Source organism: Cognatishimia sp. SS12 (assembly GCF_028369055.1).
GTDB lineage: Bacteria > Pseudomonadota > Alphaproteobacteria > Rhodobacterales > Rhodobacteraceae > Cognatishimia.
This window is the reverse complement of the sequence record NZ_JAQNCZ010000005.1, coordinates 55699-112200: the sequence shown is the minus strand read 5'-3', so window position 1 is coordinate 112200 and position 56502 is coordinate 55699. Positions and strand designations below refer to the sequence as shown.

At 59.5% G+C, this 56502-nt stretch carries 54 protein-coding genes (2 of these 54 cut by a window edge); 21 read left to right on the top strand and 33 right to left on the bottom strand.

Going from position 1 to position 56502, the window contains the following annotated elements; translation table 11 throughout:
- On the bottom strand, positions 1–1046 hold the 5' portion of the coding sequence (locus N6L24_RS12145; protein WP_271844954.1) for a methylmalonyl-CoA mutase family protein. The gene continues 922 nt to the left of window position 1, outside the view; 1046 of the gene's 1968 nt are visible here — the first part of the coding sequence; the start codon lies at positions 1044–1046; its stop codon lies beyond the left edge, outside the window.
- A gap of 412 nt (positions 1047–1458) precedes the next feature.
- On the opposite strand from N6L24_RS12145, the gene ccrA reads away from it, so the two are divergent.
- The 4 genes from ccrA to N6L24_RS12125 all read left to right on the top strand — a co-directional run bounded on the left by ccrA (position 1459) and on the right by N6L24_RS12125 (position 5395).
- Entirely contained in the window at positions 1459–2745 is a 1287-nt protein-coding gene (gene ccrA, locus N6L24_RS12140) for a crotonyl-CoA carboxylase/reductase (RefSeq protein ID WP_271844953.1), read from the top strand.
- 167 nt (positions 2746–2912) lie between these two features.
- Positions 2913–3095, top strand: coding sequence for a hypothetical protein (locus N6L24_RS12135; RefSeq protein ID WP_271844952.1), 183 nt, complete (start codon positions 2913–2915; stop codon positions 3093–3095).
- A gap of 45 nt (positions 3096–3140) precedes the next feature.
- Positions 3141–4664, top strand: coding sequence for an ATP-dependent DNA helicase (locus tag N6L24_RS12130; RefSeq protein ID WP_271844951.1), 1524 nt, complete (start codon positions 3141–3143; stop codon positions 4662–4664).
- Entirely contained in the window at positions 4661–5395 is a 735-nt protein-coding gene (locus tag N6L24_RS12125; RefSeq protein ID WP_271844950.1) for an SDR family oxidoreductase, read from the top strand. Before N6L24_RS12130 ends, N6L24_RS12125 begins: the two co-directional genes overlap by 4 nt.
- 21 nt (positions 5396–5416) lie before the next feature.
- On the opposite strand, the gene N6L24_RS12120 is transcribed toward N6L24_RS12125, so the two are convergent.
- From N6L24_RS12120 to trpS, 11 genes are all read right to left on the bottom strand, one after another.
- Positions 5417–6181 (bottom strand): TIGR02186 family protein, encoded by a 765-nt coding sequence (locus N6L24_RS12120; protein ID WP_271844949.1) that lies wholly within the window; start codon positions 6179–6181, stop codon positions 5417–5419.
- Positions 6182–7099, bottom strand: a complete 918-nt coding sequence (locus N6L24_RS12115; RefSeq protein WP_271844948.1) for a sulfite exporter TauE/SafE family protein — start codon at positions 7097–7099, stop codon at positions 6182–6184.
- A gap of 88 nt (positions 7100–7187) precedes the next feature.
- Positions 7188–8153, bottom strand: coding sequence for an ABC transporter permease (locus N6L24_RS12110; protein WP_271844947.1), 966 nt, complete (start codon positions 8151–8153; stop codon positions 7188–7190).
- On the bottom strand, positions 8153–9250 hold the full coding sequence (locus N6L24_RS12105) for an ABC transporter permease (RefSeq protein WP_271844946.1): 1098 nt from the start codon (positions 9248–9250) through the stop codon (positions 8153–8155). Before N6L24_RS12105 ends, N6L24_RS12110 begins: the two co-directional genes overlap by 1 nt.
- On the bottom strand, positions 9250–10782 hold the full coding sequence (locus tag N6L24_RS12100) for an ABC transporter ATP-binding protein (RefSeq protein ID WP_271844945.1): 1533 nt from the start codon (positions 10780–10782) through the stop codon (positions 9250–9252). Before N6L24_RS12100 ends, N6L24_RS12105 begins: the two co-directional genes overlap by 1 nt.
- Before the next feature lie 73 nt (positions 10783–10855).
- On the bottom strand, positions 10856–11860 hold the full coding sequence (locus N6L24_RS12095; protein WP_271844944.1) for a BMP family lipoprotein: 1005 nt from the start codon (positions 11858–11860) through the stop codon (positions 10856–10858).
- A 165-nt stretch (positions 11861–12025) separates the two neighbouring features.
- Entirely contained in the window at positions 12026–12436 is a 411-nt protein-coding gene (locus tag N6L24_RS12090; protein WP_271844943.1) for a GNAT family N-acetyltransferase, read from the bottom strand.
- Complete coding sequence (gene tsaB, locus N6L24_RS12085; RefSeq protein ID WP_271844942.1) at positions 12433–13020, bottom strand: tRNA (adenosine(37)-N6)-threonylcarbamoyltransferase complex dimerization subunit type 1 TsaB; 588 nt, start codon at positions 13018–13020, stop codon at positions 12433–12435. Before tsaB ends, N6L24_RS12090 begins: the two co-directional genes overlap by 4 nt.
- Complete coding sequence (locus N6L24_RS12080; RefSeq protein ID WP_271844941.1) at positions 13010–13573, bottom strand: NifU family protein; 564 nt, start codon at positions 13571–13573, stop codon at positions 13010–13012. The genes tsaB and N6L24_RS12080 overlap by 11 nt, the downstream gene beginning before the upstream one ends.
- A 90-nt stretch (positions 13574–13663) precedes the next feature.
- Positions 13664–14119 carry a universal stress protein gene (locus tag N6L24_RS12075; protein WP_271844940.1) on the bottom strand — a complete coding sequence of 152 codons (456 nt, stop codon included), beginning with the start codon at positions 14117–14119 and terminating at the stop codon, positions 13664–13666.
- A 232-nt stretch (positions 14120–14351) separates the two neighbouring features.
- Positions 14352–15383, bottom strand: a complete 1032-nt coding sequence (gene trpS, locus N6L24_RS12070) for a tryptophan--tRNA ligase (protein ID WP_271844939.1) — start codon at positions 15381–15383, stop codon at positions 14352–14354.
- A gap of 72 nt (positions 15384–15455) precedes the next feature.
- Here trpS and N6L24_RS12065 point away from each other — a divergent pair, with 72 nt between their 5' ends.
- On the top strand, positions 15456–16142 hold the full coding sequence (locus N6L24_RS12065) for a rhomboid family intramembrane serine protease (RefSeq protein WP_271844938.1): 687 nt from the start codon (positions 15456–15458) through the stop codon (positions 16140–16142).
- Here the strand turns inward: N6L24_RS12065 and murJ are convergent.
- Genes murJ through N6L24_RS12050 form a run of 3 tightly spaced genes read right to left on the bottom strand, consistent with a single transcriptional unit; the run spans position 16139 to position 21619 of the window.
- Positions 16139–17683 carry a murein biosynthesis integral membrane protein MurJ gene (murJ, locus tag N6L24_RS12060; protein WP_271844937.1) on the bottom strand — a complete coding sequence of 515 codons (1545 nt, stop codon included), beginning with the start codon at positions 17681–17683 and terminating at the stop codon, positions 16139–16141. The genes N6L24_RS12065 and murJ overlap by 4 nt on opposite strands.
- Positions 17680–20487 carry a [protein-PII] uridylyltransferase gene (locus tag N6L24_RS12055; RefSeq protein WP_271844936.1) on the bottom strand — a complete coding sequence of 936 codons (2808 nt, stop codon included), beginning with the start codon at positions 20485–20487 and terminating at the stop codon, positions 17680–17682. The genes murJ and N6L24_RS12055 overlap by 4 nt, the downstream gene beginning before the upstream one ends.
- Entirely contained in the window at positions 20447–21619 is a 1173-nt protein-coding gene (locus N6L24_RS12050; RefSeq protein ID WP_271844935.1) for a penicillin-binding protein activator, read from the bottom strand. Before N6L24_RS12050 ends, N6L24_RS12055 begins: the two co-directional genes overlap by 41 nt.
- Before the next feature lie 105 nt (positions 21620–21724).
- On the opposite strand from N6L24_RS12050, the gene rsmI reads away from it, so the two are divergent.
- From rsmI to gshB, 3 genes are all read left to right on the top strand, one after another.
- Positions 21725–22579 carry a 16S rRNA (cytidine(1402)-2'-O)-methyltransferase gene (gene rsmI / locus N6L24_RS12045; RefSeq protein ID WP_271844934.1) on the top strand — a complete coding sequence of 285 codons (855 nt, stop codon included), beginning with the start codon at positions 21725–21727 and terminating at the stop codon, positions 22577–22579.
- A gap of 20 nt (positions 22580–22599) precedes the next feature.
- Positions 22600–22971, top strand: coding sequence for a YraN family protein (locus tag N6L24_RS12040; protein ID WP_271844933.1), 372 nt, complete (start codon positions 22600–22602; stop codon positions 22969–22971).
- 67 nt (positions 22972–23038) lie between these two features.
- Positions 23039–23971, top strand: coding sequence for a glutathione synthase (gshB, locus tag N6L24_RS12035; RefSeq protein ID WP_271844932.1), 933 nt, complete (start codon positions 23039–23041; stop codon positions 23969–23971).
- A 4-nt stretch (positions 23972–23975) separates the two neighbouring features.
- Here the strand turns inward: gshB and N6L24_RS12030 are convergent, their stop codons facing one another.
- From N6L24_RS12030 to cobU, 4 genes are read right to left on the bottom strand one after another with little or no spacing between them, the layout of a single operon-like run.
- The gene (locus tag N6L24_RS12030; RefSeq protein WP_271844931.1) at positions 23976–25487 is read right to left on the bottom strand and encodes a YifB family Mg chelatase-like AAA ATPase; all 1512 of its coding nucleotides are present in this window, start codon (positions 25485–25487) and stop codon (positions 23976–23978) included.
- A gap of 46 nt (positions 25488–25533) precedes the next feature.
- The gene (locus tag N6L24_RS12025; RefSeq protein WP_271844930.1) at positions 25534–26409 is read right to left on the bottom strand and encodes a glutathione S-transferase; all 876 of its coding nucleotides are present in this window, start codon (positions 26407–26409) and stop codon (positions 25534–25536) included.
- Positions 26410–26467: 58 nt separating this feature from the next.
- Positions 26468–27037, bottom strand: a complete 570-nt coding sequence (locus N6L24_RS12020) for a histidine phosphatase family protein (protein WP_271844929.1) — start codon at positions 27035–27037, stop codon at positions 26468–26470.
- Entirely contained in the window at positions 27034–27555 is a 522-nt protein-coding gene (gene cobU / locus N6L24_RS12015) for a bifunctional adenosylcobinamide kinase/adenosylcobinamide-phosphate guanylyltransferase (protein ID WP_271844928.1), read from the bottom strand. The genes N6L24_RS12020 and cobU overlap by 4 nt, the downstream gene beginning before the upstream one ends.
- A 74-nt stretch (positions 27556–27629) precedes the next feature.
- Here cobU and N6L24_RS12010 point away from each other — a divergent pair, with 74 nt between their 5' ends.
- The 5 genes from N6L24_RS12010 to N6L24_RS11990 all read left to right on the top strand — a co-directional run bounded on the left by N6L24_RS12010 (position 27630) and on the right by N6L24_RS11990 (position 33318).
- Positions 27630–28502: an RNA polymerase factor sigma-32 gene (locus tag N6L24_RS12010; RefSeq protein WP_271844927.1), complete on the top strand. Its 873-nt coding sequence runs from the start codon at positions 27630–27632 to the stop codon at positions 28500–28502.
- A gap of 63 nt (positions 28503–28565) precedes the next feature.
- Complete coding sequence (gene coaBC / locus N6L24_RS12005; RefSeq protein ID WP_271844926.1) at positions 28566–29765, top strand: bifunctional phosphopantothenoylcysteine decarboxylase/phosphopantothenate--cysteine ligase CoaBC; 1200 nt, start codon at positions 28566–28568, stop codon at positions 29763–29765.
- 3 nt (positions 29766–29768) lie between these two features.
- Positions 29769–30251 carry a dUTP diphosphatase gene (gene dut / locus N6L24_RS12000; RefSeq protein WP_442872600.1) on the top strand — a complete coding sequence of 161 codons (483 nt, stop codon included), beginning with the start codon at positions 29769–29771 and terminating at the stop codon, positions 30249–30251.
- Positions 30251–31306, top strand: a complete 1056-nt coding sequence (locus tag N6L24_RS11995; RefSeq protein WP_271844925.1) for a HesA/MoeB/ThiF family protein — start codon at positions 30251–30253, stop codon at positions 31304–31306. Before dut ends, N6L24_RS11995 begins: the two co-directional genes overlap by 1 nt.
- Positions 31303–33318, top strand: a complete 2016-nt coding sequence (locus N6L24_RS11990; RefSeq protein WP_271844924.1) for a M3 family metallopeptidase — start codon at positions 31303–31305, stop codon at positions 33316–33318. The genes N6L24_RS11995 and N6L24_RS11990 overlap by 4 nt, the downstream gene beginning before the upstream one ends.
- Before the next feature lie 47 nt (positions 33319–33365).
- Here the strand turns inward: N6L24_RS11990 and N6L24_RS11985 are convergent, their stop codons facing one another.
- From N6L24_RS11985 to N6L24_RS11965, 5 genes are all read right to left on the bottom strand, one after another.
- The gene (locus N6L24_RS11985; RefSeq protein WP_271844923.1) at positions 33366–35240 is read right to left on the bottom strand and encodes a capsule biosynthesis protein; all 1875 of its coding nucleotides are present in this window, start codon (positions 35238–35240) and stop codon (positions 33366–33368) included.
- On the bottom strand, positions 35218–35877 hold the full coding sequence (locus N6L24_RS11980) for an ABC transporter ATP-binding protein (RefSeq protein ID WP_271844922.1): 660 nt from the start codon (positions 35875–35877) through the stop codon (positions 35218–35220). The genes N6L24_RS11985 and N6L24_RS11980 overlap by 23 nt, the downstream gene beginning before the upstream one ends.
- A gap of 175 nt (positions 35878–36052) precedes the next feature.
- Positions 36053–37312 carry a Na+/H+ antiporter NhaA gene (locus tag N6L24_RS11975; RefSeq protein WP_271844921.1) on the bottom strand — a complete coding sequence of 420 codons (1260 nt, stop codon included), beginning with the start codon at positions 37310–37312 and terminating at the stop codon, positions 36053–36055.
- 112 nt (positions 37313–37424) lie between these two features.
- On the bottom strand, positions 37425–38468 hold the full coding sequence (locus N6L24_RS11970; protein ID WP_271844920.1) for a permease: 1044 nt from the start codon (positions 38466–38468) through the stop codon (positions 37425–37427).
- Positions 38461–38799 (bottom strand): ArsR/SmtB family transcription factor, encoded by a 339-nt coding sequence (locus N6L24_RS11965; protein WP_271844919.1) that lies wholly within the window; start codon positions 38797–38799, stop codon positions 38461–38463. The genes N6L24_RS11970 and N6L24_RS11965 overlap by 8 nt, the downstream gene beginning before the upstream one ends.
- A 131-nt stretch (positions 38800–38930) precedes the next feature.
- On the opposite strand from N6L24_RS11965, the gene N6L24_RS11960 reads away from it, so the two are divergent.
- From N6L24_RS11960 to N6L24_RS11945, 4 genes are all read left to right on the top strand, one after another.
- Positions 38931–39503, top strand: coding sequence for a TetR/AcrR family transcriptional regulator (locus N6L24_RS11960; protein ID WP_271844918.1), 573 nt, complete (start codon positions 38931–38933; stop codon positions 39501–39503).
- A 30-nt stretch (positions 39504–39533) separates the two neighbouring features.
- The gene (locus tag N6L24_RS11955) at positions 39534–40391 is read left to right on the top strand and encodes an SDR family oxidoreductase (RefSeq protein ID WP_271844917.1); all 858 of its coding nucleotides are present in this window, start codon (positions 39534–39536) and stop codon (positions 40389–40391) included.
- 73 nt (positions 40392–40464) lie between these two features.
- Positions 40465–41049: a uracil-DNA glycosylase family protein gene (locus tag N6L24_RS11950; RefSeq protein WP_271844916.1), complete on the top strand. Its 585-nt coding sequence runs from the start codon at positions 40465–40467 to the stop codon at positions 41047–41049.
- The gene (locus N6L24_RS11945; protein ID WP_271844915.1) at positions 41046–41834 is read left to right on the top strand and encodes an SseB family protein; all 789 of its coding nucleotides are present in this window, start codon (positions 41046–41048) and stop codon (positions 41832–41834) included. The genes N6L24_RS11950 and N6L24_RS11945 overlap by 4 nt, the downstream gene beginning before the upstream one ends.
- Here the strand turns inward: N6L24_RS11945 and N6L24_RS11940 are convergent.
- Entirely contained in the window at positions 41831–42760 is a 930-nt protein-coding gene (locus N6L24_RS11940) for a 2-hydroxyacid dehydrogenase (protein ID WP_271844914.1), read from the bottom strand. The genes N6L24_RS11945 and N6L24_RS11940 overlap by 4 nt on opposite strands.
- Positions 42757–43167: a VOC family protein gene (locus tag N6L24_RS11935; protein WP_271844913.1), complete on the bottom strand. Its 411-nt coding sequence runs from the start codon at positions 43165–43167 to the stop codon at positions 42757–42759. Before N6L24_RS11935 ends, N6L24_RS11940 begins: the two co-directional genes overlap by 4 nt.
- Positions 43168–43260: 93 nt before the next feature.
- Here N6L24_RS11935 and N6L24_RS11930 point away from each other — a divergent pair, with 93 nt between their 5' ends.
- The gene (locus tag N6L24_RS11930) at positions 43261–44088 is read left to right on the top strand and encodes a LysR family transcriptional regulator (protein ID WP_271844912.1); all 828 of its coding nucleotides are present in this window, start codon (positions 43261–43263) and stop codon (positions 44086–44088) included.
- On the opposite strand, the gene rodA is transcribed toward N6L24_RS11930, so the two are convergent.
- The 5 genes from rodA to N6L24_RS11905 all read right to left on the bottom strand — a co-directional run bounded on the left by rodA (position 44085) and on the right by N6L24_RS11905 (position 49699).
- Positions 44085–45224 carry a rod shape-determining protein RodA gene (rodA, locus tag N6L24_RS11925; RefSeq protein WP_271844911.1) on the bottom strand — a complete coding sequence of 380 codons (1140 nt, stop codon included), beginning with the start codon at positions 45222–45224 and terminating at the stop codon, positions 44085–44087. The two genes, N6L24_RS11930 and rodA, sit on opposite strands and share 4 nt — an antisense overlap.
- On the bottom strand, positions 45221–47167 hold the full coding sequence (gene mrdA / locus N6L24_RS11920) for a penicillin-binding protein 2 (protein WP_271844910.1): 1947 nt from the start codon (positions 47165–47167) through the stop codon (positions 45221–45223). The genes rodA and mrdA overlap by 4 nt, the downstream gene beginning before the upstream one ends.
- Positions 47164–47703, bottom strand: a complete 540-nt coding sequence (locus tag N6L24_RS11915) for a rod shape-determining protein MreD (protein ID WP_271844909.1) — start codon at positions 47701–47703, stop codon at positions 47164–47166. Before N6L24_RS11915 ends, mrdA begins: the two co-directional genes overlap by 4 nt.
- On the bottom strand, positions 47696–48583 hold the full coding sequence (mreC, locus tag N6L24_RS11910; RefSeq protein ID WP_271844908.1) for a rod shape-determining protein MreC: 888 nt from the start codon (positions 48581–48583) through the stop codon (positions 47696–47698). Before mreC ends, N6L24_RS11915 begins: the two co-directional genes overlap by 8 nt.
- 75 nt (positions 48584–48658) lie before the next feature.
- The gene (locus tag N6L24_RS11905; protein ID WP_271844907.1) at positions 48659–49699 is read right to left on the bottom strand and encodes a rod shape-determining protein; all 1041 of its coding nucleotides are present in this window, start codon (positions 49697–49699) and stop codon (positions 48659–48661) included.
- A gap of 255 nt (positions 49700–49954) precedes the next feature.
- Between N6L24_RS11905 and N6L24_RS11900 the strand changes: the two genes are divergently transcribed.
- Complete coding sequence (locus N6L24_RS11900; RefSeq protein WP_271844906.1) at positions 49955–50740, top strand: 23S rRNA (adenine(2030)-N(6))-methyltransferase RlmJ; 786 nt, start codon at positions 49955–49957, stop codon at positions 50738–50740.
- An 84-nt stretch (positions 50741–50824) separates the two neighbouring features.
- Here the strand turns inward: N6L24_RS11900 and N6L24_RS11895 are convergent, their stop codons facing one another.
- Entirely contained in the window at positions 50825–52381 is a 1557-nt protein-coding gene (locus N6L24_RS11895) for a 2-isopropylmalate synthase (RefSeq protein ID WP_271844905.1), read from the bottom strand.
- A 408-nt stretch (positions 52382–52789) separates the two neighbouring features.
- On the opposite strand from N6L24_RS11895, the gene N6L24_RS11890 reads away from it, so the two are divergent.
- A complete protein-coding gene (locus tag N6L24_RS11890) occupies positions 52790–53452 on the top strand; it encodes an SDR family NAD(P)-dependent oxidoreductase (protein ID WP_271844904.1) in 663 nt (220 codons plus the stop codon).
- 9 nt (positions 53453–53461) lie between these two features.
- On the opposite strand, the gene N6L24_RS11885 is transcribed toward N6L24_RS11890, so the two are convergent.
- On the bottom strand, positions 53462–54898 hold the full coding sequence (locus tag N6L24_RS11885; protein WP_271845198.1) for an MORN repeat-containing protein: 1437 nt from the start codon (positions 54896–54898) through the stop codon (positions 53462–53464).
- 224 nt (positions 54899–55122) lie between these two features.
- Here N6L24_RS11885 and N6L24_RS11880 point away from each other — a divergent pair, with 224 nt between their 5' ends.
- A protein-coding gene (locus tag N6L24_RS11880; RefSeq protein ID WP_271844903.1) for an NAD+ synthase crosses the window boundary here: on the top strand, positions 55123–56502 show its 5' portion. The gene runs 285 nt beyond the window's last position; only the first 1380 of its 1665 coding nucleotides appear in the window; its start codon is at positions 55123–55125; its stop codon lies beyond the right edge, outside the window.

Sequence of the window (56502 nt, the reverse complement as noted above, 5' to 3'; positions counted from 1 at the left end):
TTTAGTTCGGCCACTTTGCGATCCACAGCGGGGTTGCCATCAAAGAGATCGTCAAATTCCAAAAGGTCGGTTTCAAACGCCATGATCTGCTGCATGCGCATGGACCATTGCTGATCCCAGGGGCGGGGCAGGCCCAACGCTTCGTTCCAAGCGGGCAGTTGCACCGCGCGGGCGCGCGCTTTCTTTGAAAGCGTGACGGCCAGCATCTCGATCAGGATGCGGTACACGTTGTTTTCAGGCTGTTGTTCGGTCAGGCCAAGCGAATTTACCTGCACGCCATAGCGAAAGCGACGGTGCTTTGGGTCGGTGACGCCATAGCGCTCTAGGCAAATCTCATCCCAAAGCTCAACAAAGGCGCGCATTTTGCACATCTCGGTGACAAAGCGGATGCCAGCGTTCACAAAGAACGAAATCCGCGCCACCATTGGGCCAAAATCTTCGGCAGGCACACGCGGCTTCAGTGTATCCAGAACCGACTGCGCGGTGGCCAGCGCAAAGGCCAGTTCCTGCTCCGGCGTCGCGCCGGCCTCTTGCAGATGGTAGGAACAGACATTCATCGGGTTCCATTTGGGCACATTGGCGTAGCAGTATTCCGCCACATCCGCGATCATCTTGAGCGAGGGTTTGGGCGGGCAAATATAGGTGCCGCGGCTCAGGTATTCCTTGATCAGATCATTTTGCACCGTGCCTTGCAGCTTAGAAATATCCGCGCCCTGTTCTTCCGCCGCAGCGATATAAAGCGACAGCAGCCAAGGGGCTGTGGCATTGATCGTCATCGAGGTGTTCATCTGATCGAGCGGGATCTGATCAAACAGGGTCCGCATGTCGCCCAGATGACAGACCGGCACGCCCACCTTGCCCACCTCGCCGCGCGCAAGGATGTGGTCGCTGTCATATCCGGTCTGTGTCGGCAGATCGAAGGCAACCGATAGGCCGGTCTGCCCTTTCTCAAGGTTGGCCCGATACAGGGCATTTGACGCAGTGGCGGTAGAGTGGCCAGCATAGGTTCGGATGAGCCAAGGGCGATCTTTTTGCGATGGTGTCATGGTCGGTCCTCGTGCGGGCCGCTAGTTGGCCGTGAAATTAAATTTCGTTACGGTGTTGATAATTGGAATTTTGCGCATTTGTCAATTCGCTGCGACGCGGCGGTTCGGTTGGAAAATTGCGGATAACGCCCAGAAAATCGCGAAAATGGCGATTTCTGCGCGGTTCACGCCGAAATGATGCTTCTCCGCGGGGGGCTCAGATGAATTGAGTTTCTGTATAATGTATTGTTTTGAAATAATAAAAATAAGAAATGCTGCATTGCGTCGTAACGTCACTTTGTTTTTCTGCATCTGCGAGGTTATAAAATTACCGAAATATGGTAGTTTGTATTTGTAATCTTTCGCGACCGAATCTATCACTGCGGTGAGGAAGCGATTCTGCGACGCGGCAATTTTGGATCAGGAGGCTGAAATGGCACTGGATACGCAAACGAACTTGGCCAACTTCGAGGCCCCTATGAAAGACCTGTATGAAGTGGGTGAAATGCCACCCTTGGGACATGTTCCAAAACAGATGTACGCTTGGGCCATTCGCCGTGAGCGTCACGGTGAACCTGACAAATCCTTTATGCAAGAAGTGGTCGATACCCCGACACTTGATAGCAACGAAGTGCTGGTTCTCGTGATGGCGGCGGGCGTGAACTATAATGGCGTCTGGGCGGGTCTTGGCGTGCCAATCAGCCCCTTTGATGGCCATGGCGAACCTTATCACATCGCAGGGTCGGATGCCTCGGGCATTATCTGGGCCGTGGGCGATAAGGTGAAAAATTGGAAAGTGGGCGACGAGGTTGTCATCCACTGTAACCAGGACGACGGCGATGACGAAGAATGCAACGGCGGTGATCCGATGTATTCCCCAACGCAGCGAATTTGGGGCTATGAAACCCCAGATGGCTCTTTTGCGCAGTTCACCCGCGTACAGGCCCAACAGCTGCTGCGCCGTCCGCAGCATCTGACCTGGGAAGAGGCGGCCTGCTATACGCTGACGCTGGCCACAGCTTACCGGATGCTGTTTGGCCACCCGCCGCATGAGCTGAAGCCCGGCATGAACGTGCTGGTTTGGGGCGCTTCTGGCGGATTGGGCACCTATGCGATCCAGTTGATCCGCGCGGCCGGGGCGAATGCGATTGGCGTCATCTCGGATGAAAGCAAGCGTGATTTCGTGATGGGGCTGGGCGCAAAAGGCGTGATCAACCGCAAAGACTTTGACTGCTGGGGCCAGCTGCCCACCGTGAACACGCCCGAATATGATGCCTGGTTCAAAGAAGCGCGCCGTTTTGGCAAAGCGATCTGGGACATCACCGGCAAGGGCAACAACCCTGACATCGTGTTTGAACACCCCGGCGAAAGCACTTTCCCGGTTTCAAACCTTGTGTGCAAAAAGGGGGGCATGGTTGTGATCTGCGCCGGCACCACCGGGTTCAACCTGACGTTTGACGTCCGCTATACGTGGATGCATCAGAAACGCCTGCAGGGCAGCCATTTTGCGCATCTCAAGCAGGCGGCGGCAGCCAATCAGATGATGATCGAACGCCGGATTGAACCGTTTCTGTCAGAGACCTTCAGCTGGGAGGATATCCCAGCCGCGCATATGAAAATGATGCGCAATGAACATCTGCCGGGCAATATGGCGGTGCTTGTGCAGGCCCCGACAACCGGGCTGACAAGCGTGCAAGAGGTCATCGACGCCGGTAAATAAGCCGAATACCTTTGTTGTATCGCCCTTGGGAGCAATCCCAGGGGCGATTTACTTTTGCGAAACTCCTTATCCGCCATGATGCCCGTGACGTGAGCGGCTGCAGATTGCAGCCTTTGGCTGTTTGCGCGCGTTTGCCACAAACGCGGCTCGCATACAGGAGGGGCGATATGAGGCATGACTGGATACTTGAGGTTCTGGCGGACCTGCGAAGCTATGCGGTGGAAAACGATTTGCCGCAGCTTGCCGCAGAGCTTGACGAATTGACGCTATTGGCCGCTGTTGAACTGTCCAATCTCGCGGCGGTTCGGGCGCCGATGCAGGGCAAAGGCCGCCAAGATCTGGCGCAATGAAATTGCAGGCTGGCGCTCAGCGCAGCCCGCCTGTAGGGTCCGTGCATGACGTCATCGGCACTTACTTTATCCCATGATCAGGCAGAGGCCTTTGACCAAATTTCAGCGCTTTTGAAGGGCGCGGGCGTCGATCTGGATGACAGTCTGATGCTGCCGCCACAGTCGGGGAAAGCTGCTGTCGCCGCCGTGATGGGCAAGGCTGGGTCCGGCAAGACGCTGCTGCTGTCCGAATTGGTACAGGCGCTCACCGGGGCCGGGTTATCCATCATATCCGGCGACTATGAGAGCAAGAAAGCGCAAGATCGCCGTTCGCTGGCGATCCTTGCCCCGACCAACAAGGCGGCCAGTGTTCTGCGGATGCGGGGCGTGCCCGCGACCACGATCCACCGCATTCTCTATAGCCCCGTCTATGATCCTGAATATGAAAAGATCGCTGAATGGCTGGCCGAAAATGGCGAACGGCCGCAGATTGAGGGGTTGAGCGACGAGTCCCTTGATCGCGCCCACGCCTTTTATGCGCTGCACAAATCGATCCCGGGGGCCTTGGCTGCGGCAGGGTTGCGCGGCTCTGATTTCATCACAGGATGGAAGCGGCGCGAAGAGGGGCTGGATATCGGGCTGGTGGACGAAGCCTCGATGCTGGATGACCGCCAGTTTGACGATTTGAAAGAAATTTTTCCAACGCTTATGCTGTTTGGTGATCCCGCGCAGCTGGCACCGGTGAACCAATCAGGCTCGATGGTGTTTGACAAGCTGCCCGAGGAGTCAAAGTTCACGCTGAGCCGCATTCACCGCCAGGACGCCGACAACCCGATCCTTGATCTCGCACATGCGCTGGCGGATCCGGATGTGGGCTTTGAAGATTTTGAGCGTTTGGTGGAGCGAAAATCACAGGAAGATGACCGCATTGTCTGGGGGCAGCGCGTCGAGGTGGACCTGATGGCGCGCTCGCCGGTTTTGGTTTGGCGCAATGCCACGCGCGTGCGATTGATCAATGCCTTTCGCAAGGTACATGGCGCGCCAGCCGATGCGCTTTTGGCTGGCGAACCATTGATTTGCGACGGGATCGAGCTGCCGATGAAACACCGCAAAAAACGGCTGGATCTTGAGGCGCGCGGCCTGATCAAAGGCGCGCAGGTTGTCTATCTAGGACCGGGGCGCAAGCCGGGCTTTTCACGCTTGCATGTCATGGGAGCTGAAGATCCACAGGTTTCGGCGGCCTCAATCGTCAAGATCGAGATGCCGGACGAGGAAGAACCTTTCATCCCCTATGCCGCGCGGATGGGCGCTACCTTTCTGCATGGGGCGGCGGTGACGATCCACAAGGCGCAAGGCAGCCAATGGGAAAATGTGCAAGTCTTTGGGCCTGATCTTTATGCTGCGGCACGCATGGGACGGACCGAGGCCGGGCAGCCGCTGTGGAAGCGCTTGGCTTACGTGGCCATCACCCGTGCGCAGGAACGGCTTTACTGGGTGGTGCGCAACCGTCTGAGCATGCCAAGCGGTCCGCTCGCGACAGATGATTTGAAAGCCCCGGCAGTGGCTCTGACATTGGAGGAACAGGTATGAACAGCATCATTATCACCGGGGCCAGTTCCGGCATTGGGCGCGCGACGGCGCAGGCCTTTCTTGAGCAGGGCTGGCGCGTTGGTCTGGTGGCGCGGCGTGGCACGCTGCTGACCGAAATGGCCAAGCGCAACAAGAACGCCATGGCCCTGCCGGTGGATGTGACTGACGCCGGGGCGATGAAAGCGGCCTTTGATCGCTTTGTCAGCATGAGCGGGCGGCTGGATGCACTGTTTAACAACGCCGGTGTGACCGGCCCTTCGGCCTCGATTGACGAGGTGCCGCTCGATGACTTTGACCATGTGCTGAACGTCAATGTGCGGGGTATGTTCATCGCCGCGCAGCTGGCCTTTGCGCAGATGCGGGCGCAATCCCCGCAAGGTGGCCGCATCATCAATAACGGGTCTCTGGCCGCTCATAGCCCGCGCCCCAATACCGTCTGCTATACCACCACAAAACACGCGATCACCGGGCTGACGCGCGCGCTGTCGTTGGATGGGCGTCCCTATGATATTGCCTGCGGGCAGATCGACATTGGCAACGCAGATACCGATATGGTGGATGAGTTGAACGCGCGCGCGCTGGCCGTTGACCCAACTGTCGAGCTTGCGCCAACCATGGATGTGCAGGATGTGGCGCGTCTGGTCTTGCATATGGCCGAGCTTCCGCCTGCGGCCAATGTGCAATTCATGACGGTTATGGCGACCAAGATGCCTTTTGTCGGGCGCGGCTAAGCGCCCAACGGTCAGCGCCGATCAGCGGCCCTGACGGATCACGCGGAAGAAGGCCGATGCGCCCCAACCCGCGATGATGGCAATCGCCAGCGACAAAAGGCCATAGACCAGCGGTTGCTGGCGCGACAGGTTATACAGCCAGCGCTCCAGCCCGACTTTGCGCACGTCGATCTTGGTTTCATACGTCGAAATCACCTCGCCACTGCGCACCAGGAACACACGGGTGGCATAGAAGCCTTCGGTCAGGTTGGCCGGCATGGCCACCGAGGTGCGAAACAAGGTCTGTTCGCTGACATCCACGGTGTTTTCGCGCAGCATATAGAAGCCTTGATTGGTACGGATGCGCACCACCGCATCGGCGAATTCGGCTGCGCCGGGCTTTTGCGTCTGCGCGCCGATCGAGGAAATCGCGTTTTCAACAGAGATCTGGTGCAAGCGGTTTTCGGCGGGGCTGACAATCTCGCCCAGAGGTCCGCTGGTGGCCACGGCATAGAAGCTGGGCGCGCCATCAATCTCTACGCTGTCAGTGTTTACCCAAATGCCGAATTTCTTTTCCTTGCGGCGCACGGTGATCGGCTCATTGGGGCCAGACACCGCAACGATCACTTGCAGCGGGTCCCCTTCAGGGATGCTGTCTTCGCGTTTGACCGCACCAAAGACCAGAATTTCAGAACCGTCAAAATTCGCGGTGATTGCCACGCGATTTTGGCTGAGCCCGAGAACGACTTCTTCTTGCGCATGGGCAGGCGCGGCAAGGCAGAGAAGGACAAGCAGTCTGCGCAGCATTTAGTGTCCTCCGGACGCGCCGAGAGAGTAAAGCTCCCCGGGCATAATAAGCAAATCAAGGCCGAGTTTCAGGCAGACGCCCAGCACCATAATCGCCAGCAGAATGCGCAGCTGTTCGGCTTTCAGTCGCGTGCCGATCACGGCCCCAAACTGCGCACCGATGACGCCGCCGACCAGCAGCAGCACTGCCAAAGCCATATCAACCGTATAGTTGGTGGTGGCGTGGAGCAGGGTGGTAAAGGCCGTCACAAAAATGATCTGAAACAGCGAGGTGCCGACCACCACTTTGGTTGGCATGCCCAAGAGGTAGATCATGGCAGGCACCATGATGAAACCGCCGCCGACCCCCATGATCGCCGACAGGATACCGACAAAGACGCCGACCAGAAGGGGCGGGATAACCGAGATATAAAGACCCGAGACACGGAAGCGCACTTTGAAAGGCAGGCCGTGAATCCAGTTGTGTTTTTTGCGTTTGACCGCACCGGGGTTCTTGCTGCTGCGGCGAATGGCGTTCAGACTTTCGATGAACATCAGGCCGCCAATGATCCCAAGGAAGATCACGTAGCACAGCTTAACCAGCAGATCGACCTGACCCAGTGATTTCAGGTAGTTGAAGACCACCACACCAATCGCGGCCCCCGTGAGGCCCCCGACAAGGAGCACGGTCCCCATCCTGAGATCGACGGTCCTCCTTTTGAAATGCGCCAGCACGCCCGAGAACGAGGATGCAACGATCTGGTTGGCTTCGGTTGCCACAGCCACGGCGGGCGGGATACCGATAAAAAACAAAAGCGGCGTCATCAAGAAGCCGCCGCCAACACCAAACATTCCGGACAGGACACCGACAAGGCCCCCCAATCCCAGAAGGAGGAAAGCGTTCACGGAGACTTCGGCAATCGGGAGGTATATCTGCATGGCGCCAAATAGCGCCAAAGGTCTGATGAATGCAACCAGTCAGATTTGGATTTCAGAGGCGATGTCGACAAAATTGCCGCTGTTGGCGCTATCTCTCTTTGATATAAGGCTCTCCGCCGGCCCGAGGCGGGATCGCGCGCCCCACGAATCCGGCCAGAATGATGACGGTCAGGATGAAAGGCAGGGCCTCCATCAATTGAACGGGAATCACTACACCGGCGATTTCGATGCTTTGAAAGCGCACAGCGACGGCCTGCAAGAAGCCAAAAAGCAGGCAGGCCCAAAGCGCATACCAAGGCCGCCATTTGGCGAAGATCAGCGCCGCAAGGGCGATGAAACCGCGACCTGCGGTCATGTCTTTGATAAATCCGGCTTGCAGACCCGTGGCCAAATAGGCCCCGGCGACCCCGCAGAGCACGCCGCAGATCATGACAGCCGTAAAGCGCAGGCGCACCACCGACACGCCCGCCGTATCCACACTGGCCGGGTTTTCGCCCACCGCGCGCAGACGCAGGCCAAAGCGCGTGCGGTAAAGCACCCACCAGGTCAGCGGCACCAGCGCCAGCGCCAGATAGACCAAAACGCTGTGCCCCGAAATCAGCTCTTTGTAGGTGGGTCCAAAGAGCGGGATGCTTTCGAACATATCTGCAAAGGGCAGGGTGATCGGGTTGAGCCGCCCGTCGCCAGTCAGCGACGGCGTGCGCCCGCCCTGCTGAAACCAACGCTGGGCAATCAGCACAGTCATACCAGCGGCCAGCATGTTGATGGCCACGCCGGAAATCAGCTGGTTGCCACGAAAGGTAATGGAGGCGACGCCGTGAATGGCCGATAAGATCAGCGACGCCCCGATGCCCGCCAGCAAGCCGACCCAAACGTTGCCAGTGACGGCCGCAAAGGCCCCGGCCGCAAAGGCGGCGGCCAGCATCTTGCCTTCCAGCCCAATGTCAAAAATCCCGGCGCGCTCTGAATAAAGGCCAGCCAGACAGGCCAGCAGCAGCGGAATGGCAAGGCGTACGGAACTGTCGGAGATTTGCAGAAGCGTCAGAAAATCCATCACACGGTATCCTTCTTGCGCAGCGAGAGAAACAGCCGCTCCAGCGGCATGCGCACCATATTGTCAAGCGCGCCAGTCAGCAGAATGACCAGTGCCTGAATGACCACGATCAGCTCGCGCGGGATGTTTGTCCAAAGCGCCAACTCTGCGCCGCCCTGATTGAGAAACCCAAAGAGCAAGGCGGCCATCAGAATGCCAATCGGATGGTTGCGCCCCATTAGCGCCACCGCGATGCCAACGAATCCGGCCCCTTCGGTGGAATTGAGGATCAGCCGTTCGCTTTCGCCCAATGTCGTATTGACCGACATCATCCCCGCCAGTGCGCCAGAGATCAGCATGGCGATCACAGTGATGCGCAGCGGCGAGATGCCGGCGTATTTGGCGGCCGTCTCGGATTTGCCAAAGCTGCGGATGTCATAGCCCAGTTTGGTGCGCCAGATCAGCAGCCAGACAAGTACACAGGCCGCGAGCGACAGGAAGAAGGTCACATTGGCCGGGGCCCCACGGAACATGCGCGAGCCTTCGGGCGCAAACATGTCATGGAAATTCGGCAGATGCGTCGCCTCCGGGAAGGTCGCAGAGGCCGGGTCCATTGAGCCTGCCGGGCGCAGAACCTCAACCAGCAAATAGCCCAGAACCGAAAAGGCGATATAGTTGAACATGATGGTGGTGATCACCACATGGCTGCCGCGTTTGGCTTGTAAATAGGCGGGAATAAACGCCCAGGCCGCCCCAAACAGCGCAGCCCCGACCGAGGCCCCGAAGATCGCCAGCGTCCAATGCGGCCAGGGGATGTAGAGGCAGATCAGCGCCACACCAACGCCGCCAATCATCGCCTGACCTTCACCGCCGATGTTGAACAGGCGCGCGTGAAAGGCCACGGCCACCGCCAGGCCGGTAAAGATGTAATTGGTGGTGTAATAGAGCGTATAGCCCCAGCCCGCGCTGCGTTTCAGCGCGCCATCCACCATCAGGTTAAAGGCTTCGACAGGGTTTTCCCCGATCCCCAGAATGACAAGCGCGCTGAGAATGGCCGCCAGAAACAGGCTGATCAGCGGTACAAGGATGGCATCGGCCCAGAGTGGCATCTTGGTCATCAGCTGCGTCCCCCTGAAACGCCGGCCATCATCAGACCGAGTTCTTTTTCATCTGTGGTCTCTGCCAGCCGCTCGCCCATGATTTTGCCGTCAAACATTACGGCAACACGATCGGCAAGAGACAGGATCTCTTCCAGTTCCACGCTGACAAGCAGGATGGCTTTGCCTTGATCGCGCAGCTGCACGATCTGCTGGTGAATGAATTCAATGGCGCCAATGTCCACGCCGCGCGTGGGCTGGCCGATCAGCAAGACATCTGGGTTGCGCTCAATTTCGCGGGCCACCACAATTTTCTGCTGGTTACCGCCCGAGAAATTCTTGGCCGCCAGATGCGGATCAGGCGGGCGCACGTCAAAGCGCTGCATCTGGTCGGCGGCATGGGCGAGAATGCCCTTGTTATCCATCAGAAGGCCAGATTGGTATTTTTTATCATGGTGATAGCCGAACACTGAATTTTCCCAGGCGGCAAAGTCCATGATCAACCCTTCGCGCTGCCGGTCTTCTGGGACGTGTGAAATACCCGCCATCCGGCGCGCGCCGCCGTCCGATCCGGGGCCGGACAGTGGCAGTTCAGTGCCATTGATCGTGATGCGCCCGGTTGCATCGGCATAGCCGCCCAGAACCTCAAGCAACTCGGATTGCCCATTGCCCGCAACCCCCGCAATGCCCAGGATCTCGCCCGCGCGCACCTGAAGGCTGATACCTTTGACGCGCTCCACACCTTTTTCATCGACGACCCGCAGGTCTTGGACGTCCAGAATAACCTCGCCGGGTTGGGCCGGGGTCTTGTCGACACGCAGCAATACTTTGCGGCCGACCATCAGCTCGGCCAGCCCCGCTGGGCTGGTTTCTGCGGTTTTCACAGTGGCTGTCATCTCACCACGGCGCATGACGCTGACCGTATCGGTGTATTCCATGATCTCGCGCAGCTTGTGGGTGATCAGGATGATGGTTTTCCCTTCCGAGCGGAGCCGATCCAGAATGCGGAACAATTGGTCCGCCTCTGCCGGGGTCAGAACGCCGGTGGGTTCATCCAGAATTAAAATATCGGCCTGCCGATAGAGCGCCTTGAGGATTTCAACCCGCTGCTGGTGGCCGACGCTGAGGTTTTCGATCAGTGCATCGGGGTCAATGTTCAGTTCATATTCCTTGGCAAGAGAGGCCAATTCCTTGCGCGCCTTGCCAAGAGAGCTGCGCAGCAGCGGCCCGTCTTCGGCCCCAAGGATGATGTTTTCCAGAACGGTAAAATTTTCAACCAGCTTGAAATGCTGAAACACCATGCCGATGCCCGCAGCAATCGCGGCCTGACTGTCCGGAATGAGCGTTTTGTGCCCCTGAATGTAGATATCGCCTTTGTCCGCTTTGTAGAACCCGTAAAGGATTGACATCAAAGTGGATTTTCCCGCGCCATTTTCGCCGATGATCCCGTGGATCGTACCTGGCTGAACGGAAATGGAGATATCTTTGTTTGCCTGGACAGGACCAAATGATTTGGAAATGCCGCGCAACTCGATCGCCGGAGCTGTGTTCACGGTGCACCCTCGCTGGTTTGCAAAGGCCGCGCCCGCAGATGCGGCGCGGCCTTTCTATTTTTTTGGGTCTGGATCAGAAGTCCAGTGCAGGGCAGCTGTCTGTGGCGTAGTAGCTTGCCACTTCGAGTTCACCGTTGATGATCGCGGTGCGCGCGGCTTCGACGGCCTCTTTCATCTCTGCGCTGATCAGCGCTTCGTTGTGCTCATCGACTGAATAGCCAACACCCTCTTCGGCAAGACCAAGAACCACGGCCCCACCTGTTTCGAGATCTTCGCCGGATTTCAGCGCCTCATAAACCGCAACGTCAACACGCTTCAGCATCGAGGTCAGAACTTTGCCGGAGTGCAGGTGGTTCTGGTTGGAGTCGACCCCAATGGACAGAATGTCTTCGTCCGCAGCGGTTTGCAGAACACCAACGCCGGTGCCGCCCGCAGCGGCATAGACAACGTCAGCGCCCTGAGCGATTTGCGCTTTGGTCAGCTCTGACCCTTTCACCGGATCATTCCAGGCCGCTGGGGTGGTGCCAGTCATGTTCGCAATAACGGTGGCATCCGGGTTCACGGCTTTAACACCCTGCGCATAGCCGCAGCCAAAGTGCCGGATCAGCGGAATGTCCATACCGCCAACAAAGCCAACGGTGCCCGACTCAGACGCCATCGCGGCCAGCATGCCAACAAGGTAGGACCCTTGATGCTCCTGGAAGCTGATCATCTGCACGTTTGCCGGAATTTCCGGGATGAAACCGTCGATGTTGACGAATTTGGTTTCCGGATAATCCGGGGCCACCTGCTCTACCGGGGTCGCCATGGCAAAGCCCATGGTGATGACCGGGTTTGCGCCCGCTTCGGCAAAGCGGCGCAGCGCCTGTTCACGTTGTGCTTCGGATTGCAGAACGATTTCCAGATACTTGCCGCCAGTCTCTTCGGCCCAGCGTTCCGCGCCGTTAAAGGCAGCTTCGTTAAAGGATTTATCGAACTTGCCGCCGAGGTCGAAAATCAGGGCAGGTTCGGCTGCGGCAGCGCCAGCAGCAAGAGCGATGCCAGCAGCGGCGCCCAGAAATTTCTTCATCAGGGTCATATGTATCTCCCACATATTATTATCAGACCCGGTCTTTCCCTCGCGCCGGGTCTAGGATGTTGAGATCATCAAAGATCATTAATCAAAATACGCCGGAGTTAAGGGGGAGGGTCAACCAATTTTTTTGACCATTTGGCTGAGAAATCAGGCTGCCCTAGGGGCAGCTTAGAGATCGCGCGACAGTATCAGGGCATCTACAGCGGGTCCGGTTTGGCGCGTATAATAGGATTTGCGCCGCCCAGTTTCTGTGTATCCATTTGAAAGATATAATGAAATTGCGGGTCTATTGTCCGCCGCGACCTCAAGAAAGGCGGTGGTTCCGCTGCGTTCTTGCGCCGTTTTGTGATAGGCCTGCAGCAGCGCGTGACCACGTCCAGAGCGCTGAAAATTTGGGTCCACCGCCAATGTCAGAAGCTCTGCTTCCCCCGCAATGACCCGGCCAAGCGCAAAGCCCTTTGAGTCGCCTTCCAGGAAACAATGGGGGCTGCTGAGCAAAGCGGCAAATTCCGCAGCAGACCACGGGCGCGCGTTCGTAAAAGCGCGCTGATGCAGGCCCGCCAAATGCTCAGGGGTCACAAGATTGGCGGCGGCAGATCGCGCGCCGGGGCGGCATCTGCGGCACGGATGTAAAGCGGCGCGGGGCGGGCCTGCGTCTTATCTGCCTTGCTGCTGGCGATACGGGCAATGTTCTCGGCGAGCACAGCGGCAGCCGGGGGCTGAACCGCGCGCCGGTTTTCAGGCAGCGGATCTGAGGACAGCAGCGGTCCGTCCTGTGTCAGGGTATCCAACACATAATGCTGCCCGCGCGGGGCGGGCACGGTCGCGAGCGTGCCTTCAGGCTGTCCGAGCAGGCTTGCCTCAAATGTCGAGACACCAATCGCCGGCACACCGAGTGCCAGGGCCAGACCACGCGCGGCCGAGACCGCAATGCGAATGCCGGTGAAATTGCCCGGGCCAACGCCAACACCGATGACGTGGATGTCCTGCCAGCTCAGGCTTTGGCCGGCCAGCAATTTGTCCAGCAGCGGCATCAGTTCTTCGGCTTGTCCGCGGGTCATGTCGATGGCTTGGCTTACCAAAACATCGTCCCCCCGCAGCAAAGCGGCCGCGCAATGCGCGGCCGATGTATCAAACCCGATGATCAGCGGATCAGAGGTCAATCGGGCGCACCTCAGTCACTTCGGGGATGTAGTGGCGCAGCAGGTTTTCAATGCCCATTTTCAACGTGACAGTGGAAGAGGGGCAGCCTGCGCAGGCCCCTTGCATGTGCAGATAGACGACGCCGCGTTCAAACCCATGAAAGGTGATATCGCCGCCGTCTTGCGCCACAGCAGGGCGCACGCGGGTGTCAAGCAGCTCTTTGATCTGCTCAACAATGTCGCCGTCTTCGCCCGTGTGATCGGCATGGCCAGACGGGGCCACACCCTCAGCGGCCAGAACCGGCGCACCAGATTGAAAATGCTCCATGATCATGCCCAGGATCGAGGGCTTCATATGGTCCCATTCTGTGCCGTCATCTTTGGTGACGGTGACAAAATCATGGCCCAGAAAAACGCCGGTGACTCCGTTCACCTCAAAGATCTTCTCAGCCAAGGGCGAGGCATGCGCGCTGTCCTTGCTGGGAAAATCAGCGGTGCCAGCAGACAGAACCGTCTGACCAGGCAAAAACTTGAGGGTCGCCGGATTTGGCGTGGATTCAGTTTGAATGAACATGTCGGGGCCTTTCATCACTGCCCCTGATATGAGTGGGGCAGCGGGCAGAGTCAAGGTTTGGAATCATTCTAAAACGATGGGCCGCGCCGCTTAGGTAATGGCTTCCAGCCGTTCTTTGGACAGATCGCCAGGAACCACAGTGATCGGAATGGGCAAGGTGCCCGAACTGCGGGTCAGTTGCGTCACCAGAGGGCCCGGGCCACCCCGGTCGGTGCCAGCCCCAAGCACAAGCACACCCACGTCGGCATCTTCCTGCACCTGCGCGAGGATCTCGGCAACAGGTTCACCTTCGCGGATCACCAGTTCTGGGTTCACGTTCTGGCGGTCGCGCATCCATTTGGCGAAGACCTCGAAATGCACTTCGATACGCTCGCGCGCTTCTTGCCGCATGATGTCGCCAACACCGATCCAGTGATTGAACTCTTCGGGGGGGATGACGGCCAGAACTTCGACCCCGCCGCCGGTTTTAGCAGCGCGCATTGCAGCAAACCGCATCGCATTCAGACATTCGCGGCTGTCATCCAGCACGACCATAAACTTACGCATGAAAATCTCTCCTTGCGGGCATCATGGCGTAAGCATTTGATAAGAGCAATCGAATTTGCGCTTCAGGAAAGTTATGAAAGTCGAGCGCAAAAAGGAAAAGCGCCCCAGGGCGAACCCCAGGGCGATTTGTGCTGAAAAGGCCTGCTAAAATTCTGCCCCATTCTGCCAGGGACAAGTTTCAGTTTTATGACAGGCCGGTTTTTGCGGCGCATGTGTATGGGCCGGGGCGGCGTTACCCCACCATGCCGACAATACGATAGGTTTCCTTCAGGATCGGCGCTGCAATGGCGCGAGCGCGTTCGGCCCCATCTGCCAGGATCTTGTCGATCTCGGCCGGCTCTTGCATCAGGCGTGACATCTCGGTGGAGATGGGCGCGAGTTTTTCCACCGCGAGCTCCGCCAACATCGGCTTGAATTCCGAAAATTGCTTGCCACCGACATCTGCCAAAACGGCATCCACCGATTGTTCGCTCAGCGCGGCGTAGATATTCACGAGGTTGCGGGCCTCGGCGCGGTCTTCCAAACCCTTGGCTTCGGATGGCAGGGCCTCGGGGTCGGTTTTTGCCTTGCGAATTTTCTTGGCAATCGTGTCAGCATCATCCGTCAAGTTGATGCGCGAGGCATCTGACGGATCGGATTTTGACATCTTTTTGGTGCCATCGCGCAATGACATCACCCGCGTGGCCGCGCCTTCGATGACAGGTTCGGCCATCGGGAAAAAATCAACGCCGTAGTCATGGTTGAATTTTGCCGCGATGTCGCGGGTCAGTTCCACATGCTGTTTCTGGTCTTCGCCCACCGGCACATGTGTGGCGTGGTAAACCAGAATGTCAGCCGCCATCAGCGCGGGATAAGCAAAGAGACCCAGAGATGCGTTTTGCGAATTCTTGCCCGCCTTGTCTTTCCACTGCGTCATACGCTGCATCCAGCCCATGCGGGCGACACAGTTAAAGATCCACGCCAATTGCGTGTGCTCGGGCACTTGGGATTGATTGAAAAGGATCGATTTTTTGGGATCAAGGCCTGAGGCGATATAGCCCGCGCATAGCTCGCGTGTTGCGCGACGCAGGTTTTCCGGATCTTGCCAGACGGTGATCGCGTGCAGATCCACCATGCAATAGATCGATTGCACGCCGGTTTCCTGCGTATCGACAAAACGCTTCATCGCGCCAAGATAATTGCCCAATGTCAGACCGCCGGATGGCTGAATGCCCGAGAAAACACGCGGGGTGAAAGACGAGGACGTTTGGACCGCCTCACTCATAGCTGATACTCCGTCTGGAATTTATTGCCCGCTTGGCTTACCCATGGCGTCAAATGCCGTCAAGGAGCGCCCATGCAACCGCATCACAATAACAGCCCCGTGAACCCACTTCCGCCCGTTGTGGCCGCGCTTGCCGTTGTCATCGTGGCGATAGAGCTGATCTTCTTTGCTGGGTCCAAAGGTGTGGTGGGCGGCCCCTCGGCCATTGGCTGGCGTCTGGCGGCGATGCAGCAATATGCGTTTTCCCCAGATATCGCGGCCTGGATGTGGGACAGCGGCGTGTATCCAGCGGAGCATCTGCTGCGCTTTATCAGCTATCTGTTTTTGCACGGCAATTTTACCCACGCGCTGTTCGGCGCGGTGATTATTCTGGCGCTTGGCAAAATGGTGGGCGAGGTGATGCACCCTGTGGCCGTGGTGGTGATTTTTCTGCTGTCGGGCGTTGTTGGCGCATTTGCTTATAGCCTTGCGTGGGCAGACCCGGCCCCGCTTATCGGATCATACCCCGGGGCCTATGGATTTATCGGGGCTTTCACGTTTCTGATGTGGGCCAAGCTCCGCAGCGTCGGCGAAAACCAAAGCCGCGCCTTTACGCTGATCGCATTCTTGCTGGGCATTCAGCTGGTATTTGGCGTGCTTTTCGGCGGCTCGGGCGACTGGGTTGCGGATCTGGCGGGGTTTTGCACGGGTTTTGCGCTGTCTTTTGTTTTGGTGCCCGGAGGTTGGGCGCGTATCCGCGCTCGTATCCGCCACGACTAGGGTGCGCTGCGCCCGGCGCGCTTGATCTCAGACAATTTGAACGCGCCCAAGATTTGTCCTGCGCCGAAATAGACCACGCCGCCTATCAGCACCAAACAGGTGAGCGCGAGATAACGCAGCCCCGGTGCGAAAAACGCCGCGCGAAAACCCAGGAAGAGCGCCAGCAGGGCTGCACCCATGATCAACGCTGCAAGGCAGATGCGCCAGATGCGCGTTTTGAACCGGGTATCGAGCTGCGCAGCCACACCGAATTGCCGCGCGCCAAGGGCCAACATCGCCACCATCGCCCAGCCTGCCACGGTCGCCGCGATTGCCGGAGCCAGCCAGCCCACCAGCGGATGCAAGCCAAATGACAGACCCGCGTTGATCGCCATGGCCCAAAGCGCATAGCGGAAAGGGGACTTGGTGTCTTCGCGCGCAAAGAACAGCGGTTGATAGAGTTTTTGCAGGATGAACGCGGGCAGGCCCAGACCATAGACGGCAACGGCCCAAGCAATGGCTTGCGCATCCGACGCGGTGGTTGCGCCGCGTTCATACATCACGGATACCAAGGGCAGTGGCACCACAAGAAAGGCAATCGCCGAAGGGATCGACAGCGCGAGGGCAAATTCGCTGGCCCGGGAAAAGGCCTGCTGCGCGCCGCTGTCATCGCCAGCTTTCAGACGGCGTGACAGATCCGGCAGCAGCACGATGCCCACTGCAATGCCAACCACCCCAAGTGGCAACTGATAAAGGCGATCCGCCGCAAAAAGCCAACTGATGGCACCTTCGGTGCGCGAGGCGACAAGCTGGCCGACAACAAGGTTGATCTGCATGACGCCCGATGCCAGCGCCGCCGGCAGCGCCACTTTGAGCATGAGCGCCATATCATTTGTCCAGCGTGGCCGCGCCGGGCGCAGGCGCACCCCGGCCCGATCTGCCGCCACCCAAACCAGCGCCAGCTGCGCAACCCCGGCAACAGGGATGACCCAGACGAGCCAGCGAATGACCTCTTGCCCCAAGAAATAGGCCAGCGTCATTGCCGCGACGGTAAAGACATTCAGCAACACAGGCGCGGCTGCGGCGACCGCAAAACGCCCCGTTGCATTGAGCACCCCAGAGAAGAGCGCCGCCAGCGACATGAAGAAGATATAGGGAAAGACAATGCGCCCATAGCCAACCGTGACGTCAAACCGGGGATCGCCATAAAACCCTTCTGCGGTCAACCAGACCAGCCCCGGCATGAAAATCATCGCCAGCGCGGTCAGGACCATCACCGCCAGCGCCAGACCACTCAGCGCGTTCTGGGCAAATGCCCGTGCGTCCTCGCCCGCCTCGTATTTTTTTGAAAACAGCGGGACAAAGGCAGCGTTAAAGGCACCTTCGGCAAAGAAACGGCGGAACATATTGGGCAGACGAAAGGCGGCGACAAACGCATCCAGCCCGGCCCCGGGGCCAATCAGGCTGAGAATCAGGATCTCGCGCGCGAACCCCAGCACACGACTGAGAAGGGTCCAAAATCCAACGGTCAAAAACCCCCGGATCAGCCGGATGGGCTTCATGAATGTGCCCTTTCCGCGCCTTTGGCGATCGCGTCCCGCAGGCGTTTTTCCAACAGTTTTTGTTTGCCTTCGGCGTGGAATTTCAACCCGAACATGTCCTTGACGTAAAAGGTGTCAACGACCTGTTCGCCATAGGTCGCGATCACGGCGGAGGCGATATAGACGTTGCTGTCCGCCAGGGTGCGCGTCAGGTCAAACAGCAGGCCGGGGCGGTCGCGTGTGTCGACCTCGATGATTGTGTAGATTTCCGAGCCTTCGTTATCAAAGGTGATGGTGGTGGGCACGCGGAAGGCTTTTTCGCGCTTTTTCAGCACATCGCGCGATTTCATCTCTTCAGAGGCGACCACTTCACCTTTCAGGGTGCGGTGAATCATCTTGCTGAGACGCGGCAGGCGCGCCGCTTCATAGGGGTGCTCATCCGCGTCCTGTATCCAGAAGGCGGCCGTCGCAAACCCATCTTTGGATGTATAAGTCCGCGCATCAACGACATTGGCCCCCACGAGCGCCAGCGCCCCGGCCAGACGCGAGAAGATGCCCGGATGATCCGCCAGCGCAAAACAGACGCGCGTTGCGTCACGGTCGTCATCCGGCTGCAAATCTATGCGGATTTCATCGTCGGAAATATCACGCAATAGCTTGGCAAAAATCTTATGCGCATCGGTTGGCAGCCCCTGCCAGTAGGGATCATAATGGCGCGCAGTTTCCTGCTTGAGCGCCTTGGCCGGCCAATCGGGCAGAGCCTCGCGCAGCTGTTTGCGGGCTGCGGTGTTGCGGTTCTTGAGGCCCACGGGTTCAAGCCCATTGTCAAAGGCCGCTTTGCTGAGGTTGTAGAGCTTGCGCAGCAGCGTGGCCTTCCAGTTGTTCCAGACATCCGGGCCGACGCCGCGAATGTCGCAGACGGTCAGGACCGTCAGCAAATCCAACCGCTCCACCGTTTTGACGGCTTTGACGAAATTGCGGATCGTGCGCTCATCGCTCATGTCGCGCTTTTGCGCGACATCTGACATCAAGAGGTGATAGCGCACCAACCATTCAACGGTATTGCATTCTTCCTTGTTCAACCCCAGACGCGGGGCGACGCGGCGCGCGATCTGCGCGCCAAGGATGGAATGGTCAATATCGCGCCCCTTGCCAATATCATGCAGCAGCATCGCGACCATCAGAACCTTGCGGTTGATTTTGCGGGCCAAAATTTCCGAGGTGAGCGGCAGTTCTTCGATCAGTTCCTTGCGCTCAATCTGCGCAAAATTCGAGATGACCTGAATCGTATGCTCATCCACCGTGTAGGAATGATACATATTGAACTGCATCATCGCGACGATGGGTTCAAATTCGGGGATAAACGCCGAGAGAACCCCCAGCTCATTCATCCGCCGCAAGGCGCGTTCGGGGTTGCCGTGTTTCAAAAGCGTGCCCAGAAAAATGCGCTGCGCTTCCTTGTTGGTGCGCATGTCCTCGTCGATCAGGTGCAGGTTGGCCGTGACCAGCCGCATCGCGTCAGGATGGATCAACAGCCCGGTGCGCAGCGCCTCTTCGAACAGGCGCAGCATGTTCAGCTTGTCCTCCAAAAAGACCTTTTCATCGGCAATCGCGAGGCGATTGTGCACCTCAGCGTAGCCTTCTTTGATCTTGCGGCGACGGCGGAACAAACGCTCCATCAGCGGGGCAGATTTTTTGTGTTCCGCTTCCAGTTTTGACAGCAGAATGCGGGTCAGATCGCCCACGGATGTCGCATTGCGAAAATAGTCCTGCATGAAATGCTCAACCGCGCGGCGCCCGCCTTTGTCGACATAGCCCATGCGTTCGGCCACAGAAACCTGCATGTCAAAGGCCAGCTGCTCCATCGGGCGTTTGTTGATCAGATGCAGATGCGCGCGCACCGCCCAAAGAAAGTTCTCAGCCTTCTGAAAAAGCTCAAGCTCTTCCTGGCTGAACACCTTGTGGCGCACCAAATCTTTGGCGCTGGTGACGTGGTAGACATATTTGGCGATCCAAAACAGCGACTGCAAATCGCGCAACCCGCCTTTGCCCTCTTTGACGTTCGGCTCCACCACATAGCGCTGACCCTGCTTGATGTGGCGCTCATCGCGCTCAAGCAATTTGGCTTCGATAAATTCCTTCTCCGTGCCGTGGAAAAGCTGCGATTCAAGGGTCGCCGTAAGCTCCCGCGCCAGAGGGCGGTGGCCCGCTAGAAACCGCTGCTCCAGCAGGGCGGTGCGGATGGTGTAATCTTCGCCCGCGAGGCGCAGGCAATCTTTGACGGTGCGCGAACTATGCCCGACCTTCATGCGCAGATCCCAGAGCATATAGAGCATGGATTCAATCACGCTCTCGGCCCAGCCGGTGATCTTATAGGGGGTCAGAAATAGCAGGTCGACGTCCGACTGCGGGGCCATTTCGCCGCGGCCATAGCCCCCCACCGCCAAGAGTGCGATCCGCTCCCCTTTGGTTGGGGTGGCCAGACGATGCAGCCATTCTGTCGCCACATAGTGGGTCGTCGCGACCAGACAATCCGTCAGCCAGGTATAGGCGCGGGTCATTGGGCGGGCCTCGCGCGGTTTGGCCTCAAAGGCGGCACCGATGGCCTCCATCCCGCGGCTGCGCGCGGCGCGCAGCAGCCCGACCACGGCGCTGCGGGTTGCGCGTGCATCTTCTGCGTCGCGGCAGGCCGCAACGATTGCCGCGCCCATTTGGGCGCGGTCAAAAATCAGGTCTGGCTCACAGATGAGATCTTTTGGCGGAGTCGGAAGGAAGGCCGCAGGTTTAGAAACCTGCGCCTCCGAAACTTCTTGGTGCTGGGTCAATGATTACAACCTGATTGTCACGGATCGTGGCCACCGCCAGCCCGCGTTCGTTACTGCCATCCGCGCGCAGGCGGAATACGCCGTTCACCCCTTTGAAGCCTTGACCCTGTGTCAGGGCCGAGGTGGTGAGAGCATTGCTATTGCCTTGGCCGACAAGCGCACCAATGGCTGCGATCCCGTCGTAGGCGAGGCCAGCGATGGGATGCGGAGAGGCCCCATAGGCGGCCTGATACCGATCGCGGAATTGCCCGGACAGGGCCGGATCGGGCAGGGCAAACCAGCCGTTTTGGACACCCGGCAGCGACAGTGTCTGCGCCGGAATATCCCAGCGGGTGAGGCCAACATATTGCACGCTGCCGCTGGTCAGGCCCGCTTCGGGCAGCAGCTGCGTGAAGAGCGGCAGGGCCCCTGAGGTGTCAGAGGTCAGGAACAGGACATCGGCACCATTGTTGCGCACGGTGTTGCGCACGTCGTCCACCGCAGCGACCACGCCCTGTTGCGAGAATTCATAGCCCACGGCCCCCGCGTTGGTCAGCCCATTGGTGTTGAGCGCGCGCGCAATGGCGTTGCGCCCGACCTCGCCAGCAACATTCTGCGCATGGACAGTAACGACGCGCGATTTTCCGTTGCGCGCGGCAAAGCCTGCCAGCCGGTCAGCGGTATTTTCGAAGGTTGGCCCGAGAAGGAAAACATTGCCCCCGGCAATCTCGGTATTGTTGGAAAAGGTCAGCACATTCACGCCCTTGCCGGCGAGTGCCACACCCACGGCATTGGCCGGGCCGCTGCGCACCGGGCCCAGAATGATTTTCGCGCCATCGCCCACAGCTTGCAATGCTGCGGACTGTGCAATCGCTGCGTCCCCTGCGGTGTCATAAACCCGCAGGTCAATTTGCACACCATTCAGATCGGTCATCGCCAGACGCGCAGCATTTTCAAGGCTTTGGGCAAGAAGAGCATCGCCGGACGTGGAAGAACCACGCGGCACCAAAAGCGCCACAGGCACCGGCTTGTCGGTGTTGATGGACGGACCAGTTCCCAAGGCAATTGGTTCACAAGCGGCCAATACGGCAGCGGCGGTGAGGGCCAAGGCCCCTTTCAGAATGCCTCGGCGGCGTTTAAAAGCAGCAAACATGAACACTATCCTTACAGGTTGTCCGGACTTGGGCCGCCGCAGACGGCATTTGAACGGCAATTTGATTGCTCTGAATAATAGTCTCCCCCGGCGGAGGGTCCAGCTTTGAATCACAAAATAATTTCTTTGGCCCCGGGGCTGCACTTTGTGGCGACACCGATTGGCACCGCGCGCGACATCACTCTGCGTGCGCTTGACACATTGGCCAGCGCGGATGTGCTGGCTGCGGAAGACACCCGTTCGCTCAAGCGGCTGCTTGAAATTCACGGTGTGCCGCTCGGCGTGCGGCATGTCATGGCTTATCACGATCATTCCGGCGCGGGCACCCGCGCCAAGCTGCTGGCGCTGCTGGCCGAAGGGAAATCCGTGGCCTATGCCAGCGAGGCGGGCACCCCGCTGATTGCCGACCCGGGTTATCACCTGGCGCGCGAGGCGAGCGAGGCGGGCCATCTGGTGACATCTGCGCCCGGGGCCTCGGCGATCATCACTGCGCTTAGCATCGCGGGTCTGCCCACGGATGCGTTTTTCTTTGCAGGGTTTTTGCCCAATGCCAAAACCGCGCGCAAAACGGCCCTGCAAACGGTCAAAGATGTTCCGGGCACCCTGGTGTTCTACGAAAGTCCGCGTCGTCTGGTGGACATGCTGCGCGATGCCGCCGAGGTGTTGGGGGATCGGCCTGCTGCGGTTTGCCGCGAGCTGACCAAGAAATTCGAAGAGGTCGAGCGCGGCGCCCTGACCGCGCTGGCCGGCAGCTATGCCGCGCGCTCGGTCAAAGGCGAAATCGTGGTGCTGATCGAACGCGCCGGGGACGCGCAAACCTCTGACGAAGATATGGAAACTGCCCTGAAAACTGCGCTGGAGACCATGTCGGTACGCGATGCCTCAGAAGCGGTGGCGCAGGCATTCAGCGTCAATAAACGAAAAGTTTATGCCCGCGCGCTAGAGCTGAAGAAAGGCTGATAGGAACTGGGGCGGGACGCATGGCGTCATCTGAAAAACGCAGGCGCGGAAAATTGGCGTATCTGTCGGGCCTCGCCGCCGAGGGGCAGGTGCGCGCGGACTATTTGGCGCAGGGATATTCCTTTCAGGCAGAACGCTGGCGCGGCGGCGGTGCAGAAATTGATCTGATCTTTCGTAAGGATGCGCTCTTGGTGTTTGTTGAGGTCAAGCGCGCCGCCACATTTGCACGCGCCGCCGAAAGCCTGAGCGCCGGGCAACGCAGCCGTATCATGCGCGCGGCTGAGGTGTTTGCCGCACAGGAAACGGCCGGGAGCCTATGCGATATGCGCTTTGATGTGGCGCTGGTGGATGCGCTGGGGACAACACAAATTCTTGAAAATGCGTTTTTCTAGGCCGCCTTTGCATTGCAAGCAGGCTATCTGCACGCCATGTAGGGCGCAGCAAACATGAGGGACAGCCATGAAAATCGCCTTCCAGATGGATCCGATTACATCCGTTGATATCAATGCCGACAGCAGCTTTCGTATCGCCGAAGAGGCGCAGGCGCGCGGGCATGAACTGTTTTATTACTCCCCGGATATGCTGGCCTTCGAAGAAGGGGTGATCACCGCCAAAGGCCACAAGATGACCCTGCGCCGCGAGCAGGGCAACCATGTGGATTTGGGGCCGAAGGAACGTGTCGCGCTTGAGGATTTTGACGTGATCTGGCTGCGCCAAGATCCGCCTTTTGACATGCATTACATCACCTCAACCCACTTGCTTGACCGCCTCAAGGGCAAGGCGCTGGTTGTAAATGATCCGTTCTGGGTGCGCAATTATCCCGAAAAACTGCTGGTACTGGATTTTCCAGAGCTGACTCCGCCGACCACAATTGCCCGGGATCTTGAGACCATCAAAGCCTTTAAGGCCAAACACTGCGATGTGATCCTCAAGCCGCTTTACGGCAACGGCGGCGCGGGCGTTTTCCGTCTGGATGAAAATGATCGCAATCTGTCCTCCCTGCACGAGCTGTTCACGGGTTTTAGTCGCGAGCCGCTGATTGTGCAGAAGTTCCTGCCCGATGTCAGCAATGGCGATAAGCGCGTGATTTTGGTCGACGGCGAACCCGTGGGGGCGATCAACCGCGTGCCTGCGGCGGGGGAAACCCGCAGCAACATGCATGTCGGCGGGCGTCCCGAGAAAATCGGCCTGACGGATCGCGACCTCGAGATCTGCGCCGCCATTGGGCCTCTTTTGAAAGAAAAGGGTCAGATCTTTGTCGGCATCGACGTGATTGGCGACTACCTGACAGAGATCAACGTCACCTCTCCGACCGGGATTCAGGAGCTGGAGCGATTTGACGGTGTGAATATCGCCGCCAAAATCTGGGAGGCCATCGAAGCCAAACTGTAAGGCCCTAACGCTCGGTTGTTGTTAGTCGAAAACTCACCGCTTCAGCGATGTGGGGGCGGCGCAGCCCCGGGCTGCCTTCGAGGTCCGCGATGGTGCGGGCCACGCGCAGCACGCGGTGGTAGCCCCGTGCGGTAAGCCCGAATTTTTCCGCCACCTGCGCCAATAGCGCACGGCCGTCAGCGTCGGGTGCCGCAGCCTCTTCCAGCAATTTGCCCTGCATGTCGGCATTTGCATGCACATTGGTGTGCGCCTCAAACCGTGCCGCCTGCAGCGCACGCGCCTTCGCCACCCGCTCCGCGATCATGGCAGAGCTGTCCCCGTCTGGCGGCAGGTCAAGGTCATGATAGGCCACAGGGGGCACCTCAATCCTGAGATCCAGTCGATCCATGAGGGGGCCTGAGATGCGCCCCAGATAATCCTCACCACACTGCGGCACCCGAGCACAGGCACGGGCCGGATCGTAAAGAAACCCGCATTTGCACGGGTTGGCCGCCGCCACCAACATGAAGCGACACGGATAGCTGACATGCGCATTGGCGCGGGCAATCATCACCGTTCCGGTTTCAATTGGCTGGCGCAATGTCTCCAGCACCTGCCGCGGAAACTCGGGAAATTCATCCATGAAGAGGACGCCATTATGCGCGAGGCTGATTTCGCCGGGCATGGCGCGACGTCCGCCGCCGACAATCGCTGGCATCGACGCGGTATGATGCGGCTCCCGAAAGGGGCGGGTGCGCGAGATGCCGCCCTGATCAATCAGCCCGGCGACCGAATGGATCATGCTGGTTTCCAAAGCCTCCGGCGCAGAGAGTGGTGGCAAAATGCCGGGCAATCGCGCAGCGAGCATGGATTTGCCAGAGCCCGGTGTGCCCAGCATCAGCAGATGGTGCCGCCCGGCGGCGGCAATTTCGAGCGCGCGTTTGGCGCGCTGCTGCCCTTTGACATCGCGCATATCCTTGCTGGCCTCATGGGCGGCAACTTCGCCGGGTGCGCTGGGCGCGATGGGGGCCTGCCCAAGATAGTGCTGCACCACCGCGTGCAGGCTGCGCGCGCCAATCACCTGCGTCGCCCCGACCCAGGCGGCCTCGGCCCCCGAGGCTTCGGGGCAGAGCAGACCGCGATTTTCCGCAGCCGCTGTCATCGCCGCGGGCAGTGCACCTGTCACGGGCACCAATGAGCCGTCAAGCGACAGCTCGCCAAGCGCCACAACGGTTTCGCTGGCATCTTTGGGGATGACCTCAAGCGCGGCCAGCAAAGCCAGCGCGATGGGCAGATCAAAGTGACTGCCCTCTTTGGGCAGATCGGCAGGCGAAAGGTTGATGGTGATACGTTTTGAGGGCAGGGCAATGGTCATCGCAGTCAGGGCAGAGCGCACGCGGTCGCGCGCCTCGGACACCGCTTTGTCGGGTAGCCCAACGATTGAAAAGGCCGGCAGGCCGGGGGCGAGGGCGCATTGCACCTCAACCTGATGGGCATTCACCCCCTCAAACGCCACCGTGTAGGCCCGTGCGATCATGCTGCCCCCTTTGGCCAAACCTAAAGGGGGCAGGGTTAGGACATGGTTAATCCGTGCCGTTGACGAGGGCCATGAAAGCGGGCCAGGCCTCTGGGTCCGCCAGCGTCTTGTCGCGGCAAAATGCATTGCAAAAGCCGAAGGTGCGGCCATTCAGCTCCAGCATATGGGTGCTGGGTTTTCCGCTGTATGGGCAGGCAGCGTTCTCGGGCGTCGCGTCGCTTGCCTTGGCCACCAGCGGCGTGGGGCCGGGCCAGTCGGTCAGCGGGTGCGGCTGATCATAGCGATGCAGTCGCGGCCCATGGACAAGCCCCATGGCGCGCCACCGCCGAAATGCCGGATCAGACAGATGGGTGGTCACGTAATCGCGGGCGAGGGCGCTCATCGGCAGATCATAGCCCGCCAGCCGCGCGGCCACCGGGGCAAACATGATGTCCGCCCCGCTATAGGCCCCCAGCAGCCAAGGCCCAGCATCGGCCTCGGCCCGCGCATGGGCCCAAATCTTTTCGATGCGAGCGACATCCTGCAGCACATCGGCGCTTGGCTCGGGCCAAATGAACGCCTCGCGCAGGTTCATCGGGCAGGCACTGCGCAGCGCCATAAAGCCGCTGTGCATCTCGGCGGCGAGATTGCGGGCGATGGCGCGGTTTTTGGGGGCGCTGGGCCAAATTGCCAATTCGGGATGGCGCGCTGATAGCTCTTCGATGATGGCCAGGCTTTCAGAGACCACCGCGCCGTCGGGGGTGCGGACGGCGGGAACGGTGCGCGCCGGGGCAAAATCAGGCAGTTGATCGGCGACCGAGGCGTCTTTGGCAAAGCTCACAAGATGCAGGTGCCGAGGGATCGCGTATTTTTCAAACAACAGCCAGCCGCGCAGCGACCAAGAGGAATAGGCGTAATCGCCGATGGCAAGATCATAAGTCATGCCCAAAGCCTAGCGAAGGAAGCGCGGTGCGAAAAACGATGCTTTGTGCGTGGCCACATCACAGAATGTGATTGATGCGCGGCGCGGCCCAATTTGGCGTGGTGTGAATTTCGGTCAGCGACAGGTTGTCGATCTTGTGGCCAAAGGCGTCATAGGCAGACAGCCCAAGCGCCCGCTGAATCTGGGTGATGATCACGCCAAAATGCGCCACGATCACCAAGTCTTGTCCAGAATGCGCGTGGCGCAGCGCGTCAATCGCATCATTGGTGCGCGCGGCAAATATATTCCAGCTTTCGCCTCCGGGCGCAGCGATATCCCCCGGCTCTTCCCAGAAACGACGGATGTGATCCTGATCGTCAACGTCGTCAAAGCGCTGCATCTCCCATGCGCCGAAGTGTATTTCGCGCAGATCGGCGCTGTGGGGCAGGCGCTTGCGCCGCGCTTGAATCGCATCTGCGGTGCTGCGCGCGCGGATCAGATCTGAGGACACGACCAAAGCGTCGGCAGGCAGCGCCGCCTCAAGCCGCGCCAGTGCCGCGTGGTCGCTGAGGTCCGCAGGTAAATCCGACCAGCCGACCATCGTTTTCGCATGCGTCGGGCCGTGGCGCACCAGAAAAAGCCGGCTCACGGCCAATCGCCTTTCAGGCATTGCGGCAGGCCGGCGACCACAAAAAACGCCAGATCAGCAGCGGCGGCAAGCTGTTGGTTCAATTTTCCCTGTGCCTCGCGAAACTGCCGCGCCAATGCGTTGTCAGGCACGATGCCCATGCCGACCTCGTTGGACACAAGGACAATGCGGCCGGGGCAGGCCGCCAGCGCCTCCAAAAGTGCGGCGGTCGCCTCGGCAACATCCTTTTCGGCCAGCAACTGATTGCTGAGCCACATCGTGGCGCAATCCAACAGCACCACCTGATCGGCGCGGCAACCCGCCAAGGCGGGGGCCAGATCAAGCTGCGCTTCGATCGTATGCCAGCCTGCGCCGCGCATCGCGATATGGGCAGAAATTTTGGCCCGCATCTCAGCGTCAAACGCCTGCGCGGTGGCCAGATAAACCTTGGGGCATCCGGCATCGTTGACCAGCTTTTCAGCGAAGGCAGATTTGCCCGAAGCGGCCCCGCCTAGCACAAAAGTTAGTTTGGGCAACATTTTTTCCCTCACGAATGAACCAAATGGCCTGCTCGTGCGTACTATTCATGAAACCGACAAGCAAGGAGCGGCTGATGTCTTCAAACGGTTATACATCCAACATGGTAACTCGGGGCGCGCGCAAGGCAGAGCTGCTTGACGCCGAAACCGAACGGGCGCTGGCCTATGCCTGGCGCGATCAGCGCGATGAAAAGGCGCTGCATCGGCTGATCACGGCCTATATGCGGCTCGCAATTTCAATGGCGACAAAATTCAAACGCTACGGCGTGCCGCTGTCTGATCTTATTCAGGAAGCGGGCCTGGGTCTGATGAAAGCGGCTGATCGCTTTGACCCGGATCGCGGTGTACGTTTTTCAACCTATGCCGTGTGGTGGATCAAAGCTTCGATCCAAGACCATGTCATGCGCAATTGGTCGATGGTGCGCACCGGCTCCACCTCTGCGCAAAAGAGCCTCTTCTTCAATCTGCGCCGCATTGAAGCGCAGCTGGAACGAGATGCTGAATGCGCCGGTCTTGACCCGCATCAACGGGCGGAGCGTATCGCGAGCGAAATTGGCGTTTCGCTGAAGGATGTTGTCATGATGCAGGGGCGTCTTGCGGGCGGCGATTTTTCCTTGAACGCGGTGCAAAGCAGGGATGAAGATGGCCGCGAATGGATTGACGTCCTTGAGGATGAAAATGCTCTGGGCAGCGATCACGTGGATCAGCAGCATGATTTTCGCGCCCTGCGCACTTGGCTGGCTGAGGCGATGGATGGGCTGAGTGAGCGTGAAAAGAAGATCATTCGCAGCCGCAAATTGGCGGATGAGGTGCAGACGCTGGAAACGCTGGGTCAGGAAATGGGCATTTCCAAGGAACGTGTTCGCCAGCTCGAAGCGGGCGCTTTGGCCAAGATGCGGCAGTCTTTGCAGCCGCACAGCGACGTTCTGCGCGGGCTCATGGTCTAAGCGCCGCTTGTCTCTGCCCTCCAAGGTGTTAGTGTCTGGTCAGCCGGAAACCGGAGTGGCCAAATGCTGGAAGACAAACGTATTCTCCTTATCATCAGCGGGGGGATTGCCGCCTATAAATCGCTGGATTTGATCCGCCAGCTGCGCAAACGCGGAGTTTGGGTGACGCCGGTGCTGACCGCATCAGCCAAAGAATTTGTTACGCCGCTGTCTGTGTCTGCCTTGGCCGAGGAAAAGGCCTATCAGGATTTGTTTGACCTCACCGACGAGGCCGAGATGGGGCATATTCAGCTTTCGCGCTCTGCCGATCTGATTGTGGTCGCGCCGGCGACGGCCAATCTGATGGCCAAGATGGCACATGGGGTGGCGGATGATCTCGCCTCAACGCTGCTGTTGGCGACCGACACGCAGATCCTGCTCGCGCCCGCGATGAATGTGCGCATGTGGGAGCACCCCGCCACACAACGCAATTTTTCACAGATCAAATCTGACGGCGTCGCGGTTGTCGGCCCCAATGAGGGCGATATGGCCTGCGGCGAATATGGCTTTGGCCGCATGGCAGAGCCGCATGAAATTGTCACCGCGATTGAGGCGCAATTCGCTGTTGGCCCGCTGACCGGCAAGCGTGTGCTTGTGACATCAGGGCCGACCCATGAGCCGATTGACCCCGTGCGCTACATTGCCAACCGAAGCTCTGGTGCGCAGGGCACGGCGATTGCGCGTGCGCTGACCCTGCTTGGGGCCGAAGTGATCTTTGTGACCGGGCCCGCCGACGCCCCGCGCCCGGAAGGCGCGCAGATTGTCGAGGTTGAGACCGCGCAGGAAATGGCGGAGGCGGTCCAAAATGCCCTGCCTGTAGACGCGGCGATTTTTGCTGCGGCGGTTGCGGATTGGCGTGTGGATGGGGCAAGCCACAGCAAGATCAAGAAACAGGCGGGGACACTCCCCAGCCTCAGTTTCCTGGAAAACCCCGATATTCTTGCGGCGGTGGCGCAGATGAAAGAGGGCCGTCCCGAACTGGTCATTGGCTTTGCCGCCGAAACTGATGATGTTGTTGAAAATGCAACCAAAAAACGCGCACGCAAAGGATGTGATTGGATCGTTGCCAATGACGTGCGGCCCGAGACCGGCATTATGGGCGGCTCTGAAAACGCTATCGTGCTGATTTCTGAGGCGGGGGCCGAAACCTGGCCCCGTATGGGCAAAGACGATGTGGCGCGCCAGTTGGCCGACAAGATCGTTGAAGCTTTGGCAGAAGGCTGACGCATGACACATGTGACCGCTGCCCTGGTGCCGATCAAACTCACCTTTACCGAAGACGCCGATCAGGATGTCGCGCTGCCGTCCTATGAAACCGCTGGCGCAGCAGGCGCGGACCTGAGGGCGAATTTTGCAAAAAACGCCCGTGCTGGCGTCACGCTTGCCCCGGGCGAGCGCACCTTGGTGCCCACCGGGCTGCGGATGGAAATCCCGGCGGGCTATGAGGTGCAGATCCGCCCGCGCTCAGGTCTTGCGCTGAAACATGGGATTACCCTGCCCAACACGCCCGGCACCATTGATAGCGATTATCGTGGTCCACTGGGTGTGATTGTACTGAATGCCGGACAAGAGCCGTTTCACATCGATCATGGTGCACGCATTGCGCAGATGGTCGTGGCCCCCGTGCTGCAGGCGCGATTTGATCTGGTCGCGGACCTTAGCGACACGGCGCGCGGCAGCGGTGGGTTTGGCTCGACCGGGACTGGGTAATGTTTTTTGTATTTCTGATCGCAGCGGTTCTCTGGGGGATGGGCGTTTTGCTGAAAACCCCACGGTCTGCGCGCTATGCGATGCTCGGTCTGCTTTATGGTGCGGTGCTGCTCGCGCATCTGGTGTTGCCAGACGGCAATGCCCTGCGGCTGGCCACCGGCGGCAGCGCCGCGCCATGGCTGCTGTTTGGCGGTGGCTTGGCGCTGGTGGTGCTTTATCGCATCGGCCTTGCGCGGCTGCGGAGCATGGCGAAACCGGCGGAAACCACACAACCTGCGCAAAATGGCCCGTTTAGCGACACCGAGCTTAGTCGATATGCGCGCCATATCGTGCTGCATGAGGTTGGCGGGCTGGGGCAAAAGCGGCTGAAAGACGCCAAGGTTTTGGTGATTGGGGCAGGGGGGCTTGGCTCCCCTGCGTTGATGTATCTGGCGGCGGCTGGGGTCGGGACCATTGGCGTGGTGGATGATGACGTGGTGGACAACTCCAACCTGCAGCGCCAGGTGATCCACAAAGATGCCAATATCGGCATGCCCAAAGTGCATTCTGCTGCCCAGGCCATGCGCGCCCAAAACCCATTTGTCACCGTGCGTCCCTATCAGCGGCGCTTGGGGCCTGAAGATGCCGAAGCGCTGATTGCCGATTATGACATTGTGCTGGATGGCTGCGACAACTTTGACACCCGCTATTTGGTCAACGCCGCCTGCGTGGCCCAAGGCAAGCCTCTGGCGTCCGGCGCGATAACCCAATGGGAAGGGCAGGTGAGCCTGTTTCAAAGCGATGGCGCGCATCCCTGTTATCACTGTGTCTTCCCCAGCGCCCCGGCTGCGCATTTGGCCCCAAATTGCGCCGAAGCGGGGGTGATTGGCCCGCTTCCGGGCATTATCGGCACCATGATGGCGCTTGAAGCGATCAAGCATATAACCGGCGCAGGCGTGACGCTCAGTGGCGAAATGCTGATTTACGACGGGCTTTACGGCGAGACCCGCAAGATTTCACTTAAGAAAAGACCGGATTGCCCGACCTGCGGCACCCCCGGCGGAGAAAACGTATGACCAACCCTTTGTTGTCTGACTGGAATACACCCTTCGCGCTCGCCCCGTTTGACAAGATCGACGATGCCGATTTTGCCCCTGCGTTAGAGGCGACGCTGGCGGCGCATAAGGCGGAGATTGACGCGATTGCGGACGAAGACTCTCCGGCAAATTTCGCCAATACCATTGAAGCGCTTGAGGCGGCAGGCGCGGCGCTTGATCAGGTCTTGTCGGTGTTTTTCACCGTTGCCGGGGCTGACAGCAGCCCCGCGCGCGAGGCGCTGCAACGTGAATTTTCCCCCAAACTCGCAGCCCATAGCGCAGAGATTTCCGCCAATTCTGCGCTGTTTGCGCGGGTGGCTGAGGTCTGGGACAAGCGCGAAAGCCTTCAGTTGACGGATGAACAGGCGCGGGTACTGATGCTGACCCATCGCGGTTTTGTGCGCGCCGGCGCGGCGCTGACCGGCGTCGAAGCCGATCGGATGAAAGAGATTAAATCGCGTCTCGCTGTCCTTGGCACAGAGTTCACCCAGAACCTATTGGCGGACGAACGCGACTGGTTCATGCCTTTGACCGAAGAGGATTTGGCGGGGCTGCCTGATTTTGTGGTGCAGGCCGCTCGCGCGGCGGGGCAAGAAAAGGGCGCTGATGGGCCGGTGGTGACGCTGTCGCGGTCTCTGATCACGCCGTTTTTGCAATTCAGTCCGCGCCGGGATTTGCGCGAAAAGGCCTTTGCCGCATGGGCCGCACGTGGGGCCAATGGCGGGGGCACCGACAACCGGGCGATTGCGGCTGAGATCTTGGCGTTGCGGTCCGAGCGGGCGCAGTTGCTCGGGTACAAAGACTTTGCGCATTACAAGCTGGAAACCGAAATGGCCAAGACGCCAGAGGCGGTGCGGGACCTTCTGATGCAGGTCTGGGGCCCCGCCAAGGCACAAGCCGAGGCCGATGCAGAGGTGCTGACCGAAATGATGCATGCTGATGGCATCAACGGCGTGTTGGAGCCATGGGACTGGCGGTATTACGCAGAAAAGCGCCGCAAGGCAGAACATGACCTCGATGAGGCGGCGCTCAAACCTTATCTGCAGCTTGATCGCATGATCGAAGCGGCCTTTGCCTGTGCGCATCGCTTGTTTGGGCTGAATTTCAAACCGCTCGACGTGCCGCTCTACCACGCGGATTGCCGCGCCTGGGAGGTCACGCGCGATGGCGCGCATGTCGCTGTTTTTATTGGAGACTACTTTGCGCGCGGCTCCAAACGGTCTGGGGCCTGGTGCTCGGCGATGCGCAGCCAGGCGAAGTTTCCTAAGGTGCAGACCCCCGTTGTGATTAACGTCTGCAACTTTGCCAAATCCGATCCGGCACTGCTGTCTTATGATGACGCGCGCACGCTGTTTCACGAATTTGGCCATGCGCTGCACCAAATGCTGAGCAATGTGACCTACGAAAGCATTTCCGGCACATCGGTGGCGCGTGACTTTGTGGAGCTGCCCAGCCAGCTTTATGAACATTGGCTTGAGGTGCCCGAGGTGCTGCAAGAGTTTGCCACCCATGCAGAAACCGGCGCGCCAATGCCCAAGGAGATGCTCGACAAAGTGCTGGAGGCCGCGAATTTTGACATGGGGTTTGCGACCGTTGAATATGTTGCCTCGGCGATCGTGGATCTGGCCTTTCATGAGGGTGCCGCGCCAGTGGACCCGATGGCAAAACAGGCAGAGGTGCTGGCTGACATTGGGCTGCCGCAGGCGATTACAATGCGCCATGCGACGCCGCATTTTGCGCATGTGTTTGCGGGGGATGGCTATTCCAGCGGTTATTACAGCTACATGTGGTCTGAGGTCATGGATGCCGACGCTTTTGCTGCCTTTGAAGAGGCGGGCGGTGCCTTTGATCCAGAACGGGCCGCCGCGCTAGAGACGCATATTCTGTCCGCAGGTGGGTCGGCCGAGGCAGAGGCGCTGTATACGCGCTTCCGTGGCCGTTTGCCCGGGGTTGAGGCGCTGCTCAAAGGGCGCGGGCTTACTGCGGGATAGGCAGGTAATCCAAAGAAAATGGCGCTCCGCGGAGCGCCATTTTTTGTTTATCCTGACACTTGCTCTTTCAAAATCGAGCCGGTCAGCGAGATCATCAGATAGATCCCTGAAAAGATCAGAAAGCTGAGGATCGTGTTTTCAAAGGCGCGCGGGTAGCTTGGATCTTCGGAGGCGACGGGGGCCACCGACGTGGTCAGATAGCGCACCTGACGGCTGGCTTCGAGTTCGGTCTGCTTCAGCGTTTGCAGCGCCGACTGCATGATCAGGTCGGCGGTCGCTAGGTCGGCCTGCGCGATCTGAATGGCCGAAGTTTGTTTGGCCAATGAATCGTCGCCTTCCTTCGCGGCGGTCATCCGTTCCTGCAATGCTTGCAGGACGCCTTGCAGACGGCGGATGCTGCCGCGGGCGCCTTCCACTCGCGCTTCGTTCGGGCGGGCATTGTCCAAGAGCTGGGTCAATTCAAGCTGCTTTTCCTGCAGCTCAATCTCATAGGTGCTGATCTGCTGACGCAGGCTGGCAATCAGCCCTTCAGGGTCCAGTACCGTGCCTTCTTGCAGCTCGACCAGTCGCGCCTGCGCCTCGCGCCGGTCGGCTTTGGCGTCTTCCAGGCTGCGGCGGGCATCCTTGACCTGGTCTTCGCGTTTGCGCTGTGACAGCTCATCCACCCGCTGTTCGGCATAGTCGATCAACGCTTCGGAATAGCGGGCGCTGATGCCGGGATCGGGGGCCGAAACCTCCATGCGGATCACGCCTTCGGTCGGATCATAGCCAATTTTCACGTATTTCTTATAGACCTTGTAGGCCTGCTCATTTGAGGGATTTTCCGCGAGCCGCTGTAGCGGGTCGATGGTCGGATCGGCAAAGACCGATTTGAACCCTTCGTCCGCATCAAGCCGCAACATCGCGTCTTTGGATTGCAGATAGGATTGCGTCGCGATGCTGTCCGAATTGGTGGCCAGCTGCGTCCCCGAGAAGAGGCCGCCCAGGCCTCCACCGGCCCCGGCGCTTTCTGATTGGATGATCAGAAATTCCGAATTGGTCGCATACATCGGGGTGGCGACTTTGTAGTAATACCAGCCCGCCAGAATGGTCGGCAGCATCACAAAGGCCGCCAGCCGCGAGATCATCAGCATCATCTTGCGCCGGCGTCGGCGGGCGATGTCTTTCTGAATGTCCCCAATTTCGCGCACGCGGCGCTCGGTGGGGGATGCCATTTCCATGCTTGGCAGGTTTTGGCCACCTTCGGCCTGGGTCTGCGGCAATTGCGCCGCGCCGCTGACTGCCGGGAGCCCATCGGGCGCGGCCATGTCCAGCATGTTTGAGCGGCGGAACGGGTCCAGCCCCTGCGCGCGCAACAGGCGCACGGCATCATAATCCGAGGTCGCCGCCAAGCCATGTTTTTGCGCCAAGCGGCGCGCCATGCGCAGCTGGCGGCCGGTCAAACCCTCTTGCCGGATCTGGGCTAGCTCCTGCTCTGGCGACAGGCCACTTGTGGCCGGGGCAGCAGCAGTGGGGATCGAAGAGGGAGGCGCGCTGGTGCCGCCGGTTGCCGGCGCGGCGCGGGTGCGGCGCATGGCCGGGCGCTCTGCAGCGGCGGGGGCTCCGGCCTCTGCGACCGAGGCCAAGCCATCATGGGCCTCTTCCGGGGCTGTGGGCATCGGGCTTGCGTCATCTGCGGCACCCGATTTCGCGCGGCGTTCGGCAGACCGCGCCAGACGCGCCTGACGACGGGCCGCGCGATCAGACAAAGGTTGCTCGGGCCCGCCCCCCTCTGTGGGCACAGCGGCCAAGGGCGCGACCTCGGGCATCGGCGCTGCCGGGGCCTCTGATTCAGCGTTCGGTTCGGGCAGTTTTTCTGCCGTGGCCATCTGATGCGGGCTGCGCCGGATGCGAAATTTCTTAGCCTTGGGTTTGGTAGTCATAAAGCTGCTTTGCCTCTTCCAAGGTGTCAAACATGTGCAATTGCCCATTGAGCAGCACGGCGGCGGATCGGGCAAATTTTTCCAGCGTTTTGGGCTGGTGCGAAACGATGATCATCGTTGTTGTGCGCAGACGCTCGCGCAGAACTTCGCCTGCTTTGCGATTAAATTCAACATCGGTGGAGGAGGGCATGCCTTCGTCCACCAGATAGATGTCAAAATCCAGCGCCAGCATCAGCGCAAAGGTAAAGCGCGCGCGCATGCCCGATGAGTAGGTGCCCAAAGGTTGGTCAAAATATTCATCCAGCCCGCAGAGCCAGCGGCAGAAGGATTCGACATAATCGGGATCAAGCCCATAGAGCCGGGCGATATAGCGGCTGTTTTCCACGGCGGTGTGTTTGTTGACAACGCCGCCCATGAACCCGAGCGGAAAGGACACCCGGCATTGGCGACGGATTTCGCCTTCGTCCGGTTTTTCCAGCCCCGCCATCATATTGACCAACGTGGTTTTGCCGGTGCCATTGGGGGCCAGAATGCCCAGCGAGCGGCCCAGCTCAACGCGAAAAGACACGCGGTCAAGGATCACCTTGCGCTGCGTGCCCGTCCAGAAGGACTTGCTGACATTATCAAATTCGAGCATTCATCTGCTCCGGCGCTGCTCTGCCTTCTCCTTGACGGAGATTTCTTAAGATCCCCTTTGGGGTTCTGTCATTATGTCGGATTTGCCTGTTTAGGCCAATATATCCTGCTCAATTGGGGCAAAAAAATGACAAAACCGGCGCGAATGCACCGGTTTTGCCTGAGTTTGCTGTGGCTTATTCCGCCGCTTGCAGTTCGATCTTGTTTACGCGCAGCAGCTTGCCGGCAACGATCGAGATAATCGCCGCGCCAAAGCTGAAGAGTGCACCCATCTTCGCCGCGTCCTGCACCGGGCCCGCATCAAAGGCGACCGAGGCCACAAAGAGCGAAACGGTAAAGCCGATGGCGGCCACAAAGCCGATCACCACTAGGTCGATAATGCGCATGCCCTGCGGGATGCCCAACCTGAGCGGCACAGCGGCCACCCAGCCAAAGAGCAGAATGCCCACGGGTTTGCCGATGATAAGACCTGCCAGAACCAGCCATGTGGCATCGCCGATCGCGCTAAACTCCACGCCCGCGTTCAGCAGGCCAAAGAAGAACAGCACCACTTCGACCGGATGTTTCAGCGCGTGTTCCATGACGTTCAAGAGGTCATGCAGGTGGCTTTCCGCGTCCGAGAAGAACCCAAAGGCGCGATCTGCGTGTGGAATGGCGGGCACCACCGGCAGCAGGCCAAGCGCCGGGTGCAGGCCAGAGCGCATGAAGCCATACCAGCTGATGCAGCCCGCAATGGCGTAAGGCACAAAGTGCAGGTTCTTGCGCACCCATGTGGAGTTGGGCCGCAGTTCATTGCCCGCATCCAGCTTGCGTGGCAGCCAGTTGAACAGGATGAACACCCCAGCCGCTGCCCCAAAGGAGGCCAGGAGCCAGATTGGTGCCAGATCGCCCGATGGGTAGAAGATCGCCAGAATGATCAGACCCGCCGCGTCATCGGCAATCGCAAGCAGCAGCAGAAAGCGCACCGCAGGGTGGCCCGCGCCAAAGACAATCCGGCCCACAAGGTAGGAAAACGCGATGTCTGTGGCGGTTGGAATTGCCCAGCCATTGGCCACGGCATTATAGGTGTCAGAGCCCAGAAACAGGGCCAGACCCAGATAAACGCCAATTGGGCCGAACATGCCGCCCGCAGTGGCAAACAGCGGCGTGGCGGCTTTCTTGCCGCGCAGCGAGCCGTCTTCAAGCACCACGGCTTCCCAGACTTCCTTGGCCGCAATGGCGAAGAACAGCGCCATAAAGACGTCATTCACAAGGTAATGCAGGGTCAGCGTGCGATGGCCGTCATGATAATGGCCAATGGGCGCATGGTCCCAGATCACGAACTCTACGAAATGGTGGTAGGTATCAGGATTTGTATTTGCCCAGATCAGCGCCAGTACGGCCCCGATGATGAGCAGAAGCGAGTAATTGGTCAGAAAATTCCAGACACGATACATGGAGGCTCCCCGGTTTTCTTGTTTTTCTCGCAGATAAACGAAATCTGCGCCATGGGCAACGCCGGTTGATCTCTCTTGGAGAATTGCTGCATCACAGGCCCGTGTGTGCCCGTCAGGCCACCGCTTGCCAGATCAGGCCTGCAAGGAAACTGCCGGTCAAGGCAAAGCCAAGATAGGCCGCAAAGACACGCGGTTTGACCAGGGCCCAGACGGCGATGGCGGCGGGGATGCAGCTGACACCGCCGGCCAGCATAAAGCTCATCGCGGCCCCATTAGCCATGCCCTGCTGCAGCAGCGCATCCACCAGCGGGACGGCGGCATAGCCATTCAAATACGCCGGTGCGCCGACAACCGCCCCCAGCAGGATTGGCAGTGGCCCCTCGCCGCCGAGAAACCCTGCGATGAAGTCGGCGGGGACATAGCGGATCATCACCGCTTCCAGCAGATAGGCAAGGGTGAGCCATTTCAGCAGGAAGTGCCCGTTTTCCCAGAAGGTGGCCCCAAAAATGGCGCGGCGCTCCGCGTGCTGCCAGAACCGCCACTCCGGCGTACCTGAAAAGGGTTTTGCACTGCCGCAGCACGATCCGCTTGCCGGGGCCGCTGCGCGCAGAGGGTCAGCAAAGACCGGCGATTTGGCCGCCAGCATGGTGATGTATCCCCCCATCAACCCCAGTCCAACCGCGGCGAGGGTTTTGGCAAGAGCAAAGTCAAACCCCAGTTGGCCAGCGGTGATGGTGAACATCGCCGGATCCATCAGGGGCGAGGCAAGCCAAAAGGCCATGACCGCCGACAGGGGTGTCCCCGCCGCCAAAAGCGCGGCAATGAAGGGGATCACCTCACAAGAGCAAAATGGCGCAAGCCCACCGAGCAAGGCCGCAAAGACAATCATGCGGCTTTCCCGGCCGACAAAAGCGCGTGCCACTACAGTTTCAGCGCCGCTTGCCTTCAGATAGGCGATCACCAGCACAGCAAAAAGGATGAAAGGCGCAGTTTCGCCCAGGGCCTCAAGCGCGAAGGCCACAGAGGGCCACAGCGCCGCCGTGTCCAGCACCAAAAACGCCAGCAACGTGCCCAGAACCGCCAACCAAGCGTTGTCGATGCGCTTCAGCAGCGGCTTGCCATGCGTGTGGCTGTGGCTTTCCTGTAGATCAGCCATGGTCATGCTCCTGATTTTGGGCATCTGCGCAGCATTCGCTCAGCAGAAATTCCGAAAGGGCCCGCAACTCGTCAAAGGCGACGGCGGCACAAATGATGCTGCGTCCCCGTTTTTCCTGCCGTACCAGCCCGGCCTGAGTGAGGATTTTCATGTGATGGGTCAGGGTGGAGCCTATCACATTGGTGCGCTGGCCAAGCTCGCCAATACTCAGCCCGTCAGTCCCCGCACGCACAAGCGTGCGTAGCACCGCGAGCCTTTGCTCGGACCCGAGGGCGGCAAAGGTAGAGGCGGCAATCTCAAGGGAAAGGTCTTCTGGGTGCAAATGTTTCATATTTCTAGAATTATAGAAATAAATTTGCAGCGCAAGAAAAAACTGCGGGTTCTGAAAAAGAGATGCGCGCGCCCTTGTATTCTTAGCGCACGCGCCACAAATAAAAATGAATATTCATTTTTAGAATCAGCATGGCCCGAGAAACCGCAGAAAAGAGTTTTGCCAGAATTCGCCAGGCCCTTGTGGCAGAAGTGGCGGAAAAAGGCATTGGCGCGACCTCGGTCGGGGCGGTGGCCAAACGCGCGCGGGTGGCGACCGGAACGATCTATCTGCGGTTTGAAAACAAAGAGGAAATGCTGCAGCAGGTCTATCTTCAGATCAAATCGGACATGCATGAACGCATGATGCTGGCCGCCCCGGCCGCGACATCGCGGGAGATGATCCGCAATATCTGGTTTGCTTTGGTTGCGTTTACCCAGAGCCACCCGCAGGAATTCATGTTTGTTGAGTTCGCGGGCGCAGCACAAATTCTTACTGAAGCTCAGAACGCCAAGCTGGCGCAGGACGCTGAGGCGTTGCTTGACCTGATCGCTGGCGCGGTTGCGGATGGCACGCTTGCGCCCCTGCCGGTGTCGACCATTGTCACTTTGCTGGTGGGGCCGGTCGCCTTTCTGGCCCGGCAATCGGTCATGGCTGGTTCCGAAACGCCCCCCTCAGACTTGAACCAGATGTTTGATCGCATCTGGCTCTCCATCGCAGCGTGATTGCGCTTTAGCTCCTGAAAGAAGGCTCACATGTCAAAAATTGTTCTTATCACCGGCACCTCCACGGGGCTTGGCATCAGTATTGCGGTGCAAGCCGCAAAAGCCGGCCATCAGGTCTATGCCAGCATGCGCAATCTTGATAAGCGCGCGGCGCTGGATGCCGCCGCCGCAGAGGCGAATGTCGCCATTTCGGTTCTCCAGCTTGATGTGCAGAACATGGCATCGGTGGAGGCGGCCGTTGCCAAGATCATCGACGCAGAAGGCCGAATCGATGTGTTGGTCAACAATGCCGGGGCCGGGTACGTTCGTACGCTCGAGCAAGCGAGCGAAGCGGACATCAACTGGGTGATGGATGTGAACTTCATGGGGGTCGTGCGCTGCACCAAAGCGGTCATGCCCCACATGCGCAAGGCGCGTGCGGGCCATGTCATCACCATCTCTTCGGTGGGCGGGCTGGTCGGCCAGCCGTTCAACGAAATCTACTGCGGCGCGAAATTTGGCGTCGAAGGGTTCACCGAAGCGCTCGCCAGCTATGTCACCCCGGCGTTTGGCATCAATTTTTCGGTGCTAGAGCCCGGCGGCATCACGTCGGCCTTTGCTGACAATGTGATGAAACATGTGATGGAAACCGGCGGTATGCTGGAGGATGAATACCTGCCGACCCTGCAGAAGTACATCGGCGGGGCAACCGCACGGGCGGACAGCGATGATATCTACCAAACGCCGGATGAAGTGGCCGCTGTGGTGATGGCGTGCATGCAGTCTGACGCGCCGCCGATCCGCGCGCGGACCTCGGACTGGGGCGAGGCGTTCTGCAAGCTGAAAACCGCTGCTGATCCTGATGGGAAATTGCAACAGGCCGCGGTGATCGAACGGTTCCTGAGCTGAGCAAACCTCTAGGCCCTGCCGCGCGATTGCTCTATGCCAAGGGGCATGACCCTGACAGGAGGCGCGCCGCGCGTTGACCCAAGATCTGACATCGCAGATCCGTGATTGCCGTCTTTGCGCCGCGCGCTTTGCGGCAACGGCAACCGCGCATCAGCCGCGCCCGGTGGTCTGGTTTCAACCTGGCGCGCGCATCCTGATCGCAGGGCAGGCCCCTGGCGCGCGTGTGCATGCCTCGGGCCGTCCCTTTACCGATCCTTCGGGGGATCGTCTGCGCCTTTGGATGGGGGTGGATGAGACGATTTTCTATGATCAAAGCCGCATTGCCATTCTGCCCATGGCGTTTTGTTTTCCCGGCTACAACGCCAAGGGGGCCGATCTTCCGCCGCCCCCGATCTGCGCGCGGACCTGGCGGGCGGATGTTTTGGCGCATCTGGCGGATGTGCGGTTGACGCTATTGGTGGGGGGCTATGCGCAGAAATGGCACCTGGGCAGCGGCCCGGTCACCGAAACGGTGCGCAATTGGGCCGCACATGCGCCGCGCGTCTTTCCCTTGCCTCATCCGTCCTGGCGCAATACTGGGTGGCTGAAGAAAAACCCCTGGTTTGAAACCGATCTGCTGCCGTCTTTGCGCGCAGCGGTGACGGAGGCCCTGACATGACCGAGACACCGCTTGACCACGCCCATGCCGCGATGGAGGCCGCGCCAGAGGATGACGCTGCGCGCCTGCGTTTCTTTGAGCGTCTGGCAGATGCAGAGCTGTTTGTGCTGCTCGACAAGGAACCGGAAGATGACAAGATCAGCCCGGACGTCTTTGAAACACAGGGCCAGCAATTTGTGCTGGTGTTTGACACCGATGAGCGGCTCGCAAACTTTGTCGGGCGACCGGCCCCCTATGCGGCGCTGTCGGGCCGCATGATCGCCCAGATGCTCGCGCCCTCGGGCATCGGGCTGGGCGTCAACCTTGAGGTCGCACCCTCGTCCATCATGATCCCGAATGAAGCGCTGGACTGGCTGGTGCAGACGCTTGCACATGCACCGGATGAGGTCGAAAGCCGTATCGATACGCTTACCCCGCCCGCCGGGCTGCCCGAAGAGCTTATCACTGCGCTGGACGCCAAGCTGTCGACCGCGACAGGTCTGGCGCGCTGGGCCTATCTCGTGGGCATCACCTATGACAGCGGTGCGCGCTCGCATATGCTTGGCTTTGTTGGCGCCGTGCCCGAAGCGCGCGATGCGCTGGCCAAGGCGGTCTCAGAGGCCTTGACCTTCAGTGGGATCGAGGCGGGCCGTCTGGATGTCGGTTTTTTTGAGGCCAGCGACCCCATTGCCGCGCAGATGGCGCGCGTCGGGCTGCGGTTTGATTTGCCCGAGCCTCAGACAACGACCGACTATGTGCCGGTCGCGCCGGGCTCGGACCCCGAAAAGCCGCCAAAACTGCGCTAGTATCCCAGCGCCCGATCCACGAGGTAGAGCAGCGGTTCGCCGGATTCGCTGCGGCGGATGTTTTCGGCAATCACCCTGGCCGCCGTCTCGGGGCGGGTTTCTGCGGCGATATGCGGCGTGACGGTCACATTGGGGTGCGCCCAATACAAATGATCGGGCGGCAGCGGTTCTTGGCGAAACACATCCAGCGTGGCATGGGCGATATGATCGCGATCGAGCGCCGCCAGCAACGCCGCGTCGTCAATCAAAGTGCCGCGCCCGGGGTTGAGGATTCGCGCGCCTTGCGGCAGCTGCGCCAAGCGTTGGGCGTTGATCAGAGTGTCGGTGTCCGGCGTGTCCGGCAGCAAGAGCACCAGAATCTCCGCAGTGCGCAGCGCGTCGCTTAGCCCATCAACGCCATGCAAACAGCGTACCCCTGCGATCGCTTTGGCGCTGCGGGCCCATCCGGTGACGTCAAAGCCAATGCGCGCCAAAGCTGTGGCGCAGGCCTGCCCCAATTGCCCCAGTCCCAGCACGGTCACACGCCGTTCGGACGCCAAGGGGGGCACATATCGATCCCACGCGCCGGACTGCCGCGATAGCGTTCCATCAATATTCAGATGATAGCGCAGGCAATGGCCGCTGACCCATTCCACCATGCCCTGCGTAAGGCCCGGATCCACCATCCGGCACAGCGGCATGGTCAGGCTTTGGTTGCCGACAATCCGCTCCACCCCGGCCCAGAGGCTGAGCACGGCTTTGCAGTTTCGGTAAGGCGAAAAATCCTGCAGCGGACCGCTGGGGGCATAGATGATATAGTCGGTCTCGGCTGCAGCATGCGACGTGCTGAGCGCGACATTCAGATCCTCTCGGGCAAAGCACGCCCGAAGAGGGGCTTGGTAATCGGCCCAGTTTTCCGGCCCAGCGGCAAAAAGAACATTGATCACTGTGAGAAGACTCCGCTTTCCTGTTTGAAGCCCTTGATCTCGACGGGATTACCGGATGGATCATAGAAAAACATGGTTGCCTGCTCCCCAGGTTGGCCTTCAAATCGAATTTGCGGGGCAATCTCGAAGTTCACGCCTGCATTTGAAAGTTTCTTGGCGAGTGTGCGCCAGTCCTGCAGCGTCAAAATCACACCGAAATGCGGCATGGGTACCTTGTGATCACCGACCGTGCCCGTTTTCGCCACCTGCAGCGGTTCGCCGAGGTGGAGTGAGAGCTGATGACCAAAGAAGTCAAAGTCGACCCAATTTTCGGCTGAACGCCCTTCCAGGCATCCAAGAAGGCCTCCGTAAAATTGGCGTGCTTCGTCTAGATCGGTAACATTTATGGCAAGGTGAAAAGCGAACATCGGTATTCCTACTTTAGGGGTCTGCAAGAGGTTTACCGCCAATCTCATAATTTAGGTTAGCTTAGTTTTGTTTGTTCTGGCATAAGAATTTCTATGGATTTGAGATTTGTAGAAAGCTTTCTCCTTGTCGCGAAGGAGAAGTCTATTGCCGCCACCGCTCGTCGTCAGTCGGTGACGGCTGCCGCGGTCTCGCAGCGGCTGGCCGCGCTTGAAGCGGAACTCGGTGTGAAACTTGTTACGCGCGAAGGCCGGCATACCGCGATAACCTCGGAAGGACAGGCGTTGATACCATCCATGCAGGGAATGTTGGATATTCAGCGCGACATGGCACGCCTATTGGCGGCCGATACGCTCACGGGTGTTCTTCGGTTCGGCGCGATTTCGACAGCGCTTGGCCAATATGGTTCGAAATTGGTGTCACATCTGAACAGTCAAGCCCCGGAGGTAACTTTGCAGGTTTCGCCTGGGACGTCAGAAGAGCTTTACGATGCCGTAAGGGAGCGGCGTCTGGATGCTGCGATCATTGTGAAGCCGCCTTTTGCTCTCCCAAAGGCGCTACGCTTTGATAGATTGGCAGCGCAGAAAATTGGTATTTTTCGGCAGCGCAATCACGCAGCCTCTGCACCTTATGTCGTTTATGATCGCAACTCTTGGGGCGGAGCGCAATGTTGGAAGGCGTTGCTGGAAAGCGACTCTGATCCGAATGTGATCTGCGAGATGGATGCACCTGAAGTCATCGCGCAGATTGTGATCCAGGGCTTGGGGCAGGCGGTGTTGCCGGATTGGGAAGGGCTCCCAGACACGGCTGGGACGACGTTTGTGCCGCTGGGCCATGAAAGAACCATTGGTTTGATCTATTGGCAGCGAGACGCGCGCTCGCCGCTGACAAAGCAGCTCAAGCGCGCGCTTGGCGTGGCTTAGCGCGGTCGGTGCACATGGGCGCTTTGGACCATGCCAAAGGCCACCAGCAGCACCAGCATCGCTGATCCGCCATAGCTGACCATGGGCAGCGGCACACCCACCACCGGGGCCATCCCCATCACCATCGACATATTGACCGCGAAAAACAGGAAAAACGTACTGGCGATGCCAACGGTCATCAGCGCGGAAAACCGGTCCTTGTTGGACAGCGCCGACCAAAGGCAGAAGGCGATGACCAGCGCGTAAAGACTCAGCAAAGAAAAGGCTCCGACAAAGCCGAATTCTTCGGCCAGCGTGGTAAAGATGAAATCAGTGTGCTTTTCGGGCAGAAAGTTCAGCCGGCTCTGCGTGCCCTGCATGAACCCGCGCCCGGTCCAGCCGCCAGATCCCAGCGCGATCTTGGATTGGGTGATGTGATAGCCCGCCCCCAGAGGGTCAGTCGCCGGGTCCAGAAACGTGTCAATCCGGCGGTATTGATAGTCTTTCAAGAGCTGCCATTCGGTGCCCCGCGACTGAAACACCGCCGTGATCAGACCAGCGCCCATGGCAAAGACAGCGGCGAAATAGCCCCAGTGCAGACCGGCCATGAACATCACCGACGCTCCGCCCATCAACAGCAGCAAGGATGTGCCAAGGTCAGGTTGCCGCAGGACCAGAAAGGTCGGGATCAAAATGATCACGATTGGCAACAGTATCCATAAAGGGCGCGAAGTTTTGTTGAGCGGTAGCCAGTCATAATAAGAGGCCAGAAACATCACGAGCGTGATCTTCATCAATTCTGAGGGCTGCAGGCGCATAAACCCAAGGTCGATCCAGCGCTGCGCCCCCATCTGCACGGTGCCCATCATCTCAACCAGCACGAGGAGCACCAGCGATCCGGCATAAAGCACGCCAGAGACATTGCGCCAGAACCAGATCGGCACCATTGCGATGACGAACATCAGCCCCATGCCCATAACAAAGCGTTTCATCTGCGCTGCCGCCCAGGGGCTGAAGGATCCGCCGGCCACGGAATAGAGCATCAGAAAGCCAACGCTCGCCACCGATATCAGCAGCAGAACCAGCGGCCAGTTCAGGTACAGGATCTTGCGAAACCCCGTGGGCACCGATTTGACGGAGTACTCAAGATAACTCATGCACGGTCCCTCTTGCTGGCAGCCAGATTGGGGAACTCTTGGCGCAGGCGTTCCTGCTGGGCTTTGATCGCGTCGCGGTCCTTGGCGGGATAGGCCTCAAGCGGGGGATCGCCCCCGTAGAGCGCTTGCAAGGTGATGTCGCGCGCGACGGGTGTGGCCGCGCTGGAGCCGCCGCCATGTTCGATGATGACAGCCACCGCAATCTGCGGATCGTCATAGGGGGCAAAATTGACGAACAGCCCGTGATCGCGCCGCCCCCAAGGCAGGTCCTCGTTGCGGATCACCCCGGCGCGCCGTTCGGCGGCGGTGATATTGCGCACCTGGCTGGTGCCGGTTTTGCCAGCCAGCCGGAATTCATCTGCAATGATGCGCTTACTATAGGCCGTGCCGCGCCGATGGTTGGACACGGCAAACATGGCTTTTCGCACCAGCCGTAAATGGTTTGGGTTGACCTCAAGATCCGGGATCTCTTCGGCTGGCACGGTCTGATCAATGCCATTGATGGATTTCACCAACCGTGGCTCCACCGCCTTGCCGGAGGCCAGCCGCGCGGTCATCACCGCAAGTTGGAGTGGGGAGGTCAGCACAAAACCCTGCCCGATCGAGGCATTGGCCGTATCCCCGACGACCCAGGGGTTTTCGCGATTCCGCTGCTTCCAGGCTTTGGTCGGGGTCAGCCCGCTGGCCACCGCTGACATGGGAATATTGTGGCGGATGCCCAGCCCCAGCCGGTTGGCCATATCAGTGATATTGTCGATCCCGACCTCAAGCGCGATTTCATAGAAATAGACATCGCAGCTTTCGCGCAGCGCCGTTTCCAGGTTCATGTGCCCGTGGCCACCGCGCTTCCAGCAGTGAAAGCGCCGGTTGGACACCTGCAGATGGCCGGGGCACCAGACTGTATTGTCCGAATTGATCACCCCATGTTCCAGCGCGGCCAGCGCCGTGACCATTTTAAAGGTCGAGCCGGGCGGGTAGGTGCCCTGCACGGATTTTGTCGCCAGCGGGCGGTGATCGTTTTCCGTCAGCGCGGCATAGTCAGCGACCGAAATACCACGCACAAAGAGGTTCGGGTCGAAACTTGGCGCTGAGTTGATCGCAAGAATTTCGCCGCTTTTGCAATCCATGACCACGGCGGCCGCGCTTTCCTCGCCCAATCGCGCCTGAATGTAACTCTGAAGCTTTTGATCTATCGTCAGCTGCAGATCGTCACCCGCTTGACCCTCGCGGCGATCCAGCTCGCGCATGACGCGGCCCACGGCGTTGACCTCCACCCGTTTGGTGCCCGCTTTGCCGCGCAGCTTTTCTTCGATCTTCGCCTCAAGCCCGACCTTGCCGATCTGAAACCGCGGGATCAGCAGCAGTTGATCGGGGTCTTCGATCTTGGACAGGTCATAGTCTGACACCGGACCGACATAGCCGATCACATGCGCGAAATCATGGCTATGTGGATATTTGCGTGACAGGCCAACCTCGGGCGTGACACCGGGCAGGGCGGGGGCGTTGACGGCCACACGCGACATCTCTTCCCAGCTGATGCGTTCGGCCACGGTAATGGGCAGAAATGGCGGAGAGCGCTTCATTTCGGTCATGGCGCGGTTGAGTTCGCTGTCATCCAGTTCGATCAGGGTCGAGAGGTTCTTGATGACCTCATCCACATTCCCGGCATCCTCGCGCACGATGGTGATCCGATAGCTGGGCTCATTCTCGGCGATGACCACACCGTTGCGATCATAAATTTCCCCGCGCGCCGGGGCGATAAGGCGAATATTGATGCGGTTTTCTTCGGCCAGCAGCCGGTATTCGTCGGCTTGCTCAACTTGCAAATGGCGCATGCGCAGGCCGAGCAACGCCATGAAGCCCAGTTGCGCGCCACCCAAGAGCAAGCCTCTGCGCGTCATGCGCTGCTGCGCTGCGCTGGTATCTGCGCCGGGCCGCTTCATGCGCGCCCTGCCAATCCGTCGCGCTCATGTGGCGCGGCTTTGCGCAGACCCAAAAACAGCTGGCAAAAGCCGGCCACAAGGGGGTAGGCCAATACGGTCATGATCAGTTGAATAAGCGTAAGGCCGAGCGACGATTGCTCCAGCAGAACGAATGAAGTGACGATGCGATGACCGATGATCACGGCGATCATGCCGCCCGCCGCCGTGAGCCATTCAAGGGTAAACGGCATGTCGTTGGTCGTGAGGCTGCGGTTGCGCAGCTTCTCGCAGACAAAGACCGTCAGCGCCGCAAACAGCCCCGGGCCGCGCCCAAGCAGAAAATCTGCCAGCAACATGACCGTCCCAATCAGCAAGGGCGGTGCATAGACCGGACGGCGAATGGCCCAAAGCGCGCAGAGGACCAGCAACAGATCTGGGCCGGTCCAGCGGCGCGGTACCGTTTCCAGTGGCAACAGCTGCCAATAAAGGATCAAGAGCGCCAAGAGGGCGAAGGCCGTGCGCATGATCCAGAGTTTGGTACCCGCACTCTCAGCCATCACTTGGCCCCACAACCACATCTTCGGGCACGATCAGCCCGCCGGGCTTTTCGATCTTTTCCTTGCCATGATCGCGCAGCACGCGCAGAAATTCGAGCCGCTCGTAATCCGCCGCGAGGCGCACACGCAGGCGGCCATTTGGATCTGACGCCACCTGCCCAATCAGCAGGCCGGGCGGAAAGACCCCGCCATCACCGGAGGAGACCACCCGGTCGCCGGGGCGCACCTGGTCCGGGTTCTCCAAGAAATCCACATGCGGCGCGAGGGAATTGTCACCCACAATCAGGGCTGTCTGCCCCGAGGGCTGGATCATGGCCGGAATACGCGAGGAGCTGTCGGTTAGCAGAATGACACGCGCGGTCGTCTCCCCCACGCCGGAAATGCGGCCCACAAGGCCGATGCCATCCATCGCCGCCCAGCCATCCACAATGCCGTCGCGCGCGCCGATATTCAGCAGCACAGACTGCCGAAAGGGCGAGCCACTGTCGGCCAGAACCACGCCAGTCACAAAGGTCAGGCGCGGATCAAGCCGCACATTGTTGAGATCCAGCAGGCGGGCGTTTTCCTGTTCCAATTGCAGCGCCGCCTCTTTCCAGGCCTTCATCTGCTGCAGCTCGCGGCGCAATTCTTTGTTCTGCTCCACCACGCGCTGATAGCTTTGGAAATCGCGCATCAGGTTGATAGTGCCAGTAACCGGCGTCATAACCCATTCAAAAGACGGGACAAATTGATCGGTGATCATCGCGCGAAACCGCTCAACGCGCGGGCTGTCGATCCGCCAAAGCAGGAAGATCGCCAACAGAAACGCAATGAGAATACCCACCAAGAGCCGCCGCAGCGGGGCGACGTAGTCTTCGCCTTGGGTCCTGTCTCGGGCCATGGGTCCTCCGGTTCAGAACAACAATCTACAAAAGTCTAAGCGGGCAGCCCCGTGCCCGCCAAGTCAAACTTGCGGTTAGCTTTCGTAGTCGATCGCGTGGCGCAGCTGTTTTTCATACTCCAGCGCCTTGCCGGTGCCGAGCGCCACGCAGTTCAGGCTTTCATCCGCGATCGAAACGGCCAGTCCGGTCTGCTCGCGCAGGGCCAAGTCCAGATCGCCCAGCAGCGCGCCGCCGCCGGTCAGCATCACGCCGCGATCCACGATGTCAGCGGCCAGATCTGGCGGAGTGGCTTCCAGCGCGGTCATCACCGCTTCGCAGATTTGCTGTACGGGCTCAGACAGCGCCTCAGCGACCTGCGCCTGCGAAATTTCGGTTTCCTTGGGCACGCCATTCAAAAGGTCACGGCCGCGGATCTGCATGGATGCGCCGCGCCCATCGTCTGGCATGCGCGCCGTACCAATGCTGGTTTTGATGCGTTCAGCGGTGGATTCGCCCACCAGAAGGTTTTGTTGGCGCCGCAGATAGCTGATGATCGCCTCATCCATGCGGTCGCCGCCGACACGGACCGAACGCGCATAAACGATGTCGCCCAGCGACAGAACTGCGACTTCGGTGGTGCCGCCGCCGATATCAACAACCATGTTGCCCGTGGGGTCGGTGATCGGCATGCCCGCGCCAATCGCAGCTGCAATCGGCTCGGCAATCAACCCGGCGCGGCGCGCCCCGGCCGAGAGCACCGACTGGCGGATGGCGCGTTTTTCAACCGGCGTGGCCCCATGCGGCACGCAAACGATGATCTTGGGTTTGGAGAAGGTCGAGCGCTTGTGCACCTTGCGGATGAAATGTTTGATCATCTCTTCAGCGGTGTCAAAATCGGCAATCACCCCTTCGCGCATGGGGCGGATCGCCTCAATGCTGCCGGGCGTGCGGCCCAGCATCAGCTTGGCGTCTTCGCCGACGGCCAAAACCTTTTTGACGCCATCCTTGATGTGATAGGCGACAACCGAGGGTTCGGAGAGGACAACACCCTTGCCTTTGACATAGACCAGCGTATTGGCTGTGCCCAAGTCAATGGCCATATCTGACGTAAACAGACCGCCTAGATTTCCCAGCATAATGTCCCCGATTCCCCAATATTACGATTCGAAATTGGTCCGCGACTCTGGGTGAGGCGGACGGTTTTCTTATAAGCAGAGCGCGGGGCCTGTGGAAGTCTGCGGCGCGGGAAATCAGCGTTAATCCGCCGTCTTTCTGACCCAAGGCGAAAAACCCATCGTGCCGGGGGGCTGAATATGCCTCGGGCCTGCGACAACCGGCCCTGTCGCGCCCGTCGATTCTGCGATATGCAGCCGCAAAGAACGGGAGCCGTCATGCTGAGTTATCAACATATCTATCACGCCGGGAACATGGCGGATGTGCAAAAGCACGCGCTTCTCTGTGCCATGATCGCCTATATGGGGCAAAAGCCCAAACCGATGAGCTATATCGAAACCCATGCCGGGCGCGGGCTCTATGCGCTGGATGCGCCCGAAGCGGTGAAAACCGGCGAGGCTGCGGCTGGGATCAGCATCGCCGAGGGCTGGTTTGCCGAGGATCATCCGTTTCGCCGCGCGCTGTCGGCGGTGCGTGACGGCTTTGGCGCAGAGAGCTATGGCGGCTCGCCGCTGTTGGCGGCGCAGCTCTTGCGGGCTGAGGACAAAATGCATCTGGCCGAGTTGCACCCGCGCGAAGGGGACGCGCTAGAGGATGCGATGACGATGTTCAGCGCCAAGATCCATCGCCGCGACGGGTTTGAGATGGCGCAGGCGGTCTGCCCGCCAGAGCCCCGCCGGGGGCTGATGCTGATCGATCCAAGTTACGAAATCAAAAGCGATTATGACCGCATTCCCGGGCTGATCCGCCAGCTGCACCGCAAATGGAACGTCGGTGTGATTGCGCTCTGGTATCCGATCCTGCGCGATGGCAGTCAGAAAGGGATGATTTCTGCGCTGGAGCAGGAAAACCTGCCCAAGGTCCTGCGCCATGAGGTGCGGTTTCCGCCCGCCCGCGCGGGGCATCGGATGATCGGTTCGGGCATGTTTATTCTCAATGCGCCCTATGGGCTGGAGCAAGAAGCCGCCGCGCTGAGCGCGCGGTTTGACGCCCTCAGCCCTTAACACCTGCGCAGCAGGTGATGTCGGAAATGAGTATTTTTGAAAAGATGAAGGGGGGCGGTGGTGCCCCCCATTTTTGCGCCGTGTTTAGTTGACGTCTTTATAGTTGATTTCCTTGGCGTCCGCCCCGTCACCCAGTTTGCCGCGGCGCACCAGCAGGCGGTTGAGCGCGTGGATATAGGCTTTGGCCGAGGCGACAACCGTATCGGTATCAGCGCTTTCGCCGGTGGCGATGATGCCTTCTTCTGACAGGCGAACCGAGACGGTGGCCTGCGCATCGGTGCCTTCGGTCACGGCATGGACCTGATACAGTTCAAGCCGCGCGGTATTTGGGTGCAGCATGCGGATGGCTTTGAAGGCGGCGTCGACCGGACCATCACCTTGCGAAATTGCCGTGGTCTCCTGGCCGTCGATCTCCATCACCAAGGTGGCATCCGCCGGGCCGCCCGTGCCGCAGACCACACGCAGGGTCTTCAGCTTCAGCCGGTCATTGGTGGTGTCCGAGCGCATCAGCGCGATGATGTCATCATCAAAGACTTCTTTCTTGCGGTCGGCGAGATCCTTGAAGCGGACAAAAACATCCTTGAGCTGGTTATCGCCCACCTCATAGCCCAGATTGCTGAGCTTATCGCGCAGCGCGGCGCGCCCGGAATGTTTGCCAAGTGGCAGCGAGGTGCCCGACAGGCCCACATCTTCGGGGCGCATGATTTCAAAGGTTTCTTTGTTTTTCAGCATGCCATCCTGATGGATGCCGCTTTCATGCGCAAAGGCGTTCTTACCGACAATCGCCTTGTTGAATTGCACCGGAAAACCCGACACGGTGGACACGCGGCGCGAGATGGCCATCAGCTTGGTGGTGTCGATCCCGGTGGTCCAGGGCATGATGTCATGGCGCACCTTCATGGCCATCACAACTTCTTCCAGCGCGGTGTTGCCTGCGCGTTCGCCAAGGCCATTGATCGTGCATTCGATCTGCCGTGCGCCGCCGGCCACCGCCGCGAGCGAGTTGGCGGTCGCCATGCCCAGATCATTGTGGCAATGGGTGGCAAAGATGATCTCATCCGCGCCAGGCACAGTCTCGATCAGACGTTTGATCAGATCGGCGGATTCTAGCGGGGCGGTATAGCCGACGGTGTCGGGGATGTTGATGGTGGTCGCGCCCGCCTTGATGGCGATTTCCACCACACGGCAGAGGTAATCCCATTCGGTGCGGGTGGCATCCATGGGCGACCATTGCACGTTTTCGCAAAGATCGCGGGCATGGCTGACAGTGGCGTGAATCTTATCGGCCATTTCATCCATGGTCAGGTTCGGAATGGCGCGGTGCAGGGGCGAAGTGCCGATAAAGGTGTGAATGCGGCTGAGGCCTGCGTGTTTCACCGCCTCGGCGCAGCGGTCGATATCGGCGAAATTGGCGCGGGCAAGGCCACAGATGCGGCTGTTCTTGCTGCGTTTGGAAATTTCGGAAACAGCGCGAAAATCCCCTTCAGAGGCAATTGGGAAGCCAGCTTCGATGATGTCGACCCCCATGTCATCCAGCATCTCGGCGATTTCGAGCTTTTCTTCGTGGGTCATGGTCGCGCCGGGGGATTGTTCGCCGTCGCGCAGCGTGGTGTCGAAAATAACAACGCGGTCTTGTGTCATTGGTGGTGTCCTAGTCAAAATATCAGGTCACGCCCTGGGGCCGACAATCATCAGTTTGGCGTTTCATAAGCGAAAGGGGCCGGGCGATCCAGAGCAAGAAAACGCCTTCCGGATGGTGCTAAACATGACAGGCGATCTGTGAGGCAGCGATATTCAGCAATGTCTGGAAGGTCGGCGCAGTAGGTACTCCCCTGAGCACGCGCGCCGAAAAGGCCGCGCTCAGAGGCGAGCTAGCAGTAGGTTCAGGCCACGGGCAATCGACGCCGAAAGGCGCGCAGGGATTGCGATATGGGCCAAAGTCATCATGGGGGTGACTATACAGATGCCGAGTCGATTGAAAACCCTGATTTTCACGGCCTTTGGAATTTTCCGTTTTGACATCCTCAGCCACAAGGTTAGGTCAGAAGAATGAAACGTGCATTGCTTATTGGGGCCTCTGGCGGCATCGGCTCGGAACTGGGGGCGCAGCTTGCGCAGCGGGGCTATGAGGTGGTGCCTCTGACGCGGCGGGATCACGGGTTTGACCTGACCGCACCTGAGGCGGCAGAGGCGCATATGGCAGCGCTTGCGCCGGCATTTGATCTGATTTTTGTCGCCAGCGGTGTTTTGAATGCGGTGGCACCGCGCCCGGAAAAATCCCTGCGTGAACTGGGCGCTGCCGAGATGATGGCGCAGTTTGCCGTCAACACGATTGGGCCCGCGCTGGTGTTGAAACATGCGGCGAGGCTCTTGCCGCGTGATCGGCGCGCGGTGTTTGCGGTTCTGTCGGCGCGGGTCGGCTCAATCGGGGATAATCGCAAGGGGGGCTGGTATTCCTACCGCGCCGCCAAGGCCGCGCTCAATCAGATCGTGCACACCGGTGCAATTGAACTGGCGCGCAGCCACAAGCAGGCGATTTGCGTCAGCCTGCATCCCGGAACGGTCGGCACGGAATTTTCTCTGGGCTACAACTGCCCGCAGCGCTTTGCGCCCGAACGCGCGGCGCGGCAACTGCTGGATGTCATTGACGGGCTCAGCCCCGCTGACAGCGGTGGCTTTTATGACTGGCAGGGCAAATCCGTACCCTGGTAGCTAGAAGGCTCAGTTCTGTTCTGGTGTTTCCTCTGCCGTCTCTTCTGTTGCTTCGGCTGGCGTTTCAGCCGTTTCACCGGCTGCGGGCGCAAGCGCGCCGTTGTTCCATGTGCCGCTGGAGGTCTGGCCTGATGCATAGGTCATAGTGCCATTGCCCTGGCGTTTGCCGGCCTTAAAGGTGCCTTCGTAGACATCGCCATTGGCATAGGTGGCTTTGCCTTGGCCTTCGATTTCACCGGCGACCCAACTGCCGCTGTAGCTAAAGCCGTCAGCCATAGTGATTGTGCCTTGCCCGTCGCGCTGGCCGTTGACGAAATTGCCGGTATAGACGGTGCCATCGGGGTAGGTGGCGGTGCCTTCGCCATGGCGCTGCCCATCCTGCCACTGCCCTTCGTAGCGATAGCCATCAGCATAGGTCATGATGCCAAAGCCGTCATTTTTGGCGTTCTTAAAGCTGCCTTCATAGACCAGGCCATTGGCATAGGTTGCCTTGCCTTCGCCTTCGATCACGCCCTGTTGCCAGGTGCCTTCATAGACCGAGCCGTCCGGATAGGTGATCATGCCTTGCCCATCTGCCAGATCTTCGCTGAATTCCCCGACATAGATGGACCCATCCGGGTAGGTGACGGTGCCGGTGCCCTCGATTTGGCCGGCCATCCACTGACCGTCGTATTTGTAGCCATCCGCACCGATGAAGACGCCTTGGCCTTCGCGGCGGTCGGCTTTGAATTCGCCCTCATAGACATCGCCATTGGCATAGGTCACGCGGCCCAAGCCTTCGCGTTGGCCGCCCACCAGCGTGCCTTCGTAGATGTCGCCATTGGGTTGGGTCAGCTTGCCTTCGCCGTCGATCTGCCCGGCGGCCCAGAGACCTTCGTACACCAGCCCGTCAGGCATGGTGAGCGTGCCGGTGCCCTGCCGCTCGCCGGCGACAATCTCGCCGTTGTACTGCGCGCCATCCGGATAGGTGATCTGCCCGGTGCCTTCCTTGACGCCATTGACCCAATCGCCTGCATAGACATAGCCGCCGGGGCTGCGCATGGTGCCGGTGCCGTGGTGCATGGCATTCACAAAGCCGCCTTCATAGGTGACGCCATTGGCATAGACAGCAAGGCCCTGGCCGGTGATCTTGCCATCCACCCATTCGCCTTCATAGGTGCCGCCATCGGTAAAGGTGATGGTGCCGATGCCATGGGGTTTGCCCTTGGCAAATTCGCCCTCATAGACCGAGCCATTGGGAAAGCGCGCTTCGCCTTGGCCGCGGATTTCGCCTTCGACCCATTCACCGGTGTATTCATAGCCGTTCGGCAAGCGATAGGACCCGGTGCCATGCTGCAGCCCGTCCTTGAACGTGCCTTCATAGACGCCGCCGTCATCATATTGCTTGGTCAGCACTTCGCCGCTCTGGGCCCAAGCGCCCTGCGCCATGCTCAGCGCTGCCATCATGGCTGCTGTCGAAAATGCCTGTTTGAACGTCATGTCATTGCCCCTGGTTGGGTCTCTTGATTATTTGCGCGCCCGTGCGCTGCCCGCGCAGCGCCGTATCTGGGGCGAAAACTAGTGCAGCCAGTGGTTTTGGGCAATGTCTTTTGCCGCTTTGCGCTTTTCCTTGCCGCTTGTTCTGATAAATCTGACGACAAGTGAGACAGGATGACACCCGGGGGCCGCAGATGGCAGATCGTTTTCGTGTGACTTTGGCGCAGGCCAACCCGGTGATGGGGGATCTGGCCGGCAATGCCGCCCGGGCCAAGGCCGCCTGGACGGAGGGCAAGGCCGCAGGCGCGCAGCTGGTGGCGCTGCCCGAAATGTTCATTCTGGGCTATAATCCCCAGGATCTGGTGCTGAAACCTGCGGTGCAGGACGCCGCGATGGCCGAGATCAAAAAGTTGGCCGCAGACTGCGCCGATGGTCCGGCGCTGGCTATCGGGGGCCCCTGCGCCGAGGGCGGCAAGCTCTATAACGGTTATTTCATCCTCAGCGGCGGCAAGATCATCAGCCGCCAGCTCAAACATCATTTGCCCAACTACAATGTCTTTGATGAGCTGCGGCTGTTTGACAGCGGCCCATTGGGTGGCCCCTATGCGGTGGGCAACACACGCATTGGCTCGCCGATCTGCGAAGACGCCTGGTTTGAGGATGTGGCGGAAACGCTGGAAGAAACCGGGGCAGAATTTCTGTTGGTCCCCAACGGCTCGCCTTATTATCGCGACAAGTTTGATCGCCGAATGTCACATATGGTGGCGCGGGTGATCGAAACGGGTCTGCCGCTGATCTACCTCAATATGGTGGGGGGGCAGGATGATCAGGTCTTTGATGGCGGCTCTTTCGTGCTTAATCCCGGCGGGCATTTGGCGGTGCAATTGCCGGTGTTTGACGAAGTGACGGCGCATGTCGACCTGGTGCGCGGCGCGGATGGCTGGATCTGCGAACAAGGCGAGCGGGCCTTGTTGCCAAGCGGTGAAGAACAAGATTACCGCGTTTGCGTTGAGGCCCTGCGCGACTACATGCGCAAGACGGGCTTTAAAAAGGTTCTGCTGGGCCTGTCGGGCGGCATTGATTCCGCGCTGGTGGCCACGATTGCTGTTGATGCGCTGGGCGCAGAAAATGTGCGCTGCGTGATGCTGCCGTCAGAATATACCTCCCAATCCTCGCTCAAGGACGCCGAAGACATCGCCAAACGTCTGGGGGTGCACTACGATTATGTGCCGATCCGAGAAAGCCGGCAGGCCGTGACCCAGACACTTGCGCCGCTGTTTGAAGGGCTTGAGGAAGGTCTGACCGAAGAAAACATCCAGTCGCGCCTACGCGGTCTTCTGTTGATGGCCATGTCGAACAAATTTGGCGAAATGCTGCTGACCACCGGCAATAAGTCCGAGGTCGCAGTGGGTTATGCCACGATCTATGGCGATATGAACGGCGGCTATAACCCGATCAAGGATATGTACAAAACCCGCGTGTTTGAAACCTGCCGCTGGCGCAATGCTCACCACCGTGACTGGATGGCGGGCCCTGACGGTGAGGTGATCCCGGTGTCGATCATCGAAAAGCCC

Bases quoted from the DNA above. Each gene is read 5' to 3' on its own strand.
- ccrA (WP_271844953.1), top strand. From the start codon at position 1,459: ATGGCACTGGATACGCAAACGAACTTGGCCAACTTCGAGGCCCCTATG.
- N6L24_RS12135 (WP_271844952.1), top strand. From the start codon at position 2,913: ATGAGGCATGACTGGATACTTGAGGTTCTGGCGGACCTGCGAAGCTAT.
- N6L24_RS12130 (WP_271844951.1), top strand. From the start codon at position 3,141: ATGACGTCATCGGCACTTACTTTATCCCATGATCAGGCAGAGGCCTTT.
- N6L24_RS12125 (WP_271844950.1), top strand. From the start codon at position 4,661: ATGAACAGCATCATTATCACCGGGGCCAGTTCCGGCATTGGGCGCGCG.
- N6L24_RS12120 (WP_271844949.1), bottom strand. From the start codon at position 6,181: ATGCTGCGCAGACTGCTTGTCCTTCTCTGCCTTGCCGCGCCTGCCCAT.
- N6L24_RS12115 (WP_271844948.1), bottom strand. From the start codon at position 7,099: ATGCAGATATACCTCCCGATTGCCGAAGTCTCCGTGAACGCTTTCCTC.
- N6L24_RS12110 (WP_271844947.1), bottom strand. From the start codon at position 8,153: ATGGATTTTCTGACGCTTCTGCAAATCTCCGACAGTTCCGTACGCCTT.
- N6L24_RS12105 (WP_271844946.1), bottom strand. From the start codon at position 9,250: ATGACCAAGATGCCACTCTGGGCCGATGCCATCCTTGTACCGCTGATC.
- N6L24_RS12095 (WP_271844944.1), bottom strand. From the start codon at position 11,860: ATGACCCTGATGAAGAAATTTCTGGGCGCCGCTGCTGGCATCGCTCTT.
- N6L24_RS12080 (WP_271844941.1), bottom strand. From the start codon at position 13,573: ATGTTCATTCAAACTGAATCCACGCCAAATCCGGCGACCCTCAAGTTT.
- N6L24_RS12075 (WP_271844940.1), bottom strand. From the start codon at position 14,119: ATGCGTAAGTTTATGGTCGTGCTGGATGACAGCCGCGAATGTCTGAAT.
- trpS (WP_271844939.1), bottom strand. From the start codon at position 15,383: ATGAGTGAGGCGGTCCAAACGTCCTCGTCTTTCACCCCGCGTGTTTTC.
- N6L24_RS12065 (WP_271844938.1), top strand. From the start codon at position 15,456: ATGCAACCGCATCACAATAACAGCCCCGTGAACCCACTTCCGCCCGTT.
- murJ (WP_271844937.1), bottom strand. From the start codon at position 17,683: ATGAAGCCCATCCGGCTGATCCGGGGGTTTTTGACCGTTGGATTTTGG.
- N6L24_RS12050 (WP_271844935.1), bottom strand. From the start codon at position 21,619: ATGTTTGCTGCTTTTAAACGCCGCCGAGGCATTCTGAAAGGGGCCTTG.
- N6L24_RS12040 (WP_271844933.1), top strand. From the start codon at position 22,600: ATGGCGTCATCTGAAAAACGCAGGCGCGGAAAATTGGCGTATCTGTCG.
- gshB (WP_271844932.1), top strand. From the start codon at position 23,039: ATGAAAATCGCCTTCCAGATGGATCCGATTACATCCGTTGATATCAAT.
- N6L24_RS12030 (WP_271844931.1), bottom strand. From the start codon at position 25,487: ATGATCGCACGGGCCTACACGGTGGCGTTTGAGGGGGTGAATGCCCAT.
- N6L24_RS12025 (WP_271844930.1), bottom strand. From the start codon at position 26,409: ATGACTTATGATCTTGCCATCGGCGATTACGCCTATTCCTCTTGGTCG.
- cobU (WP_271844928.1), bottom strand. From the start codon at position 27,555: ATGTTGCCCAAACTAACTTTTGTGCTAGGCGGGGCCGCTTCGGGCAAA.
- N6L24_RS12010 (WP_271844927.1), top strand. From the start codon at position 27,630: ATGTCTTCAAACGGTTATACATCCAACATGGTAACTCGGGGCGCGCGC.
- coaBC (WP_271844926.1), top strand. From the start codon at position 28,566: ATGCTGGAAGACAAACGTATTCTCCTTATCATCAGCGGGGGGATTGCC.
- dut (WP_442872600.1), top strand. From the start codon at position 29,769: ATGACACATGTGACCGCTGCCCTGGTGCCGATCAAACTCACCTTTACC.
- N6L24_RS11995 (WP_271844925.1), top strand. From the start codon at position 30,251: ATGTTTTTTGTATTTCTGATCGCAGCGGTTCTCTGGGGGATGGGCGTT.
- N6L24_RS11990 (WP_271844924.1), top strand. From the start codon at position 31,303: ATGACCAACCCTTTGTTGTCTGACTGGAATACACCCTTCGCGCTCGCC.
- N6L24_RS11985 (WP_271844923.1), bottom strand. From the start codon at position 35,240: ATGACTACCAAACCCAAGGCTAAGAAATTTCGCATCCGGCGCAGCCCG.
- N6L24_RS11980 (WP_271844922.1), bottom strand. From the start codon at position 35,877: ATGCTCGAATTTGATAATGTCAGCAAGTCCTTCTGGACGGGCACGCAG.
- N6L24_RS11975 (WP_271844921.1), bottom strand. From the start codon at position 37,312: ATGTATCGTGTCTGGAATTTTCTGACCAATTACTCGCTTCTGCTCATC.
- N6L24_RS11970 (WP_271844920.1), bottom strand. From the start codon at position 38,468: ATGGCTGATCTACAGGAAAGCCACAGCCACACGCATGGCAAGCCGCTG.
- N6L24_RS11965 (WP_271844919.1), bottom strand. From the start codon at position 38,799: ATGAAACATTTGCACCCAGAAGACCTTTCCCTTGAGATTGCCGCCTCT.
- N6L24_RS11960 (WP_271844918.1), top strand. From the start codon at position 38,931: ATGGCCCGAGAAACCGCAGAAAAGAGTTTTGCCAGAATTCGCCAGGCC.
- N6L24_RS11955 (WP_271844917.1), top strand. From the start codon at position 39,534: ATGTCAAAAATTGTTCTTATCACCGGCACCTCCACGGGGCTTGGCATC.
- N6L24_RS11945 (WP_271844915.1), top strand. From the start codon at position 41,046: ATGACCGAGACACCGCTTGACCACGCCCATGCCGCGATGGAGGCCGCG.
- N6L24_RS11935 (WP_271844913.1), bottom strand. From the start codon at position 43,167: ATGTTCGCTTTTCACCTTGCCATAAATGTTACCGATCTAGACGAAGCA.
- N6L24_RS11930 (WP_271844912.1), top strand. From the start codon at position 43,261: ATGGATTTGAGATTTGTAGAAAGCTTTCTCCTTGTCGCGAAGGAGAAG.
- rodA (WP_271844911.1), bottom strand. From the start codon at position 45,224: ATGAGTTATCTTGAGTACTCCGTCAAATCGGTGCCCACGGGGTTTCGC.
- mrdA (WP_271844910.1), bottom strand. From the start codon at position 47,167: ATGAAGCGGCCCGGCGCAGATACCAGCGCAGCGCAGCAGCGCATGACG.
- N6L24_RS11915 (WP_271844909.1), bottom strand. From the start codon at position 47,703: ATGGCTGAGAGTGCGGGTACCAAACTCTGGATCATGCGCACGGCCTTC.
- mreC (WP_271844908.1), bottom strand. From the start codon at position 48,583: ATGGCCCGAGACAGGACCCAAGGCGAAGACTACGTCGCCCCGCTGCGG.
- N6L24_RS11905 (WP_271844907.1), bottom strand. From the start codon at position 49,699: ATGCTGGGAAATCTAGGCGGTCTGTTTACGTCAGATATGGCCATTGAC.
- N6L24_RS11900 (WP_271844906.1), top strand. From the start codon at position 49,955: ATGCTGAGTTATCAACATATCTATCACGCCGGGAACATGGCGGATGTG.
- N6L24_RS11895 (WP_271844905.1), bottom strand. From the start codon at position 52,381: ATGACACAAGACCGCGTTGTTATTTTCGACACCACGCTGCGCGACGGC.
- N6L24_RS11890 (WP_271844904.1), top strand. From the start codon at position 52,790: ATGAAACGTGCATTGCTTATTGGGGCCTCTGGCGGCATCGGCTCGGAA.
- N6L24_RS11885 (WP_271845198.1), bottom strand. From the start codon at position 54,898: ATGATGGCAGCGCTGAGCATGGCGCAGGGCGCTTGGGCCCAGAGCGGC.